Source organism: Methylobacterium mesophilicum (assembly GCF_036441335.1).
Taxonomy (GTDB): domain Bacteria; phylum Pseudomonadota; class Alphaproteobacteria; order Rhizobiales; family Beijerinckiaceae; genus Methylobacterium; species Methylobacterium mesophilicum_B.
Genome location: NZ_MLBW01000005.1, coordinates 223,918 through 279,485, shown reverse-complemented (window position 1 = coordinate 279,485; position 55,568 = coordinate 223,918). Strand labels below are relative to the sequence as shown.

Genomic DNA, 55,568 nt, shown 5'->3' with positions numbered 1-55,568 from the left:
GGCGACGGAGGGGTGGGCGGGGGAGCTTCGGCGGCGAGCCGGCATCGATCCGCCGGCGCAGGAGGTCTTCCCGATGCCGTTCTTCGCTCCACGATCCGCGGTCGAGCCCCCCCGCAACGCCGCGCCGTCACCGCTCTTCCTCGCGCTGCTGGCGCTGCTCATCATGCTGGCCTCGGCCCACGCGGCGCCGGGCCCGGAGCGGGGCGGACTCAGGCTGCGCGGGCCGGCCGGCACCGCGCCGGTCGAGGCCGTCCAGCTGGCGACCGAGATCAGCGTCGATGTCAGCGGCCCGACCGCCCGGGCGACCGTCACCCAGGCCTTCCGCAACGTGACGGCGGACTGGGTCGAGGGCACCTACGTGTACCCGCTGCCGGAGGACGCGGCCGTCGACGGGATGAAGCTCGTCGTGGGCGCCCGCGTCATCGTCGCCGACATCCGCGAGCGGGCGGCGGCCAAGCGCGCCTACGAGGCCGCGAAGGCGGCCGGGCAGTCCGCGGCGCTGACCGCGCAGGAGCGGCCGAACGTCTTCACCAACGCGGTCGCCAATATCGGCCCGGGCGAGACGGTGGTGGTCCAGATCACCTACCAGCAGACGATCCCCGTCTCCGGCGAGACGCGGACGCTGCGCCTGCCCCTGGTGGTCGCGCCCCGCTACAATCCCGCCCCCGCCCCGGTGGAGGCGGTGTCCCTCGACGGCGCGGCCGCGGCGGCCCGCGACCCGGTTCCGGATCGCGCCCGGATCAGCCCGCCGGTGCTCGACCCGACCCTGTCGTCGCCGACCAACCCGGTCGCCGTCACCGTGCGGCTGCAGGCGGGCTTCCCCGTCGGCGCCGTTCAGAGCGCCACCCACGCGATCCGCGTGACCGAGACAGGCTCGGAATCGCGGACCGTCACGCTCGCCGCCGGCGTGGTGCCGGCAGACCGCGACCTCGAGCTGACCTGGGCGCCGGTCCCCAGCCGGTTGCCCGGCCTCGGCCTGTTCCGCGAGACCGTGGCGGGCCGGACCTACCTGCTGGCCACCGTGAACCCGCCGCTGCCCGAAACCGACGCGGCCGCCCGGCCGGCGCGCGACGTCACCTTCGTCATCGACAATTCCGGCTCGATGTCGGGCGCCTCGATGCGGCAGGCCAAGGCCGGGCTGCTGGCCGGCCTCGGCCGCCTGACCCCGAGGGACCGCTTCAACGTCATCCGCTTCGACGACACCTGGGACGCGCTGCATCCGGAGCCCGTCCCGGCGACGCCGGCGGCTTTGGCGGAGGCCGAAGCCTTCGTCGCCGCCCTGGAGGCCCGCGGCGGCACCGAGATGCTGGCACCCCTCAAGGCGGCGCTCGCCGACCCGCACCCGGAGGACGGGCGCGTCCGCCAGGTCGTGTTCCTCACCGACGGCGCCGTCGGCGACGAGGAGCGGATCTTCGCGGCGATCCACGACGGTCTCGGGCGCACGCGCCTGTTCATGGTCGGCATCGGCTCGGCACCCAACGGCCACCTGATGCGCCACGCCGCCGAGATCGGCCGCGGCAGCTTCACCGAGATCCGCGACCTCGCGCAGGTCGGCGAGCGGACCCGCGCGCTCTACGAGAAGCTGGAATCCCCCGCCGTCACCGACCTGACCGCGACCTTCTCGGTCCCGGGCGTCGCGGTCACGCCGGGCGCGCTGCCCGACCTGTACCGCGGCGAGCCGCTCGTCTTCGCCGCGCTTCTGCCGGGCTCGGCCGAGAGCGGGCTCCCCGGGACCGTGACCGTCTCGGGCCGGGTGGGTGGCCGGACCTGGACCCGGACGCTGCCGCTCTCCGGAGCGGGCGCGGGCGCCGGCATCTCCAAGGTCTGGGCGCGCTCCCGGATCGGGGAGACCGAGACGGCGCGCATCACCGGGCGCCTCGGCGCGGACGCGGCCGACGCCGCCATCCTGGCGCTGGCCCTGGAGCACGGCCTGACGACGCGGCTGACCAGCCTCGTGGCCGTCGACGCCACGCCGCGCCGCGCGCCCGGCACGCCCCTCGTCGCCGCCGACTTGCCGCTGAACCTGCCGGCGGGCTGGGACTTCGCCAAGGTGTTCGGCACGGACCGGCCCGGCGCCGCGCCCGCCCACGACGGGGCGGCGCGGATCGTTCCGATCCGCGCCGACGGCGCGGCCATCAACCTGCCGCAGACCGGGGCAGGGTTCCTGGCGCAGCTCGGTCTGGGCCTGCTCCTCGCCCTGCTGGGTCTTCTGCTGGGCGCCGGCCCGCGGATCGTCCGCGGGCGGACCGGGGCCGCGCGATGAGCCGCCGCACGGTGACCGGACTGGGGAGGGCGCTAGCCGCCCTCCTCACCCTCGCGGGGCTCGGGCTCGCGGCGCAGGCCGCCTGGATCTCCGCCAAGGCCGCCCTGGCCCAGGTTCTGCTGGAGCGCGCCTTCGCCCGCACCCTGGTCGAGGGCCGGGCTGCCCGGCCCTGGCCCTGGGCCGACACCGAGCCGGTCGCCCGGCTCGGTGTCGCCGGCCGCAGCTTCGTGGTGCTGCGGGGCGGGAGCGGCCAGGCCCTGGCCTTTGGCCCAGGCCACCTGGACGGCACCCCGGAGGCCGGCGCGCCCGGTACCGCCGTCTTCGCGGCTCACCGCGACACGCAGTTCGCGGTGCTGGGGCGGCTCGGGCCCGGCGATCCCGTCACGGTGACTGGCCGCGACGGCCGGACCCTGCGCTTCCGCGTCACCGGCACGCGGGTGGCGCGCTGGGACGCCTCGGGCATCGACCCGCAGGCCCCCGGCCGGCACCTCGACCTCGTCACCTGCTGGCCCCTGGACGCGCTGGGGGCCGGCCCGCTCCGGCTGATCGTCGAGACCGAGCTGGCCGCGGAGGCGGCGCGTTCCTGACCGGTCGGCGTGGACGGCCAGCTTGGCCGCGCTTGCGCAAATGTGCGGTTTCGTGCGGATCTGTGCGGGTCAAGTCCGCGCGAGCCGTGCCTGTGAGCGAGATCGAACTGTCCGAGGCGCAGAGCCGCGCCATTGCCCAGACCGTGCGCGAGGCGCTGGCCCGCCGGCGCATCTCCCGGCAGACGCTGGCCGAAGAGGCCCGGATCAGCATCTCGACCCTGGAGAAGGCGCTCGCCGGCCGCCGGCCCTTCACCCTCGCGACGACGATCCGGCTGGAGGAGGCCCTGGGCCAGTCCCTCCGCCAGGAGACGGGTCGACCGGCCCCGGAGGCGACCCGCCACGCGCCCGACGAGCTCGGTTCCTACTCGCGGGAGAGCGTCGCCTGGATCGAGGGGCGCTACCTCACCCTGCGGCCCTCGTTCGGGGCTGCGGGCGCGATCTTCGCCTACCGCACCGAGATCGCCTGGGATCCGGACGCGGCCCGCCTCGTGTTCCGCGAGGCCGAGCGACTCGACGCGCCCTTCGCGCAGTCCGGCAGCGTCGCCGTGCCGAGTCAGTCGGGCATGATCTACCTCGTGACCAACTGGCACGGGCAGCACCGCCTCGCGGTGCTGTGCCGCCCGAACATCCAGGGCGAGATGTACGGGGTCCTCACGACCCTTCACGCCGGGCGCGGCACGCAGCTGACCCCAGCCGCCGCGCCCCTGGCGCTGCTGCCCGAGCAGGCGGGCGCGCACGGGTACGGTCGGATCGGTCCGGAGGCGCCGGGCTACGGTCCGTATCGGGCCTATCTCGCCCGGGTGCACGACGACGGCTACGCCACCTTCTTCACGGGCGTCGCCTGACGCGATCTGACGGGTGAGTCCGGAGGCGCGAAGCGCGGCGGGCTTGGAGCGGGTACCGGGATCGAACCCGGGTATTCAGCTTGGAAGGCGGATGCATCTACTGCGCGGTTTCCCGATCCAGCATTCGTTTTCTCAGCAACATCGTCAAGACATTGCGTTTTTCCCATTAGGGCGACAACCTAGCTTTGCGAGGCTTTGAGGGTGCCGGTTGTTCGGCCGTTGTACGGGGATCGAGATGACGAACGCCGAGACCATCCGGCGGCTGCCGGGCCCGAGCAACTTTCGCCCAATGCCGCCCGAGCCGAGAGATGTCGTCGCTCCTTTGCGGAACGTCACTCTGATCATCACGCTCGACATCGTAGTGCAGGCCAAACGGTACATCGAGCGCGGCGCCACGAAAGGAATGGTGATCGAGTGGCGGGATGCCACCCAGAAGGGGCTCGTGCTGCGTCTGACCTCGACCGCGGCGACCTGATACCTTCGTCGCAGGACTTCTACCCTGCGCATCGGGTCGATCGACGACACCTCCGTGCTCGCTGCACGTGAAATGGTGCGGAAGGTCTCGCATGTCGGCACGGTCGACGACGCTCAAATTTTCCTTGAAAAGATCCGCCAAGTCCGGGCGAACAAAGGCGAAGAAGCCGCCTACTACTACGAGGAGGGAATTTGGATCGACGACGACGGGACTATCCAAGGACCCGAAGTGGCGATGCCCGACAAAATATGGACTTGGGCTTATCTAAGAAAGAAATATCGCGAGCACAAACTCCCAACGCTCAACGAAAGATGGGCTTCACAATATGAAGTACCTTTGCGCAATCCATGCTTCAATTCTATAGAAAATAAGCCGGTCGGCTTGCTGAACTATGAAGATCTTGAAAAGGCACGTGACAATCTCAATAATTCAAAATCAAAATCTCAGGCCTCCCGCACCATATCGATTGCCAGATCGATGCTGGATTGGGCTTACGCCGAGCACGCCTCGAGGACTGGGCTCGCCAAGCTCCAGTTTTTTTGGGGCGCGATGGAAGATCGTGCGCAAGAGCGGGGTTCGGGACCACGCTCCGTCGATATCCGAACTTGCGAGAACGCTCGTTCTCGTCGAGCATCTCCACTCCCTGTCTCGACAGTCTCACAGCGCAGGCGCGGTCGATGCATCTATGGTCGGTGCGCTTTGGGCGCTCGTCCTGACCGGTCAACGGGTTGGTCAATTGCTTCGCACGCCGACCGGGCGCCTCCTCGAATCTCCAAAGATACCAGTCGGATGGCGGGTTCTGACCTGGAAGCCCGGAGAGGTTGAGAAGGTGGAAGGGCTTTCGTTGCCTCATTGGCTGCCCTTGCCACCGGAGACGATCGCGATCCTCGAGTATTGGAGGTCGAGGCGCGGCGTCGATCGGTCGGATTGGATGTTCCCGAGCCTCCGGGGCCCTGGGCCTGTTACCGAAGGTGGGTTGGCAGGCCTGTTGCGGCGGCTTCAAGGCATCCGTCACAGGACCAAGCCTTCAGGTCGAAGATCTGTCGACGCCAGGAGAATCCGAGGCAAGGTCAGGACGGGACTATCCAAGAGCCAGGGTGTCGATCTGTTCGAGAGACATGGGATTCAGCCTTGGATCCCGCATGACGTTCGCCGTGCGATCGTCACCTTCCTGGGAGATCACGGACTCGGCGGCTCAGCGTCGGCCATTATAGCTCATCGGGAGTACAGGAAGGATCTCAAACGCGAGTACGAACGAGAGCGCATGCTTCCCGTAACAGAGCTCCATTACAACCGATCTCAGAAACTGGGTTTGAAGGTCAAGGGCCTGATGCTTTCGACGAAAGCAATTATGGGCGCGTACGAAATCGAAAAGGCGAGTTTCACGTCTGCGTTGACGCGGACAGAGGGAGCAAAAGACGGGGTTCCCTGGGCCGCTCCTGCCTTCGAGGAATGCGAAGCCGTCATGGATCCTGGAAGTTTCATCCCGTCCACCAGGAAGGATGTATGACAGCCCTTGCACGCCGCTCGTTTCAGCATCTCGATTCAAATTCGGGTGCTGTCCGCCGTAAGCTCGGCGGTTTCATTGCCGCGACATAGGGCACCTTGTCGGATGCCAAGCCGCAGCCACCTTCGACGGCGGCTGCCCCGGTGTTCGCCGAGCTGTGCTCCATTCCTTCGGTAAGGTATGACGTCTACACCGCGTCCTCTTCGAAGTAGTAATCGATCATTCCTTCGTCGCGCCAACAAAGCTTCCAACGATTCGGTGCGCCCGGACGCTAGAATTATCGTCAATCTGACCGGAAGCCGTACTGCCCTCTGAGTTCGCGCTTTCAATCGAGCCGTCTGCATCCGTGCCACTCGCGCGGCGTGCCGCGCATCATCGATCAGGTTGTGCCGCTGCCCGGGGTCTTCCTGCAGGTCGTAGAGGGCGAGGGGCACCCCGTAGACATACTGCTTGACGCGTGCGGCCATCGCCGGATCCGTCTTCGCAGCCTCCTCCATGGCGGGAAAGGTCAGGCCGCCCATGCTTTCGAGGCGCACCGCGAGCTTACCGTCGGACCAGGCGTTGAAGATCAGCGACCAGCGCGCGTCCTGAAGGCCGCGTGAGGGGTAGGCCATGCCGTTCGACACCTCGTTGACGTAGGTGACGACGAATTCGGGATCGGGCACGGTCTCGCCGCGGAGGATCGGCGCCCACGAGCGACCGTCGAACGTCGCCTTCGTCTCGATGCCAAGGATCTCGAGCAGCGTCGGCAGCAGGTCGACGTTGGTGGTCCGGTTGTCGAACCGCTTCGGCGGACCCATGCCGGGCCAGCACAACAGCACCGGCTCGCGCGAGCCGTGGTCGTAGCAGGTCGCCTTGGCGAACGGGAACGGCATGCCGTGATCGTTCATGAAGACGACCAACGTGTTCCCGGCGTGTCCCGACTCCTGGAGCGCGTCGAGGATATGGCCGATTGCGACGTCCATGCGCTGCGCGCTGTTCCAGTATTGGGCCACCTCCTCGCGCACCTTCGGCAGGTCATCGAGGTTGGGAGGTATCGTCACATCGGCGGCGGTCACCGGCTTGGCCACTTGGTACACACCCTGCTGGCCGTGGTCCTTCCGCGCCGCCTGCGGGCTGCCGTAGAAGGGACGGTGCGGATCGTTGATGTTGCACTGGACGAAGAAGGGCTTGCCCTGCGCCTCGGCCTCCATCATGGCGACCTGGAAGGCGGCGGCGTGGACCAGCGGGTGGCGGTCGGTCCCTTCCTCCTGCCCGAGCCAAGGGAACGAGCTCGCCGGGCGCATGTGGCTGATCTTGTGGCTGGCGGCCGTGTAGTAGCCCTCGTCCCTCAGGATGGAGGTGAGGGTGGGCGTGCCCTGCTTCATCGGGATGAAGCCGGTTCCGCCGCTGTGCTGCGGAAGCAACCCGCTCATGAATGCCTCGCGCGAGGGCATGCAGATCGGTACGACCGTGCGGTTGTTCGCGAAGCAGTGCGAGCGCGCCGCAAGCGCGTCGAGGTGCGGGGTCAGCCCTGCCGTGTTGCCCATGAAGCCGGGTAACGACACGTCCATGTCGTCGACCGTGATGAACAGCAGGTTGAGCCGCTTGGCCTTATCGGCGGGAGCCCGGTGCCGTCGGGCCGGCTGGGCGAGCAGCGCGGGGGAGATCCCGAGAAAGGCGGCTATTGCAACGCCCCTCAGCAGATCGCGCTTGGTCATCGTCGTCCTCTCGGTGCGCAGCTCTCGCTGACATGGTGATCACCGGCGCCCCGGGCCCATGGGATCACGCGATGCGGTCCGGCAACGCACCGCCGGAAGCCGCTGCCGCCGGAAAACGTTGCGGCCGGTGACAATCCAGACGTCCACCTGGTTCGAACGACGCGCAGCAAGCGGAGCCGTTCCAATCAACCCGGTTCAAGTTCGCACCCGCAGTCGTGCGCGTGATGAAGAGCCGGGCCGAGCGGGTCGCCGCTGCTGACCGGGGTCACCGGCAGAGAAGGCGGCAACCACACCGTCCTGGGAGGAGCCCCGCACCCGGAATACGGTCGGGCGACGCAGGCCACGACACGCTACGCGATCGAGCCGCCCGGCATCGCCATGAGATAGAGGGCGAACGAGACGGACGCGGCTGTGAGCGGCATTCAATCGATCGTCGATATCCGAGCTTTCCCAGCATGGTCCGTCAGTCCGAAATCAGCCTGACCGTCGAGGGGCCGAGTTTCGTTTCCTGCGTGTTACGCTCCTACGCCCGCGGCATCGGAGCCTCCCACCGACAGGAGGAGCCGCCGGTCGTTTAGACCTCGTTGATACCTGGCATGGGACACGGCCGGCCCCTCAGCAAAGGAGCATCGCTCATGCGCGCACTCGGACTCGCCGTCGCCGTCATCGGTCTCGCGAGCACCCTGCCTGCCAACGCCCTGCCTCTCTCCTCGCCTGCGGCCGTGGTCTCCCCGACGGGGATCGTTCAAGCTCGGGTCGTGTCACGGACCGTCGTGGTTCGTCGACCTGCCTGTCGTACCGTGGTGACCAAGCGGCGCGGTCCTGGCGGCCGCGTGATCATCACTCGCACACGCCGCTGCGGCTGACGTCTGCGCCACGGTGAAAACGTGCCCGGCCATAGAATCGAAGGCCGGGCTCGTTCTGATCTGAATGGATGTCCGGCGGTAGCAAGCAGTCTCGACTGGTCATCCCTGCAAAGGGCTCGCGCCTTACGGTATCACCTCGAGTTGGTCGGGACGCGCGCTCCGTTCGACGTTGAAACTACGCGAGGGCAGAGCGCGGACGGGTTGCGGTCAGTTATGTGCGTCGGAGGAAACCCAGTTCCGGGGCACCGCCTGCGCACGGTAGACAAGGTTGCCGCGAGCCGAGGATGAGCCCGGCGCGTGGCCTTCATAGGGCGATACGTATTCCCAAACTATCTTTCCGGTCGGGGTGACTTGGAAGAAGCGACCGTTACTTCCTTAGTCGATCAGCGTATTGCCATTCGGAAGGCGTTGCGCACTGCTGATGAACGGGCTGAAGAACGTCCAGTTCGGCCGGTCACTCATCGAGCCGACATATTGCCAGACGACGGTGTCGGCGACGGGATCGATCTCCAGTATACGCGAGCCACCGAGCAGAGGACGAGGGACCGGCGGGTAGCCGGCCTCCCCTTCGTTGTCGAACACCAGAAGGTTGCCTGCGCCAGGCAGGCCGTCGGGGATCATGTGGACGTCGTGCTGGCCGCTCGTCTGGTCCACGGGTCGCGGGAGTTTGGCCGCAGTCCGCCCTTGGGCCTGGGGCGGCAGGTTCGGCCCCATGCGCCACACAACGTGGCCTGTCTCCCGGGAGATGATCGCGATGAGATTGGCATTGCGCGAACTGAAGATGATGTTGTCTGCGGCAAAGCGCTTGTCGCCCGCCTTCTCCCAGTGATTGGGACCGAGCGCGACAGCCGCATTGACGTGAAGATAGTCCGGGCTCGTGCTTGCATGGACAAGCTTGAGCTGATCAGCCGTGAAGCCGAATTCCCTTAGATGGTCGGTCGCCGACCAGGACCAGACCACCTTTCCGTCCTGATCCACCTCGTAGAGCATGTCGTCGACGATCTTACCCGTCGAGAATGCCTTGTTGTCCCTCATCACGTAGGAGAGGATCAGCATGTTCCCGTTTGGCAGCCTATCCCAGTCGTGATGCTGGAGCGCCGCGCCGACCGAGGCGGGGCCGCTCCATTGCCAGAGCACCTTGCCGTCCCAGGTGACCAATCCGAAGGTCTTGTCGACCTTCTTCGTCGCCTGTCCCGGAACGAGGCCGACGCCATCGAGGCCCGGAATGGCATCGCTATCGACGAGGTCCAGGGGAAAGCCGACGACACCCTTGCGACCGCCGATCAAGGCCGGATCGACGATCTTCGCCGGTTCCCCCTTGTGGGGCCACGTCTTGAGCACCTTTCCGTCCATGTCGATCAGGTAACTGTTCCCGTCCGCAGCGCTGAACATGACGTCGGTCGGGTACGCGGCATCCCCGTCGTGGATCGTCACGCCTCGGGGATAGACGGTCGGTGCGGCGTTCACGACCGCAGGCCATCCGACGACGAAGGCCCCGACGGCGAGCAGCCGAAGGCGTAAGTCATGTGCGTTCATGAAGTCGGATCCTGAGCTTCTCCAAAACGGCGACGTCGGGCGGCCGGGCGACTTTTCGAAACGACGAACCGATACCGCGACCGGCGAGACCCGCGCAGCTCTCGGATCGCCATGCAAGAGAGCGTCCTCGGCGCGCCGACCACGAGCGCCACCGTCTCCGACCTGCACTCCTACATCCTTACGCCCAACCGCGCGGGGTTTTACCGTGCCCTCGATGCACGGCTGCGTGAGGAAGGCGCCACGGAGAATGCGGCCGTGTGCGGCTTGCGACCGCCATGTGGCCGATCTGACCTGGTTTGTGGCTGCCCGCGGGGTTCTACGGGCTTCACGCCCCCCGGGGCATTGCACGGCCCGTCGGAACGAATGGCGAAGCCGGAACAGGAGCGGTTGAGCTCGGTGTTCCGGCCCGAGCCGCTCACTTCGCCTTGGCGGCAATGCCCTTCAGGCCCGCGTCGTAGACGCCGGCAATGGCCTCTTTCGCCTTGTCGTCGGAAGCGCCCTTGGCCTTGAAGTTGCCGGTCCAGGTCACCTTGGACCCGCTGCCGTCCTTCTCGACCATGATCGTGGACTTGTAGTCCTCGACCGGGAGCGGCCCCGAGAGGATCGTGTAGGTGTAGTCCATCTTGCTGTCGTTGCGGGACTGCTCCTGCTCGACGATGGTGCCGCCACCCTTCAGCGAGAGGGTGCGCTCCTCCTTGCCGCCCTTCTTCGACAGCACGCACTTCTCGATGACGGGGTGCCAGTCGCCGATACCGCAGAACCCGCCGACCGTCTTCCAGACCGCCTCGGGCAACGCGGGGACCATCACGCTCTTCGTCACTTCGAGCGCGAAGGCGGGCGTGACGGCGACCATGGCGAGCGCCACGGCGGGGACGGCGATCCTGAGCATTGAGCGTTTCCTCGAAGACTTGAGCGCGTCGTGCGCGCCGCGCCATCAGCTAGTGCGCAACTGGTATCGAACGAGGCCGAACGCGGATGTGTGAACGTTGCGATCCACGCAGTCGCCGGGACCGTATCGCCCCCGATCAACGCCCGCCCCCGGGCGACAGGACCCGAGCGCCACCCTAGGGCTTGGGGCCTGCCTGACCTAGTTCGGTGGCCGGGTCCCGGGACACGATGGGCTTCACCAAGCCCGGGAGCTCGATATCGCTGACGAAGCGGATCGTGGGCGTAGTCGTGCTGGTGCACATCTTCGCGCTGGCCGCCCAGGGCTAGGTCCAGTACGCGCTGCGTCTTTTGAAGTGCTGCATATTGGCGGGGCGGTTGCCTCCGGCCAATCCTGCCCTCGTCCTCCGCCGCTTCTGAAGGACCAGGTTGGGTGGATCCTCGACTGACAGCCTTCGGACCGAATCGCCAGAAAGCGGACGCTCGAAGGCAGTTTGGGACTGCCAAATCCCAGAGGGATCTCGATATTGATGTCGATTGAACAATAATCGATCTAAAAATGGCGTTGGACGTCAAAACTGCCCTCAGTCACCTGTGATGTCGAAGGAAGGCTGCCGTTGCTCCGTGAGCGATGAGACTGGCCTCGACATCGGAGGAACGCCATGGCTCAGGCAGGGCAAGCCCTGAAGAAGACCAACGTCAGATACATCATCCTGGCGCTCATCTTCCTCGCAACGACCTTCAACTACGTGGATCGTGCCACTTTGTCCGTTGCCGCTCCGGCGATGCGCGGCGAGTTCGGCTTCGATGCGATTACGATGGGTCTCGCCTTCTCGGCCTTCGGCTGGGCCTACACGGCGATGCAGGTGCCCGGTGGCTGGGTGCTCGACAAATACGGTGCTCGCCTCGTCTATGGCATCGGCCTCATCCTGTGGTCGGCCCTGACGATGATGCACGGCCTCGTCCACGCCGTCTCGTTCACCTTCCTCGCGCTCTTCGCCCTGCGTTTCCTGATGGGCATCGCGGAGGCCCCCGCCTTTCCGGCCAACAGTCGCCTGACGGTGATGTGGTTTCCGACGAAGGAGCGGGCCTTCGCGACCTCGATCTTCCAGTCGGCACAGTATTTCGCCCTGGCCGTCTTCACGCCGATCATGACGTGGATCCTGCACGCCCATAGCTGGCAGGCGATCTTCTACTGGGCCGGCGGCGTCGGCATCGTGCTGGGCGTCGTGTGGCTGCTCAACGTCCACGAACCGCGCAATCACCGGGGCGTGAACCAGGGCGAACTCGACTACATCGAGGCCGGCGGCGGCCTGCCCAATATGGGCGACAAACGCGACCGCAGCCGCTGGTCAGAGGTCAAGGCTCTCATCAGCAACCGGATGATGGTCGGTATCTATATCGGCCAGTTCTGCCTCACCACGATCACGTGGTTCTTCCTCACGTGGTTCCCGACCTACCTGCTCGAAGCTCGGGGCATGTCGATCCTCAAGGTCGGCCTCGTGGCGGCGATCCCGGCGATCTGCGGCTTCCTCGGTGGCCTCGCCGGCGGCCTGTGGTCCGACTGGATGCTCCGGCGCGGCTTCAGCCTCACGACGGCGCGCAAGACGCCAATCATCGTCGGCCTGCTATTCTCCTCGACCATCGTGCTCGCCAACTACGTCCAGTCCGACGTGTTCGTGATCGTGGTGATGAGCGTCGCCTTCTTCGCCAAGGGCATCGGCAACCTCGGCTGGTGCATCGTCGGTGACGTGTCACCCAAGCAGATCATGGGCGTCAGCGGCGGCATCTTCAATCTGTGCGGCAACCTCGCCAGCATCGTCACTCCGCTCGCCATCGGGATCACCGTCAAGGAGATGGGCTCCTTCGACCTCGCCCTCGTCTACATCGGCGTGGTCGCTCTGATCGGTGCTCTCTCCTACCTCTTGATCGTCGGACCGCTGAACCGCCTGGAGATCCGTAGCGACGAGCGCCCTGCAGATGCCGAGCCTGCCCTGCCACGCGACGTCGGCACCGCCCGGGCCTGAGCGCCCCATCCCAACTCTGGAGGACATCATGGCTCAGGACACCGTCACGGGCATCCGCCTGCGCTCCGTCTACCTGCCGCTCAAAACGCCGATCAGCGACGCCAAGGTGCTGACCGGCCGTCAGAAGCCGATGACCGAGATCGCGATCCTATTCTGCGAGGTTGAGACTGGCGACGGGCATCGCGGCCTCGGAATCAGTTACTCGAAGCGGGCCGGCGGGCCCGGTCAGTTCGCCCATGCCTGCGAGATCGCTCCCGCGCTCCTCGGGGAGGACCCGAGCGACATCGCCAAGGCTTGGGACAAGCTCGCCTGGGCCGGCGCCTCGGTCGGCCGCAGCGGCCTCGCCGTCCAGGCGATCGGCGCCTTCGACGTGGCACTCTGGGACCTGAAGGCTAAGCGCGCCGGCCTCTCGCTCGCCAAGCTCCTCGGGGCGCAGCGCGACAGCGTGCGCTGCTACAACACCTCCGGCGGCTTTCTGCACACCCCGTTGGAGGAGCTTCTGGTCAACACCGACCACTCCCGCGAGAAGGGGATCGGCGGCATCAAGCTCAAGGTCGGTCAGCCGGATTGGGCGCTCGACATCAAGCGGGTCTCCCGCGTCCGGGAGCATCTGGGCGACGCGTTCCCGCTCATGGTCGATGCCAACCAGCAATGGGACCGGCCGACCGCCATGCGGATGGGCCGGATCTTCGAGCAGTTCAACCTGATCTGGATCGAGGAGCCCCTCGATTGCTACGACGCGGCCGGCCACGCGGCGCTCGCCGCCGCCCTCGACACGCCGATCGCCACCGGCGAAATGCTCACGAGCGTCTCCGAGCACTGGGATTTCATCCGCCAGAACGGCGCCGACTTCCTGATGCCGGATGCCCCCCGCGTCGGCGGCATCACCCCCTACCTGAAGGTCGCGACGCTCGCCGAGTTCGCCGGCATGACCATCGCCCCGCACTTCTCGATGGAATTGCACATCCACCTCGCCGCGGCGCTGCAGCGGGAGCCCTGGGTGGAGCATTTCGAGTGGCTGGAGCCGCTGTTCAACGAGCGCCTGGAACTGCAGAACGGGCGGATGCTGGTGCCGACGCGACCCGGCCTGGGCATCAGCCTGAGCGAGCAGGCCCTGGCATGGACGCGGGACACGACCGGGTTCGGCAGCCTCGGCTGACCCTTCCCTACGGACGGGGCGACTGGCGGGAACGCTGGTGGGATCGTCCGCTCCCGAGCATCGGGCGAGCAATCTCGCAGGTCCAGGTGGGGTCGAACCCAGATAGGCTTGTCAGAACGTTGAGACCACGGATCCCCGGTCGCCTCCGGTTCTATGGCTTGCCATAGCCGTGCGGCCGACCCGACCTAGTTCGGTGCCGGAACCCGGGACACGACGGGCTTCACCAGCCCCGGGAACTCGATGTCACTGACGAAGCGTATCGTAGGCCTGGTCGTTCTGGCGTTGATCCCCGCGTTGGCCGTCCAGGGCTACAACGAGTACGCGCTCCGCGCCGCCCGCACCGAGGCCGTCCGGAACGACGCCATGCGCGGCGCGCGAGCCGCTGCGGCCGACCTCGGTCAGTTCGGGCGCGGGGCGAGGCAGATCCTCAGCATCCTGGCCGGCGTGGCCGAGGTCCGCGGCCAGGACGCCCGCGCCTGCACGGCATACCTCGCGACGGTCGGCGGCAAGGTCCCCGGCTCGTTCTTCTTCGGCGTCGCCGACGCGGACGGGCGCATCCGGTGCAACACCCTGAGGTCGGCGCCGGGGGCCTACACGGTCTCCGACCGGTCCTACTTCCAAGAGGCGATGCGCACCGGCGGCTTCGCCATCGGCGAGGTCGTATCCGGCCGCGTCACCGGCCGCCCCACCGTCCAGTTCGCGCAGGCCATCGCCGACGACGACGGCGACGGCCGCCCCGACGGCATCGTCATCACCAGCATCGACCTGACCTACCTTGCCGCCCGCCAGTCAGACGCCGGTCTGCCACCCGACGCCGCCCTCACGGTCGCGGACCGGCAGGGCAAGATCCTCGTCCGCCTGCCCGACCACGAGGCCTGGGCCGGAAAGCCGCTTCCCGCGGCCTACTGGACGGCGCTGAACGGCAACCGGGGCAAGGTCGCGGACCTCCCCGGGTTGAGGGGCAACCCGCGGATCACGGCCGTGGCCGGAGGCGCCTCCGGGGACCTCGACGGCATGACGGTGGCGGTGGGCCTATCGCCCGCGACCGCGTTCGCTGACATCGATGCCGCCACCCGCCGCGGGATCGTGCTGATCGGCCTCGGCGCGGTCCTCGCAGTGGCGGCCGCGCTCCTGGCCGGCCGCGCCTTCATCCGCCGGCCCGTGCGGCGCCTGCTCGGGGCGTCCGGGGCGTGGCGGGCCGGCGAGTTGGGGACGCGGACCGGCTTGTCGGGGCGCGACGAGTTCGGCCAACTCGGTGAGGCGTTCGACGCCATGGCCGCGTCGCTCCAGCGGCACGAGGGCGAGTTGCGCGAGGAGGTCGCCCGCAGCCGCGTCCTGCAGGAGCGGCAGACGATGATGCTGCACGAGTTGAACCACCGCGTGCGCAACACACTGACGACCGTGCAGTCCTTGGCGCGGCAGGCCCGTCGCGACGAGGACCGCGGCGAGCGGCTGGAGGGGCGCATTCTGTCCCTGTCGAAAACCCACGACCTGCTCTCGCGCGACAACTGGGAGGGCGCCTCGCTGCGCGCGGTGCTGGAGAACGAACTCGCCCCCTTCCGGGACGACGAGGAATACCGCTTCGGCTTGGACGGCACCGACCTCGACCTGCCGCCGCGCTACGTCCTGGCGCTCGGGATGACGGTGCACGAGCTCACGACCAACGCGGCCAAGTACGGCGCCCTCTCGAACGACATGGGCCGGGTCGACATCGCCTGGAAGGTCGTCGGCGGCGAGAGCGGCGCGAGGCGGCTCGTCTTGGAATGGCGGGAGAGCGGCGGCCCTCCGGTGCGGGAGACGGGCAAGCGCGGCTTCGGCACGCGCCTGATCACGGGCGGCGTCAGCCGCGATCTCGGCGGCACGGTCAGCCTGGAGTTCGCTCACGACGGCCTGCGCTGCAGTCTAGACGTGCCCCTCGACGGCCCGGACCGGTTCACCTCGTTCGCGGCCGCCACCGACATGCGGCCGGTCGGCAGGGCCTGAAGGCTCGAACAGGCCTCGACCGACCCGCTCAGCCTGTGACGGCGGTATGTCGGCTTGCGTCCCGGGCGGTCACGGTCGCCCGCCGGCCGGGGGCTGCGGGAGAGATCCGTCCGGGCGCAGCGATTGCGGCCGGCCCGTCACGTGGTGGACTGGAATTCAGAGAGGCTTGATTCCATCACGCAACGCAGCCCCGCGGGCGCGTAGTCCATGGCCAGTGTCCCGCCGACCTGCGCCGTGAGGCTCCTCTCGATCAGCCGCGAGCCGAACCCTTTTTGCCATGGTGGCGCCACCGGGGGCCCACCTCGCTCGGTCCAGGCGATGCGCAGGCGCGGCCCCTCCGGGGTGTCGAGCACGGTCGCCTCCACGGTGACCCGTCCGTCGGGCACCGAGAGCGCCCCGTACTTCACCGCGTTCGTCGTCAGTTCGTGCAGGGTCAACGCCAGGGCCAGCGCGGGCTTGGAGCCGACCTCGATGTCGGGACCCTCGTAGGCGACCCGGCCCGCCACCTCCTGCACCCCGACGCCCTGGCGCACGACCGCGTCCAGCTTGGCGCCCTCGGCGACCCCGCCGAGGAGGATGTCGTGCGCCTTGCCCAGCGCGACCAAGCGTCCGGCCAGGACCTCGCGGGCGGCCTCGACGTCGGTCGCCCCCCGCAGCGTCGAGGCCGCGATGGCCTGCACCATGGCCATCAGGTTCTTCATCCGGTGCGAGAGCTCGTTGTTGAGCAACTCCTGCAGGGCCTCCGCCCGCTTGCGGTCGGCGATGTCCCGGGAGACCGTCGCGAAGCCCGCGAAGGCGCCGTCCGCACCCCGCAGGGGGAACTGGTGGTAATGCACCGGCACCGGTTCGCCGGTGGCGAGGTGCTGGAAGTTGAAGTCGCCCGCCCAGCTCCCGCCGGCGACGACCCGGGTCAGGATGGTGTCCTCGACGAAGGGTAGGTCCTCCGCGGCGAAGAAGTCGCCGACCCGCATGGCGGCGATGTCGGCCCCGTCCGGAAACCCGACCATGCGCCGGCCCGCCGGGTTCAGGTACTCGCCCCGTCCCGTCGGGTCCGCGATGCCGATGAAGTCGCCGGATTGCTCGACGATGGCCGCGAGCCGCGCGGCCCGTGCCTCGGCCTGCAACCGGTCCTCGACGTCCACCAGGATCGTCACGGCGGCGAGGAGGCGACCGTCCTCGCCGCGGACCGGCGCGCTCGACACCTCGTACCGGCGTGTCCCGCCGGTCGCGCCGTCGCGGTGGCGCATGAGTTCCGCGTGCACCGTCTCGCCTTTGAGCAGCGTGCGGGCGGTCGGGTAATCGGCGGGGGCGCAGGGGCTGCCGTCCGGCCTGAGCGCGCCGTTCCCGTCGTGCCCGTACGGCAGGCCGCCTGCGCCGTCCCCGGACATCGCCTTGGCGCGGTCGTTGACGAGGGTGGTCCACATCGCGGTGGCGTCGGTGACCGAGATCCCGACCGGCGCCTGTTGGAACACCGAGCGCAGCAGGCCGCGCTCCAGGCGCAACTGCCGCTCGCTCTCGCGCAACCGGTTCTCGGTCGCCCGCAGGTCGGTCAGGTCGAGCATGGCCCCGATCATGCGGCACGCCCGGCCAGCCTCGTCCCGGATCACGTAGCCGCGGTCGAGCACCTCGGCGTAGCCTCTGTCGGCGCGCAGGAACCGGTAAGCTCCGGACCACGTGTTGCCCGACCCGTCGATGACCGCGTGGATGGAAGCATCGACGCGGGCGCGGTCGTCGGGATGGATGTGCGCGATCCACCAGTCGCCGGTCGGTTCGACCGTGTCCGGCGCGTGCCCGTAGGCCGTTTCCAGGGACTCGTTCCAATGGACGTGGTTCGCCGCCAGGTTCCAGTCCCAGATCGCGTCGGTGGTCGCGCGCGCCGCGAGGCGATAGCGCTCCTCGGTCTCGGAGAGGGACGCGAGGGCGGCCCTGCGCCGGGTGACGTCCCGGACGGTGCCGATGAACCGGACCGTCCGCCCGTCCTCGACGAAGCCTTGCCCACGGGCGGCGAGCCAGCGCTCCTCGCCGGTGTCGGCGGCCAGCACCCGGTACTCGATGTCGAACTGGAGCGTACCCAGGGGGTCGAGGGCGGCCTGCACGGCGGCGTCGGTGCGGTCGCGGTCTTCCGGGTGCAGGTTCGGCAGGAACGACGCCTCATAGGAGACGGCGCCGCGCTCGGGGACGCCGAAGAGCTCCCGGACGCGCGCGTCCCAGCGCAGTTCGCCGGTCGGCACGTCGAGGTCCCAGACGCCGATGCCGGCCGCGGCCGTGGCGAGCCGCATCTGCTCCTCGGCCCTGCCCTTGGCGGCGAGGGCCTGCCCGCGGTTCATGACCGCCCGGTGGAGCTCCATCTGGACCATGACCTGCCGGGCCAGGGCGCGGAGCGCGTCGGCCTGTTCCGGCGACAGGCCCTCGGGCCGCGGCTCGTGGTCGATCACGCACAGGGTGCCGAGGGAGACGCCCTCGGGGCTGTGAAGGGGCGCGCCGGCGTAGAAGCGGAGGTACGGCTCGCCGGTCACCAGGGTATTGGCGGCGGTGCGGGGGTCGAGCGTCAGGTCCGGGATCACCAGCAGGTCGTCGAGGCCGAGCGCGTGGGCGCAGACCGATTGCGACAGCGGCGTCTCGCACGGGTCGAACCCGACCCGCGCCTTGAACCATTGCCGGTCGCGGGCGACGAGGCTGACGAGCGCGACCGGGGTCCGGCACAGTTGGCAGGCGAGGGAGACGATGTCGTCGAAGCCGCGCTCGGCCGGGGTGTCGAGGATGTCGTAGCCGTCGAGGGCCGACAGGCGTTCCGGGTCGTGGACCGGACCCGCGGTGGAGGGCGCGGCGCTCATGCCCCGGCCTCCATTTGGCCGACGGCGGGCCCCTCGTCGACCGCGACGATCCTCCCGCCCTTCCCGTAGACGGCGCCCAGGACCTCGGAGAAATGCCGCCGGACGCTTGCATGGCACTCGCAGGAGCCGGCCTCGGCACGCGCCCGGTCCGGCAGGGTGATGCGCCCGTGGCCGATGGCGATGAGGCCGTCGCGTTGCATGCGTCCGAGAACCTCGGTCAGGTAGGCGCGGCGCACGCCGAGCATGTCGGCGAGGATCTCGTGGGTGACCGGCAGTTCGGGCGTGCCGATCCGGTCCTGCAGGGTCAGGAGCCAGCGCAGGCAGCGCCGCTCGATGGTATGGGTGGCGTTGCAGGCGACCGACTGCAGAACCTGGGCGAGCAGGCAGTCGGCATAGCGCACGAACAGGTCGCGGATGCCCTTCGACGCGTGCTTGGCCTCGGACAGGCGGGCGGCGTCGATCCGGATGACCGGGCCGCCGACCTGGACGACCGCCTGCCCGAACGCCGGCAGGTAGCCGTGGCTGACGACACCTCCCATGGCGCCCTCGCGACCGACCGTGGCGGTCTCGACCGACTTCCCGTCCAGCAGCGGGACCATCAGGGTGACGACGCAGCGGTGTGCGGGGAAGCTGACGTGGTCGACGTCGTCTCCGGCGCGGAACAGCACGTCCCCGCGCCGGACCTCGCGTCTCTCGGCATGCGGTGCGACCAGGGCGCGGTCGGCTTCGTCGAGGGCTTCGAGCAGCAGGTTGCCGTCGAGGGAAGGCGGGGTTCGGGCGTTCACGGGGGCGGTCCGGGCCGGGGCGGCCGAACTGTCCAGTAGCGGACTTCCTGGCGCAAAGATGTCCGATACCTGACAACTGACGCGTAAGCCGGGTGGCCGTCCGCGACATTTTCCCTGTCCTGCCGGCGTGCAAACCGCACGAGGTCCTGCGGGGCCTCCTGTGCGGTCGGGAGGTGGACGTCGCAGCCGGTCCGCGAGGGACCGCAGCGGTGCCGGAGTCGACTCCGGAAGTAGCGCGTCGCGCATATGTTCTCGCGCTTCATTCGACCGCCGCAGGTGCAACGCGCAAGGTCGCGCAACAAGTTCACCTCGCCGGTCGCCTCGCGCCGCCCGCCGGACTTGTCGCGGAGCGCCGGCGCCGCGGACGCCCGCAGGAAGTCCGCCCCCGTGACGGCGGCGGGATAGTAATTGACCTTGCCCCGTGTTTGCCCATGTTCATAACCAGAGTCCGTTCTGGTTCTGGTCCTGTTGGGACCGGGATGCAAACGCGTTCGGGGTGAGCCCACCGAGGCTCGTGTGGGGGCGGCATGTGTTGTAGTCGACCCGCCACGCCTCGATGATTGTCCGGGCCGCCGACAGGCTCCGGAACAGATGCTCTTTCAGGCACTCGTCGCGCAAGCGCCCGTTCAGGCTTTCGACAAACCGTTTTGTTGCGGCTTGCCGGGGGCGATGTAGTGCCACTCAACCGTACGCTCCTCCTGCCAGCGCAGGATGGCGTGCGGGGTCAACTCGGTGCCGTTGTCCGAGACGATCATCAGCGGCTTGCCCCGGCCCACGATGATCCGGTCGAGTTCGCGCGCGACCCGCTGTCCAGACAGCGACGTGTCGACCACCAGTGCCAAGCACTCCCGCGTGCAGTCATCGACCACGACGAGGATGCGGAAGCGCCGTCCGTCGTCGAGCGTGTCGGAGACGAAGTCGAGGCTCCAGCGCTGGTTCGGCTCCTGCGGCACCGCGGCCGGCGCTCGCGTGCCCAGTGCTCGCTTGCGACCCCCGCGCTTGCGCACCGACAGCCGTTCCTCTCGGTAGAGCCGGAAAAGCTTCTTGTGGTTGAGCGTGAGGCCCTCTCGCCGCAGCAGGATGAGCAGGCGCCGGTAGCCGAACCGGCGGCGCTCGCCGGCTAGGCCGCGCAGGCGTACCCGCACGGCCGCGTCGTCACCACGGGTCGAGGCGTAGCGGTACGTCTTCGGCTCCAAGCCGATCAGCCCTCAGGCGCGACGCTGCGAATAGCCCTTCTCCTCGATGGCCCAGCTCACGGCTGTTCTCCGTGCGCCGGGCGTCAGAAGTTTTTTCCCAGCGCCTCACGCAGCGTCGCCACGTCGAGCATCGCTTCGGCTAGCAGCTTCTTGAGCTTGCGGTTCTCCTCGTCGAGCGCCTTCAAGCGGCGCGCGTCCGAGATCTCCATGCCGCCGTAGCGCGAACGCTACGTGTAGAACGTCGCATCGCTGATGCCGTGGCGGCGGCAGATCTCAGTGACCGGCAGCCCAGCCTGCTGCTCCTTCAGGATGCCGATGATCTGCTCTTCGCTGAACCGGCTCTTCTTCATCGTCCGTCTCCTGATCGACGGACTCTAGCTTCAGCGACCCAACCCAGCCGCGGCGGCGGCTATCGCCGCATCTCGAAAGCAGCCGCTCCCAGCCCCCTCAAACATGACCGTGCTGGTGGTGGAGGTCCGGGTAGTGAGGATGGGTGTGCCGTAGCGGCTCATGACGGTGCCAGTGGGAGTGGGGCTCCGTCACCGGCCCATCGTGATGATGCTGATGGTGCTCATCGTGGACGTGGGCATGCTCGTGCTCCATCGCCTCATGGAGGTGCTCGTGCTCGTGGCGCTCTGCGAGGTGCAGCCACAGACCCATCCCCATCAGCGCGCCGGCCACGACGAGCTGCACCGTCACCGGCTCGCCCAGTAGCCCGACGGCAATCACTGCGCCGATGAAGGGCGCAAGTGAGAAGTAGGCCCCAGTGCGCGCCGCACCGAGGTGGCGCAAGGCCAGCATGAATAGAACGAGGCTCACTCCGACGCCCAGGAAGCCGACAACAGCCGCTGCGCCGATCATTGCCAAGGATGGCATAGCCGCGCCCAACATCAGCGCCAGAGCGACGTTGACGCTGCCCGCAACCACCCCCTTGATCGTAGCCGTGACAACCGGATCGGACGAGGAGAGCTTGCGGGTCAGGTTGTTGTCGATGCCCCAGGCCAGACAGGCGACGGCGATCAACGCCGCGCCCGCATCGAGGCGCACACCCTCACCGTTCCACGACAACACGACCGCGCCCACGAGGATGGCGAACGCACCCAGTATCAGACGGCGATCAACGTTTTCCCGGAATACCACCCACGCGATGAGCATAGTCGCCAGCCCTTCGAGGTTGAGCAACAGCGACCCAGACGCGGCAGAGGTGTGGGACAGCCCCAGCATCAGCAGAAGCGGCCCGGCCAACCCGCCGAACTGCAAGGCCGATGCCCGCGCCGAGGTAGAGAAGCCCGGCAAGCAGTTGCGGCGAGACGGTGCCGAGCAGAAGCTTCGCGAACGGAGCAGAGGCACCGAACAAGACGGCCGAGACGAGGGCCAACGGCACCCCTGGCCAGAGGTGGGAGTGGATGTGTTTCATGCCCTCACTCTTACAGCGTTTCAGCAAACGCCTGCGAGCGAACCGTCGTCCCTGCACCGAGTGGCCTGAGCGGCTTCACCGGCCATGTCTGCTCCGATGTATCCGCAGCTCAGAAGCGGACCATCTTCATTCCACCCATCAGAGACGTTCGCCGGGGCGCGGGTCGGCGGCCAACGATGGCCGAAAGCGGAACGACTGCTTCGGAGAAGGGCGGCTGCAAAGACCGACAAACCTCTGCTCACCCAAGGCTGCCACAAAGGTTGACGTTGGCGCATCCACGAAGCGCCGCTTCGTGAGATGCCGGCCGAGTCGAGCGCGCCGAGCGCTGGCCGCTCGGCAAGATCTCGTCTGGTCAGCCCGCGTCGGGGCCCTCTTCTTCGCGCGCTGTCGTGACGGCCTCTAGCGGCTCGACGTGCTCGTCGGGCCGCAGTACCACGACCTTGGTGTTCACAGGCACGCGCTCGTAGAGGTTGATGACGTCCTGGTTGAACATCCGGATGCAACCGGACGAGACGTTCGTGCCGATGGTATGCGGCTCGGTCGTGCCGTGAATGCGGTAGAGGGTGTCCCGGTCTCCGTCGAACAGGTAGAGCGCGCGTGGGCCGAGCGGGTTCGTTAGGCCCGGCGCCATGCCGTTGCGCCAAGGGCCGTTGCGCTCGGGCTCGCGCCGGATCATGTCAGCAGTCGGCGTCCAGCGCGGCCATTCCGCTTTGCGCCTGATCTCGGCGGTCCCGTTCCAGGCGAGACCGGCCTTGCCGACACCGACGCCGTAACGCAGGGCCCGGCCGTTCTCTCGTACGAGGTAGAGAAACTTGTTGCCCGGATCGACGACCACGGTACCCGGCGGCTCGCTGCGCGGGTATGCGACCTCCTGGCGGAAGTAGCGCGGATTGACCTCGCTGATGTCGGTCGCCGGCAGCGGGAAGCGCTCGCTGGGGTTCGCCCCGTACATGGCGAGAAAACTCGGGTGCATCGGCGCGACGCTGGCGATTGCCCCAGCGTCACGATCGGTCGCCATACAACCCGCCGCCAGCAGCGTGAGCGACAGCACGGAAACGCCGCGCAGCGCTCGGGCACGGGACGGGTGCAGGCCGTCGGAGAGGTGCTTCATCATGGCTCTGTACTCATGTCCAGTCATAGCTTCGCGCTTATTCAACGGCCGTCACATTTTTTGCTGTTCCGATGTCGGTCACAAAGATATTCAAATAATATCCAGAGTAAATTATTTACATAACTCGATCATTTATTCAGCATGAAGGCTGCATCGACAGTGCGTCGACCTTGATAGCTTAAATGAGACGGAGATCTCGCGTTTACCTCTGAAGACGTCCGCGCCGCTTACGCGTGAACCGGCCGCTTCGAGCAAGCGACGGGCATGCTCGGCGACGGGCGGGTCATCGTGGCCCCGACGGCCGACATCGAGGCCCGCTGCAGTCTTCAGCCTTCGTACCAACGGAGAGCAGAGGGTCGAGAGGTGGCGAGCAAGACGGGGGCGTCGAGCTCGGGGCCGGGTTGGCGGCCCTTGCGCTGCGCTGTTGTCTGCCCCAACCGTCACACGAGGCGCCCACCAGCTCACAAAGTGACGATGCTTTACCGGTAGTGGGCTGCCGAGGGCCAAACTCGCCGGCCGGGCTCCCGGCGTTTTTACCGCGGACACGCAGGCCGTGGCTTGAGTCGCGGAACGCCGCGACCTTCCTGGGCGAACCCCAGGATCGATGCGCGCGTCGCTTCAACGAGTCCGGGATCGCGGAAGCCTTCCTAGTGCAAACCGCTTGTCCTCCTACTTAATCCTCGTCCTGCCATCTGCGCAGATCAGTTTGGTCATGATAGGCCATTGGGTCCGGCGTTGTGATGAACTCCACCGTCGTGCCCCAGGGCATGCGGCAGTAGCAGACCTTGTTTCCCGGCCCTTTCTCGGTTGCATAGGGAATGGCGCGTGGCGCGGTGAGGGGGGTACCGCCGGCCTTTGCGAAGCGCTCGACCGAGGCGTCGATGTCGTCGGTGTAGAGACCGAAGTGGGTGATGCCGAAATCGCTCGCTCGGACCGGCTGGGCCTGTTCGGGGCCGTGCATCTCGAAGAGCTCGATATCGGGTCCGATTCCGATCCTGACCATCGCCTGCCCACGCACGACTGTTCCAGGGAATGCGCCGACGGCCCGCTCGAATTCGGGCCCCTGCCGCGGCGAGTCCTGCGGTCCGAAGGACTGATAGAGCACTTGGCCGCCCAAAGCTTCCACCAGGAACGATTTTGCTGCTTCGATGTCGGGCACCGTGATGCCGATATGATTGACCCCGCGAGGGACGGGTGCGGTCATGTTGGCTTTCCTTTCGTGATCGATCGCGATCCGCCCGGCCGACGACGACATGGGCGTGGAGTTTCAATTGGTCTTGAGGAAATCGATCAGGGCGGCCGCGACTTCGTCCGGCCGCTCATCCGCGACATAGTGGCTGCACCGCGCAATCGAGCCGCCCGTCACGTTGATCGCGAATTCCTTGAGCATCGGCACCATCTGCGCACCAAATCGCTGGTCTCCGCCGAGGCCGAGAACCGGCATTTCGAGCGGCTGCTTCTTGTACTCGAGCGCAGCCGCATGGTCGGCGCCGAGGGTGCGATACCATTCCATGCCGCCGCGGGTGCGGCCGGGAAGCGCCATCGCTTTCGCGTAGATCTCGATGTCCGCCGGATTGAAGGTGCTGTGATCGTAGAACCGCTCAGCCATGAATGTCGAAACATAGTCGTACTCGCGGCTATGGATCAGACGCTCGGGCAGATCCCGGTTCATATGAAAGCTGAAATGCCAGAGCCTCGCGATCGTCGCCTCCCACCCGGTCCAGCCGGGAAGCGGAACGTCGAGGACAGCGAGATGCGTGACAGCCTCTCGATGACGGGCTGCCTGCGACAAGGCCACCATGCCGCCGATGTCGTGTCCGCACACGGCGTAGCGGTCGTGGCCGAGGGCAACCATGACCTCGTACGCGTCGCGCGCCATCGTCGCCTTGTCGTAGCCGTCGCGCGGGCAGGCGGAAAAGCCCGCGCCGCGCAGATCCATGGCCACCACGCTGAAATGCTCGGCCAGCAGCGGCATCACGTGGTGCCATTCCCACCATGTTTCCGGCCAACCATGAAGGAGCAGGATCGGCGGCCCTGAGCCTCCGGTAACGGCGTTGATCGTGATGCCATTCACTGGCACCAGCTGCTGGGTAAACCCTTTCAGAGTTGCGATCATGATCGCTCCCCAATCGATGGTGACGGTCCAGCAAAGCTCACTTTCAGCGCTCAGTGCTCGCTAGAAGCGGCGGCGAACGCGATGTTACGAATCGTCATATCGGCCATGATCGACCAGTCCTTCTCTCCAAGGCCCGCCAAGACAGCTCTGGTAAGTCCCTCGCGGACAGCTTCAAGCATCGGGAGCGTGCGCCCGGTCTGGTTGCCGGCCTCGATTGCCAGGCGCATGTCTTTGAGCGCGAGCTTGGCTTTGAAACCGGGCTCAAATGATCGGTTCGTGATCTGCGCGCTGTAGCTCTCATAGACGCGGCCCGAGAAAAGCGTGCCCAGGATGAGTTCAAAGAAGTCCGCGCGGTCCAAGCCGACGCTCTCCATCAGCACGACACCCTCAGCCATCGCCTCGATAGCCATGGCAATCATCGCGTTGCAGGCGATCTTGGCAGCGTTCGCGCGCGCGGGATCCTCCCCCAACTTCCAGACCTTCTTGCTGATCGAAGCGAGCAACGGCTCGACCGCGGCAATCGCATCGGCCTTCCCAGCTGCCAGGATGTTGAGCTGGCCGTGCGCCGCTACGTTCGGTCGCCCGAGCACCGGCGCGGACACATAGCCGAGGGCCGCTTTTTCGTGCAGCAACTCCAGTTCTCGCGCGAAAGCGATAGAAATCGTCGATGTGATGACATGGGTCAGCCCCGGTCGCGCCCTTGCGAGCAGCCCGGCATCGAGGATGACCTCCCGAATGGCAGGATCGTCGGACAGCATCGTGAAGACTGCGTCGGCCTGGAATGCATCCGCCGCGAGCGGGACCAGCGTTATCCCGTGAACGCGATCCTGGGCGATCCTGCTACGGTTCCAGGCTCGCACCTCATGGCCTGCCTTCGCCAAGTTCAGGGCCATGGCTGAACCCATGCTGCCGAGACCGATAAATCCGATCTGCATGATCCATCTCCTGCCGTTCAGATGACAACTGTGCGCGGGATCGGACGCAGGCCATTGAGCCAGCATCGGGCGGAGACCTGCGCCTTCAAATCTCGGCAGGAACCTATACGGTCAGATTTGTTCTTGTAGTGACGAAACTGTATTCCTCGCGTTCAGTTTTGTGCGGGTGCCGCGATGGAATGGAGTGACGTCAGGGTCTTTCTCGCTGTCGCGCGATCCGGCACGCTCGGCGGCGCCGCGCGTTCCCTTCAGACAAGCCATCCGACTGTCGGCAGGCGTCTGCGCGCGCTTGAGCAGGCGATCGGACACACGCTCTTTCAGCGGACTGCGGACGGTCTCGTCCTGACCGAAGAGGGGCACGGGATCATCGCGCTGGCGGAGCAGATGGAAGAAGGCGCGCTGGCCATGGAGCGCCGGCTCGCGGGGCAGGAGCAGAACCTCAAGGGCAGTCTGCGCATCTCATCGGCGGACTGGTTCGGGGCCTATGTCCTGCCTCCCATCCTGGCGGATTTCTCGAAGGCCTACCCCAATGTCGACGTCGAAATCCTGACTGGCACGCGCCAGTTCAACCTCGCACAGCGAGAGGCCGACGTCGCTTTTCGTATCGTGCCGTTCAACACTGCCGATGTCGTACAGCGTCGGCTCTTCAGGCTCGAATACGGCGTCTACATCGCCGAGGAGGCGCCAGACCCCGGATACGGCGATGGGACGGGTTTCCGGCTGATCACCCATGAGACATCGACGGGGCACTTCCCGGACATCGCGTGGCTCATCGAGAGTTTCCCCAACGCGAGACCGGTCCTGCGATCGAATAACCGCAACGTCCAAGGGCGCATGTGTAAGCAAGGCGTTGGCATCGCCGTCTTGCCGCGAGTCGTCGGCACTCAGATCCCTGGTATCCGCAGGCTGGAAATGCCGACGCAACCGCCCGCGCGAGATATCTGGATGGGATATCACCGAGATTTGCGGCGTCTTCGGCGTCTTCGTGCGTTCATTTCGACCGTATCGGACCATCTCGTGGACGCGACCGTATGATGTGCTGCCGCGGTCGGTTATCAGATAACCGATGCGTATCGGCGTCGAGCCATGACCACGGTGAATTTCCGCTAATTATTTGCTAGAACACGAAAATATGTATTCTCGATGGGGTCACGATCGGCGCCGATCGTGACCCCATATATCGGCGCGTTTGAAGTGATGCTGCAATGACTTAAGCGGGCTTGTGGGAGGGGCATCATTCGGCGCCGATCCACAAAGGATCGGACGGAGGCCGATGCGAAGTTCCGGAACCACATCTCCTCGGCGCAAGAGGGAGACGGTTCGCAGGGCAAGCCCGAGACCAGTTGCTGGCTGCTCGGGCCCAAGGCTGTCCAGGCCGGATCGCTCCATTGCGACTTGTGTCGCGGTAGGGCGATCGAGCTTGCGGGTCACGACCTGAATGCGGTCTACCCCGTCGACAAAAGGTGGAAAACGCACTTCGGGCAGCGGCGCTTCGCGGACAAGGCGCGGTATGCCCTGGTGATATCCTTGTCGGCGCCCGGGCGTGCCGTCGATTTGCACGCCGAGATATCGAACCTCGTCGCGCTGACGGCGGCCGAGATCCTGATCGGCAGATGATGCGTCACACGACCGTGCCGACGGGCATCCCACCAGCGGTGCGCGGAAGGCCTTCCCACCGAACGCGACAGTGCAAGCTTCCGTGCGTGCGAATCGAGACCGGGGAGCGCAATCCACTCCTTCACGAAGGAATGACGGTGCCGATGGCGATCACGGAAACGTGATTCGGCCAAGCGAGTAGTTCAGGCGTGTTGTATCAGCGTTGTATCGGCCCGCGCCGCGACCGTTGAAAGATGCGCGTCACACCGAGTTCAAGTGATTGCTCTGGCTCGTGAAAACGGCTTGGAGCGGGTACCGGGAATCGAACCCGGGTATTCAGCTTGGAAGGCTGCTGCTCTACCATTGAGCTACACCCGCGCGGGCGGAGCGTTAGCACGCCGGGACGGCCGTGAGAAGGTGGGGCGGGATCGCCGCCGCGCCGGCGACGTCCCGAATCCGCGGCGTCGCCGGCCGGCTCACAGGCACGGATTCATGACCGGCTCGCGCGGGATGGAGAGCAGGTCGTCGACCTGGGCGCGCAGGCCCGCGGCGCCGCCGGTCCGCAGGGCCTCGTACATGGCCTCCGCGTCGCGGCCGCAGACCGCGCCGGGCCGCTGCTCCGGTTCCGTCGTCCCGTCGCGCGGCGGGACGGCCCTGTCCGGGGCGTTGTCGGCGATGAACCGATCGATGCGCGCGACGGCGGCGCGCAGTTCCTGCTGGAAGTCCGGGTCGGCGCCGTCGTGGCACGCCTGTCCGACGGCGCGCATCGCCTGCAGGATGCCGCGCATGCACAGCACCGCACCCTTGCCGGTCCGGTCGACCTTCGTGACGGTGTCGCCGCGCCGGATGGTCTGGATCCCGTCCTCGAGCGCCTCCGCCGATCCCGGTCCGGCCTGCCCGGGAGCCTCCGAGGACACGGCCAGGAACGCGCAGGCCGCGGCGGCGCAGCCGACGATCAGGGATCGCGGTCGGGACGGCGTGCGTGTCGTCGGCCGCATGGATCCGGCGCCGTCTCCGCCGCGCGGCCGGGGAAACATCCGCGCCCGGTCAGCCCAGGCCCAGNGCGGGCGTGGCGACGCGGCGGCCGTGGCGCGCCACCGCCGCCGCGGCGAGGCCGACGAGCTCGGCGTTGCTCGCCGCCAGCCGATCCTTCGTCACCCGGATGTTGTCCTCCAGGCCGGTGCGGACCGCGTCGGCGCCGCGGGCGAGCGCCCAGTCCATCACGGTCGCCTGGTTGCGGCCGATCCCGGCCGCCGTCCAGGTCGCCTCCGGCAGGATCCGCCGGGTCTCGGCGAGCAGGATGTCGAGGAGGTGCTCCTCGGCCGGCATCGCGTTCTGGACGCCCAGGACGAACTGCACGTGCGGGCGCGCGTCGATCAGGCCCGCCTCCACGAGGCGCTTGGCGCCGTGCAGGTGCGAGAGGTCGAAGATCTCGATCTCGGGCCTCACGCCGTACTGCTTCATCTGGCCGGCGAGGTCGGTCACGAGGCTCGCGGAATTCTCGTAGACGATCGTCGGGAAGTTCACCGAGCCAGTCGACAGGGAGGCCATGTCGGGCCTGTGCTTGAGCGAGAGGCCGCGGGCGGCCGGGTCGCGCCCGCGCCCGCCCGTCGAGAACTGGACGATCATCCCCGGGCAGTGCCGGCGCAGCCCCGCCTGCACGGCCGCGAACTTGTCCGGGTCGGAGGAGGGCGACTCGTCGTCGTTGCGCACGTGGATGTGGCAGAGCGTGGCGCCGGCCTCGAAGGCCTGCTGCGTCGATTCGATCTGCTCGGGCACGGTGACCGGAACGGCCGGGTTGTCGGTCTTGCGCGGCACCGAGCCGGTGATCGCCACCGCGATCACCACGGGCGTGTCGCTCCGGGATCCTGCCATTCGCCTGTCCTCCCTGCCTCATCGGGCTTCCGCGACCGGGATAGCGCCGCGGGATCCGGATCTGAACCGCCCGGCGCGGGCGGCAGGTCCGTGTGCGGGACATCTCCGGCCGGATGACAGCCTGGACTTGAGTCTCGCGGGCGCTTGCCGCACCTCTCGCTCCGCGAGGCACCCGATGAACGACACCGTCCTGGTCCTGAACGGGCCGAACCTGAACCTGCTCGGCATGCGCCAGCCGGAGATCTACGGCCGCGAGACGCTGGCCGACGTTGAGGCCCTGTGCCGCGAGACCGCCGCGGGCCTCGGCCTCGCGGTCGATTTCCGCCAGAGCAACGCCGAGCACGTGCTCATCGACGCCATCCACGAGTACCGCGTCGGCTCCGCCGGCATCGTCATCAACGCGGGCGCCTACACCCACACGTCGGTCGCCATCCTCGACGCGCTGAACACCTGCGAGGTGCCGGTGATCGAGTGCCACATCTCGAACGTCCACCGCCGCGAGGCCTTCCGCCACCACTCCTACATCTCCCTCGCCGCCACGGCCGTGCTGGCTGGGTTCGGCACGCACGGCTACGCGCTGGCGATCCGGCACCTCGCGCATCTGCGGGCCGGCAGACCTGCTTGAGGCGCGGATAGCGCCGCCGTCAGGGTTGACGCTGGCGGAGACAGGGCGGAGGAGGGCGGTCAGGCATCATTTCCACGCACGCTCCCCGGCCGGACCGGTCCTCGCGGTCCCGGAGAGCGCCCCAAGCGGAGCCGCACGCCGCATGACCAGTCCCTTCCTGCCCCTCGACCGGAAAGTGATCGCCCGCGAGGCGGCCAAGATGTTCCTCGAGATCGAGGCCGTGCTCTTCTACAAGGACGAGCCGTTCAAGTTCACCTCCGGCTGGGCGAGCCCGGTCTACACCGACAGCCGGAAGATCATCTCGTTCCCGCGCCTGCGCTCGACGCTGATGGATTTCGCCACCGCCACGATCGTGCGCGAGATCGGCTACGAGAAGCTGACCCACATCGCGGGCGGCGAGACCGCCGGCATCCCCTTCGCGGCCTGGATCGCCGACCGGATGATGCTGCCGATGCAGTACATCCGCAAGAAGCCCAAGGGTTTCGGCCGCAACGCGCAGATCGAGGGCGAGATCGTCGAGGGCGCCCGGACCCTCCTGGTCGAGGATCTGGCCACCGACGGGCGCAGCAAGGTCAATTTCTGCAAGGCGCTGCGCGATTCCGGCGCCCAGGTCGATCACTGCTTCGTGCTGTTCTACTACGACATCTTCCCCGACAGCGCCGCGCTGATGCAGGAGATCGGCATCAAGCTTCACTATCTCACCACGTGGTGGGACGTGCTGGCGGTGGCCAAGGAGATGGGCACCTTCGACCCGAAGACGCTGGCCGAAGTCGAGAGCTTCCTCAACGCGCCGGCCGCGTGGTCGGCCGCCCATGGCGGCATCTCCGCCTTCGGCCAGTCCTGAGGAGGGATCGCGATGGGCGTCGCCGAGCTGTTCCCCGCCGAGCGCCAGGCCGCGAAGACGGTCGACCGGATCACGATCCGCCGGCCGGATGACTGGCACATCCACCTGCGCGACGGCGCGATGCTGAAGGCGGTGCTGCCCTACACGGCGGCGCAGTTCGCCCGGGGCATCATCATGCCGAATCTCGTGCCGCCGGTGACCACGGCGGCGGCCGCGCAGGCCTACCGGGAGCGCATCCTCGCCGCGTTGCCGGAGGGCCAGGATTTCACGCCGCTGATGACCTGCTACCTGCGGGACGACACCGATCCGGACGAGATCGAGCGGGGTTTCGCCGAGAAGGTCTGGATCGCCGCCAAGCTCTACCCGGCCGGCGCGACCACGAACTCGCACGCGGGCGTCACCGACCTCCTCGGGATCGCGCCGGTGCTGGAGCGCATGGAGCGGATCGGCATGCCGCTGCTGATCCACGGCGAGGCGACCGACCCGGAGATCGACATCTTCGACCGCGAGGCCGCCTTCATGGAGGGCAGCCTGATCCCGCTGCTCGGCCGGCACCAGGGGCTCAAGGTCACCGTGGAGCACGCCACCACGGCGGAGATCCTCGACGTGGTCCGGGAGCACCGGACCCGGTGCGCGGCGACGATCACCCCGCACCACCTCGTGATCAACCGGACCCATATCTTCCAGGGGGGACTGCGCCCGCACCTGTACTGCCTGCCGGTGGCCAAGCGCGAGCGGCACCGGCTCGCCCTGCGCCGGGCCGCGACCTCCGGCGAGGCCTGCTTCTATCTCGGCACCGACACCGCCCCGCATGTCCGCGGCGCCAAGGAGGCGTCCTGCGGCTGCGCGGGCGTGTTCTGCGGCCCCTCCGCGCTCCAGACCTACGTGCAGGTCTTCGACGAGGAGGGCGCGCTGGACCGGTTCGAGGCCTTCGCCTGCCTCAACGGTGCCCGCTTCCACGGGCTGGAGCCCAATGCCGGGACCGTCACCCTGGAGCGCCGGGAGAGCCGCATCGCCGAGGCCGTCGCGGTCGACGACACGGCGGTGGTGGTGTTCCGGGGCGAGGAGACGCTGCCCTGGTCGGTGGCCTGACCGCCCAGGCTGAGGACAGCGCACCGTCATCGCGAGCGGCGCGAAGCGGCCCAGGGCAGCGCGACATCGGTGATCGTCGCGCGACACGGGATCGCTTCGCTGCGCTCGCGAAGACGGACATCGGCACTCCATCCAATCAGGCAATGCCATCTTTGCCTGGATCCAACCTCCGGTTACCGATCCTCGGTTGATCCGGAGGAGAGTACGATGCAGGACGCGCGACAGGACGGCATCACCGCCATGGGCGCGGTGGACCTCGCGGCCGCCATCCGTGGCCGGGTCGTCTCTTGCGCCGAGGTGATGCGCGCCTATCTGGAGCGGATCCACCGGATCAACCCGCAGGTGAACGCCCTCGTGGGCCTCGCCGACGACGCCGCGCTCCTGCGGGAGGCCGAGGCCGCCGACGCCGCCCTGGCACGGGGGGACGCCGTCGGGCCGCTGCACGGCTTCCCGCTGGCCGTGAAGGATCTCGACCCGGTCCGCGGGCTGCCGTTCACGCAGGGCTCACCGATCTTCGCCGACCGGGTTGCCGAGACCGACTCGATCATGGTGACGCGCCTGCGGGCCGCAGGGGCGATCTTCATCGGCAAGACCAACATCCCCGAGTTCGGCCTCGGCTCGCACAGCTTCAACCCGGTCTACGGCGCCACCGGCAACGCCTACGATCCGGCCAAGACCGGGGGCGGGTCGAGCGGCGGCGCCGCCGTGGCGGTGGCCCTGCGGATGCAGCCGGTCGCCGACGGCAGCGACCATGCCGGCTCCCTGCGCAACCCGCCGGCCTTCAACAACTGCTACGGCCTTCGCCCGAGCTGGGGCCGGATCCCCGCCGAGGCCAAGGACGTGTTCAGCCCGAACCTCGGCGTGCTCGGGGCGATCGGGCGCACGCCCGGCGACATCGGCCTGATGCTCTCGGTGCTGGCGGGCTACGACCCGCGCTGCCCGAACGCCATCCGGCAGGACCCGTCCGCCTTCGCGAGCCCGCTCGCCCGCGACTTCCGCGGGACGCGGATCGCGTGGCTCGGGGATTGCGGCGGCCAGATCCCGTTCGATCCCGGCGTGCTCGACGTCGGCCGCTCCGCCCTGGCGACCTTCGCGGAGATCGGCTGCACCGTCGAGGAGGCGATGCCGCGCTACGACATGGAGCGGCTCTGGGCGGATTGGCTGGTGCTGCGGGCACTGACGGTCGCGGCGAATCTCCGCCCGTTCTACGACGAGCCCCGACACCGGGCCCTGCTCAAGCCGGAGGCGGCCTGGGAGGTCGAGCGGGGGCTGGCGCTCGGCGCCGACCGGATCATCGCCGCTCTGGAGGGGCGCACCCGCTGGTACGAGACCCTGCGCCGCTTCATGGAGGCCTACGACTACGTGGTCATGCCGAGCGCACAGGTCTTCCCGTTCGACAAGAGCCTGCGCTGGCCCGAGACGGTCGGCAGCCACGCGATGGACACCTATCACCGCTGGATGCAGATCACGATCCCCGCGACGATGTCGGGCCTGCCGGCCCTCGCCGTGCCGGCAGGCTTCGGCGAGGCCGGCCTGCCCACCGGCATCCAGATCGTCGGCCCGAACCACGGCGAACTCGCCTGCCTGCAACTCGGCGCCGCCTACGACGCGGCGAGCAGCTGGGTCCGCCGCTACCCGCCGCCGCTGCGGTGAGCGTGCGGTTCCGGCAGGGAACCGGCGTGGAACCGGCCGGATCGCGCGCACGGATGCGTTGACCGCCTCCACGCACTCCGCTAAGAGGCCCGACGCTTCGCGCGCCGACCGTGAGTCCATTCCGGATCATGGGGCCGCCGCGGGGCGGGTTCGGATATCCGATGACCACGGTCCTTATTGTAGCGGTAGCGTCACCGACGGGGCGGCCCTGAGCTAGGGCCGCGATCCGGGCGGTGGCGCATGCAGGGTCCCTCGGGGCCCTTTTTTGTTGCCCGCGTCCGGGCGGATGGGACTGAGACAGACGGTTATCCGAGGCGAGAGGCACCTTCGGGCGAGGCGGACACCGCCTCACCAGACGGGGGTGCGGGGAGAGAGGACGGGGCAGGGCGGCGATCGAAGGATCGCGGTGGCCCCGGAGAGCGCGAGGAGACGAGCATGGGCGGCGAGGTCATGACCGGGGCCGAGATGGTCATCCGGGCCTTCCAGGATCAGGGTGTCGATACGCTGTTCGGGTATCCGGGCGGCGCCGTACTTCCGATCTACGACGCGCTCTTCCACCAGAACGCCGTCAAGCACATCCTCGTCCGCCACGAGCAGGGCGCCGTCCACGCCGCGGAGGGCTACGCCCGCTCGTCCGGCAAGGTCGGCTGCGTGCTGGTCACCTCGGGCCCCGGTGCCACCAACATCGTCACCGGGCTGACCGACGCGATGCTGGATTCGATCCCGCTGGTCTGCATCACCGGCCAGGTCCCGACGCACCTGATCGGCACGGACGCGTTCCAGGAATGCGACACGGTCGGCATCACGCGCCACTGCACGAAGCACAATTACCTCGTCAAATCGATCGACGACCTGCCGCGCATCCTGCACGAGGCGTTCTACGTCGCGGCCAACGGCCGTCCCGGCCCGGTCGTGGTCGACCTGCCCAAGGACATCCAGTTCGCGTCCGGCCTCTACGAGCGCCCGGAGATCGCGAGCCACAAGACCTACCGCCCGGCCGTCAAGGGCGACGCCGACCGGATCCGCGCGGCCGTCGAATTGATGGCGACGGCCCGCCGGCCGGTCTTCTATACGGGCGGCGGCGTGATCAACTCGGGCCCGGAGGCCTCGCGCCTGCTGCGCGAGCTCGTCCGCGAGACCGGCTTCCCGATCACCTCGACCCTGATGGGGCTCGGCGCCTATCCGGGCACGGACGAGAAGTTCCTGGGCATGCTCGGCATGCACGGGACCTACGAGGCCAACCTCGCGATGCACGAGTGCGACGTGATGATCTGCGTCGGTGCCCGGTTCGACGACCGGATCACCGGCCGGCTCGACGCGTTCTCGCCCTTCTCCAAGAAGATCCACATCGACGTCGATGCCTCCTCGATCAACAAGGTCGTGAAGGTCGATGTCGGGATCGTGGGCGACTGCGGCTCTGTGCTCGCCGACATGCTGGAGGCGTGGCGCGCCCTGCCGTCGCGGCCCGACAAGTCGAACCTCGATCCGTGGTTCCAGAAGATCAACGCCTGGAAGGCGCGGGACTGCCTCGCCTACTGGCCGTCGGGCACGATCATCAAGCCGCAATACGCCGTGCAGCGCCTCTACGAGGCCTGCAAGGACCGCGAGACCTACATCACCACCGAGGTCGGCCAGCACCAGATGTGGGCGGCCCAGTACTTCAAGTACGACGAGCCGAACCGCTGGATGACCTCGGGCGGACTCGGCACGATGGGCTACGGCCTGCCGGCGGCGATCGGCACGCAGCTCGCGCACCCCAACGGGCTCGTGATCGACATTGCCGGCGAGGCCTCGATCCTGATGAACATGCAGGAGATGTCGACGGCGGTGCAGTACCGCCTGCCGATCAAGGTCTTCATCCTGAACAACGAGTACATGGGCATGGTCCGGCAGTGGCAGGAGCTGCTGCACGGCTCGCGCTACTCTCAGAGCTACTCGGAGAGCCTGCCGGACTTCGTGAAGCTCGCGGAGGCCTACGGTGCCAAGGGCATGCGCTGCGAGAAGCCGGGCGACCTTGACGCTGCCATCGCCGAGATGCTCGCCTACGACGGCCCGGTGATCTTCGACTGCATCGTCGACAAGACCGAGAACTGCTTCCCGATGATCCCGTCGGGCAAGGCGCACAACGAGATGCTCCTGTCCGACTACCTCGGCGAGACCGGCGTCGAACTCGGCGACGTGATCTCCGAGGAAGGCAAGATGCTGGTGTGAGGGCGGGCGGCCCGGCGTCACCGCCGGGTCGCGATCCGCCGCTGCGGCGGCGATGGGTCGAACGACGAGGACGAGGCCGGCCATGAACGCGATGAACACCCACTACCCCGATGCCGTCCGCGTCGAGCCGGTGAACCGGCACACGCTGGCGGTGATCGTCGACAACGAGCCCGGCGTGCTCGCCCGTATCTCGGGCCTGTTCTCCGGCCGCGGCTACAACATCGAGAGCCTGACCGTCTCCGAGACCGAGGAGGCGCGCCACATCTCGCGCATCACCATCGTGACGACGGGCACGAACGCCGTGATCGAGCAGATCAAGGCGCAGCTCGACCGGCTCGTGCCGGTGCACCGGGTCGTGGACCTGACGCTCCAGGGCAACGCCATCGAGCGCGAGATCTGCCTCGTGAAGGTGAAGGGCGAGGGCGAGCACCGCAGCGAGGCCCTGCGGCTGGCCGCCGCCTTCGGCGCCAAGACGCTGGACGCCACGCTCAACTCCTTCGTGTTCGAGCTGACCGGCGCCACCGAGGAGATCGACCGGTTCGTGCGGCTGATGAGCGTGATCGGGCTGGTGGAGATCTGCCGGACCGGCATCTCCGCGATGGGGCGCGGGGCGGAGCCGCTGTAGGTCTGGCAGGACGGTCTTGCCTGCACGTGTCGCCGTCGGACGGGCATTCGTCCCTGCGTGTACGCTCCTCAACGGCCGATCACGTCTGCTATGCTGTGTTCTCCACAAGGGAGGCATTGCGATGGAAGCCAAGGTCGTCCGATGGGGCGATGACTTCGCCATCAAGCTCACGCCTGTGGAGGCCGAAGAACTCGGCGTCCGTGAAGGCACGACCGTAGAGGTGAAAAGGGTAAGCTCGCCCGCGCCGCGCCCGGTCGTGAACGGGGAGCCCGTCATGACGCTCGCCGAGATGATCGCCGAGATGGAACGCCTCGGCCCGTCGCATCGGCCGGAACTGGTCGACTGGGGCCCAGACGTCGGTGCAGAGATCATCCGTGACGATTGATCCCGAACCGCTCGAAGCCGGCGCCCTCGTTTGGGTCGATCTCAGGCCGAGTCTCGGCCGCGAGCAGGATGGCGTCCGACCAGCCGTCGTCGTGTCGAGCATGGACTTCCACAAGCTGAACGCAACTGCGATCGTCTGCCCGATCACCGGCAACGTGAAACCGTGGCCGACCAAGGTCATCCTGCCGCCCGGCCTCGCGGTCTCCGGTGCCGTCCTGACCGATCAGATCCGGTGTCTCGATCGCGCCAAGCGCGGCTTCCGTCGTGTTGGAGCTGTAACGGACGAAGTTCTGCTCGCCATCCGTATCAAGCTTCATGAGTTGATCGGGATCGCGGTCGTCCCACCGCTCGCGCCGCACCCCAACCAGGAGTCACAGTGACCGCCCGCACCCTCTACTACGCCCCCGGCGCCTGCTCGCTCGCCGCCCACATCATCCTGGAGGAATCCGGGCTGCCCTACGAGGGCATCAAGCTCGACCTCGCCGCAGGCGACCAGCGGCGGCCGGAATACCTGTCCATCAACGATCGCGGCCGCGTGCCGGCGCTGACCGAGGACGGCTGGGTGCTCACGGAATGCGCCGCGATCCTGCGCCACGTCGCCCGTCAAGCGCCGGAGAAGGCGCTGTGGCCCACGGATCTCCGCGAGATGGCCGCCGCCGACGAGTGGCTCGGCTGGCTCGCCTGCAACCACCACGTGACCTACGCACATGTCCGCCGGCCGGAGCGCTACACCGAGGACGAGGGCGCCTTCGAGGGCATCAAGGCGAAGGCGGCCAACACCTACGCGGACCTCGCCACCATGACCGAGGTGCGCCTCTCGCACGGCGGCTGGGCCGTGGGCCACCGCTTCAGTGCGGTGGACGCCTACCTGATGGTCTTCTGGTTCTGGGCCAACGGCCCGGTGCTGCGGTTCGACATGGCCGGCCGTTTCCCGGCCTGGACCGCTCATGCCCGCCGCGTCGCCGAGCGCCCGGCCGTGCAGGCCGTCTTCGCCCGCGAGGGCCTGCCGCTTCCGCGCTAACCCGGTTCGGTCGCGCCCCCCTTGCCGCGGCCCTCAAATCGGCCTACAGCGCGTACCGTACGGTACGGTACGCCAATCGAGATGATGCAGGCCAGCGCCACAGCACAGCAGGACACCCCGTCGGCCCGCCAGCAGGCGGTGCTGGACGCCGTGCTCGGCCTGATGGTCGAGGACGGCGAGCAGCTCACGATGGATGCCGTGGCGCGCCGGGCAAGCTGCTCGAAGGAGACGCTCTACAAGTGGTTCGGCGACCGGGATGGGTTGCTGACCGCGACGGTGCGCTGGCAGGCCTCCCGGGTCCATGCCGGGCACGATACCGCGCAGGTTCTCGACGGCGCCACCCTGCGGGAGCGTCTGCAGGACTTCGCCGTGACGTGGCTGGAGGTCATCACCGGCCCGACCTCGGTGGCGCTGAACCGGATCGCGATCGCGCATGCGGGCTCGCGCAAGAGCAACCTGGGCGGCATCGTCCTGGCGAACGGGCGCTTCGCCATCGGCGAGCGGGTCAAGCCCGTGCTGGAGGCGGGGCGGGCTGCCGGCCTGCTCACCTTCGCCGACAGCGAGGCCGCCTTCCGCACCTTCTTCGGCCTCGTCGGCCGGGATATCCAGATCCGACTTCTGCTCGGCGAGACCCTCGACCTCGACGGGGCCGGGATCCGGCGCGATGCGGGCCGCGCCGTCGAGCAGTTCCTGGCCCTGTACGGCCGGGCCAAACCCGACCCGAAACACCGAACTTAAGAGGAGACAGACATGCGGGTGTATTACGATCGCGACGCCGACCTGAACCTGATCAAGGGCAAGAAGGTCGCCATCGTCGGCTACGGCAGCCAGGGCCACGCCCACGCGCTCAACCTGCGCGATTCCGGCGTGAAGGACATCGTCATCGCCCTGCGCGAGGGCTCCGCCACCGCCAAGAAGGCGGAAGCCGAGGGCTTCAAGGTCCTGTCGGTCGCCGAGGCCGCCCGTCAAGCCGACGTGGTGATGATGCTCACCCCCGACGAGCTGCAGGGCGACATCTACCGCGAGTCCCTCGAGGGCAACATGAAGCAGGGCGCCGCGCTCCTGTTCGCCCACGGCCTCAACGTCCACTTCAACCTGATCGAGCCGCGCAAGGACCTCGACGTCCTGATGGTCGCCCCCAAGGGCCCGGGCCACACCGTGCGCTCCGAGTACCTCCGCGGCGGCGGCGTGCCGACCCTGATCGCCATCGCGCAGGACGCGTCCGGCAACGCCCACGACCTCGGCCTGTCGTACGCCTCGGCGAATGGCGGCGGCCGCGCCGGCATCATCGAGACGACCTTCAAGGAGGAGTGCGAGACCGACCTGTTCGGCGAGCAGGCCGTGCTCTGCGGCGGCCTCGTCGAGCTGATCAAGGCCGGCTTCGAGACCCTGGTCGAGGCGGGCTACGCCCCCGAGATGGCCTATTTCGAGTGCCTCCACGAGGTGAAGCTGATCGTCGACCTCATCTACGAGGGCGGCATCGCCAACATGAACTACTCGATCTCCAACACGGCCGAGTACGGCGAGTACGTCACCGGTCCGCGCATCGTCACGCCCGAGACCAAGGCCGAGATGAAGCGCGTGCTGAACGACATCCAGTCGGGCACCTTCACCCGCAACTGGATGCTGGAGAACAAGGTCAACCAGACCTCGTTCAAGGCGACCCGCGCCAAGCTCGCCGCCCACCCGATCGAGGAGGTCGGCACCAAGCTCCGCGGCATGATGCCGTGGATCTCCGAGAAGGCGCTGGTCGACAAGACCCGCAACTGATCGCTTCGGATCGCGCGGCCCGGCTCTGCCCGGCCGCACTTGGGGGGCCGGTCACGCGAAGGCGTGGCCGGCCCTTCGCGTTCCGGGTTGCCGGACACGGGGCGTCCCGGCCATAAGCCCCTCAGCGGTCCCACCCCTACGAGGACCGCGGCACGGGAGGGACCAGCCATGGCATCGCTCTATTCCGACGCGCACCGGGCGCTGCAGGAGGAATTCGGCACCACCAAGCTCGCCGTGCGCCTCGACGAGGACTGGGTCCACGAGACGGTCCAGCCGGACGAGGCCGCCTTCATCGGCTCCCGCGACATGTTCTTCCTCTCGACCGTCGATCCGGACGGTATGCCGACCGTCTCCTACAAGGGCGGCCCCACGGGCTTCGTGAAGGTTCTCGACCCGAGCACCCTGGTATTCCCGGGCTTCGACGGCAACGGCATGTTCTACTCGATGGGCAACATCGAGGGGCAGGCCAAGGTCGGCCTGCTGTTCATCGATTTCGAGACGCCGCACCGCATCCGCGTGCAGGGCCACGCGACGCTGCTGCGCGACGACGCCCTGATGGCCGCGTATACCGAGGCCAAATACTTGGTGAAGGTCGCGGTCACGAAGATCTGGATCAACTGCCCGCGTTACATTCACAAGTATCAGAAGCTCGAGCAGAACAAGTACGTGCCGCGGCCCGGCCGCGAGACGCCGCTCGCCGCCTGGAAGCGCCTCGACCTCGCGGGCGACGTGATCAGCGACGCCGACAAGGCGCGCGTCGCCCAGGAGGGCAGGCTGGAGATCTCCGAGTACGAGGCGCTGATGGCCCGCGGCGAGGCCTGAGCCGCTACCGCGCCCGCGCCACGATGAACACGCGCGGGAAGGCGAGCAGGCGCCGCCCGTCGCTGCGCGGCGGGTAGGCCCCGTCGATCGCGCGCGCGTAGGCGTCCAGGAAGCCGATCTTCGCGTCGGGGTCCAGCGGCTCGAGGAAGGGCCGCAGGCCCGTGGCGCTCACCCAGTCCACGATGGCGGCGGCGTCCGCCATGCGGTGGTGATAGGCGGTGCGCCAGACATCGACGGTGGCGGCCGACGGCGCCAGCAGGTCGTAGTACGCCGCGGGCTCCAGCATGCGCCCGAGGCGGCCGGCCACGGCCGGGTCGCCGATCGCCGCCGCCCACGGGCCGGACGCCGCGACCTCCCGCATCAGCCGGTGGGTCGGCTCGGAGAGGTTGTCGGGCATCTGCACGGCGAGCACGCCGCCCGGCGCGAGCAGGCCGAACAGCCGCGGCAGCAGGCTCGCGTGGTCCGGCAGCCATTGCAGGACGGCGTTGGCGTAGATCAGGTCCGGCGCGCGCTCGGGCCGCCAGGTCGCGGCGTCGGCCAGCGCGAAGGACAGGCCCGGGAGCCGCGCCCGGGCGCTCTCCAGCATGGCGGGCGAGGTGTCGAGCCCGACCACCTCGGCGTCCGGGAAGCGCGCCGCGATCAGCGCGGTGGAGTTGCCCGGCCCGCAGCCGAGATCGACGGCCAGATCCGGCGCGTCGAGGGGCACGCGGGCGAGGAGCTCGGCGGCGGGGCGGGTCCGCTCGTCCTCGAAACGGGTGTAGAGGGCGGGGTTCCAGTCGGCCATCACACCCTCCCGTATCGATCCGTCAGCAGCCGAGCCGGTCGGCGAGGTCGGCCAGATCCCGCGCCGCGTGGGTGACCGGCACCGTCGGCGCGGTCTCGCCGCCGGCCGGGCCGTGCTCGTGCGGGCGGGCGATGTGGGCGGTGGCGAGCCCGTGGCCCGCGGCCGCCGCGAGGTCGTTCGAGTGGGCGGCGACCATCATGGTCTCGCCGGCCGCGAAGCCGAAGGCCGCGACCGCGTCGCGGTAGAGCGCCGGCTTCGGCTTGTAGTCGCGGGAATAGCCGGCGCCGAGGATGGCGTCGAAGATCAGGCCGTTGCGGCGGGCGAGATCGGCCATCAGCCGGACATGGCCGTTGGAATTCGGTGCCAGGAGGTGCTTCTCGCGCAGGCGCCGCAGCGCGTCCGGCACCTCGGGCCACGCGTCGAGCCGGTGCCACGCCTGGACCAGCTCACCCTGCACGGCCTCGGACACGCCGGCGATGCCGAACTGCGCCAGCACGCCGGGCAGCGACTCGGCCTGGAGCGTGTCGAGGTCGACGTAGGGCCGGGCGCCGGAGCGCACCGTCTCCATCGAGGGATTGTACCGGGCCCGCCACGCGTCCGCGAAGGCGCCGGCATCGAGGTCAGGCGCGACGGGCGCGAGCAGCCGCGCGGCCTCGCGGGCGACGCCGGAGCGCCAATCGACCAGCGTCCCGAAGACGTCGAAGACCAGCGCCCGGATTGTCACCGCACCGCCTGCAGGCTGGGACCGCGCCGGACGAAGCCGACGATGTCCTTGACCGCGTCGAGGGTTTGCGCCGCGATGGTCTCGGCCCGGGCGCCGCCGTCGGCCAGCACGGCGTCGATGTGGCCGGGATCGGCGGTGAGGCGGCGCATCTCCTCGGCGATCGGCGCGAGGCTCGTCACCGCGAGGTCGGCGAGCGCCGGCTTGAAGGTCGAGAACTGCGCCCCGCCGAAATCGCGCAGCACGTCCTCGCGGGTGATCCCGGCGAGCGCCGCGTAGATCCCCACGAGGTTGTCGGCCTCGGGCCGCTCCTTCAGGCCCGCCACCTCGGAGGGCAGGGGCTCGGGATCGGTCTTGGCCCGGCGGATCTTCTGGGCGATGGCGTCCGCGTCGTCCGTGAGGTTGATGCGGGCGTTGTCGGACGGGTCCGACTTCGACATCTTCTTGGTGCCGTCGCGCAGCGACATGACCCGGGCGGCCGGGCCGCCGATCAGCGGCTCCGTGATCGGGAAGAAGGCGTCGCCGTGGCCGTGCGCCGTGATCGACCCCGAGAAGTCGGTGTTGAACTTCTGGGCGATGTCCCGGGTCAGCTCCAGATGCTGCTTCTGGTCCTCGCCGACGGGGACATGGGTCGCCCGGTAGGCGAGGATGTCGGCGGCCATCAGCACCGGGTAGTCGTAGAGGCCGATCGAGGCGTTCTCCCGGTCCTTGCCGGCCTTCTCCTTGAACTGGGTCATGCGGTTCAGCCAGCCGAGGCGGGCGACGCAGTTGAAGATCCAGGCGAGCTCGGCGTGCTGCGGCACCTGGCTCTGGTTGAACACGATCGAGCGCTTGGGATCGATGCCGGCGGCGAGGAAGGCGGCCGTGACCTCGCGGATCTGGCCGCGCAGGGCCTCGGGATCCTGCCAGACGGTGATCGCGTGCAGGTCGACCACGCAGTAGAGGCACTGCGCGTCGCGGTCCTGCATCTCCACGAAGCGCTTCACGGCCCCGAGGTAGTTGCCGAGATGCAGGTTGCCGGTGGGCTGGACGCCCGAGAAGACCAATTCGGTGAACGCGGCCATCGGCGCCGATCCTGAGCAAGATAAGACCGGGGCTCCGCGCCGTCCGGGCGCGGGGTTACTCGCACCCGCAGGCTGGACCGGTCAAGGACGCGCTCACGGCTCGCGCGAGGGCAGCTTCGCGCTTGGGCAGAGGTCGACCAGGACGCAGCGCCCGCAGGCCGGACGGTGATGATGGCAGACCTTCTGACCGTGCAGCATCAGGATCTCGTGATTGTCGTAGAGGTCCTGCGCGCTCCAGTCGGCGGGGAGCTGCGCCCGCAGGATCGTGTGCGACGGGCCGACATCGACCCGTTTGCCAATCAGCCCGAGGCGCTGGGCGACCCGGTGATGGTGGCTGTCGACCGGCAGAGCCGGCATCCGCAGGGTGGAGAAGGACAGGACCGCCGCGCTGGTCTTCGGACCGATGCCCGGGATCGCCTGCAGCCATTCCCGCGCGGCCTCGACCTCCAGGTCGGCGAGGAAGGCGAGGTCGAGGCTGCCGCGCCGGTCGCGCAGCGCCCGGAGCACGTCGCGGATGCGCGGCGCCTTCAGCTCCGGCCAGGTCACGCCCGCGATGGCGGCCTCGATCTCCGGCACCTCCGCGTCGATCACGGCCGCCCAGTCCGGGAAGCGCGCCCGCAGGGCCTTGAAGGCCCGGCCGGACTCGGCGTTGCGCGTCCGGTGCGACAGGAGCGAGGAGACGAGTTCGCTGACCGGATCCAGGCTGTGGAAGTACGGGATCGGGCAGCCGTAGACCGGGCAGAGCCGGGCGTGGACGGCGAGCGCCTTCTCGGCGAGGGCCGGATCCGTGACGGGCGGGGCCGGTTTGCGGCGCGGTCGCGGGGCGGTCGCGGTTCTGAGGTCGGCGGCGGGCATGTCGGGCGAATCCGCCAGCCGATGCCCCTGTTCCTGCCGGTACGGGGCAGCGGCGATCTGTCCGCCTCGTCGGGTTCGCGCGCTTCCAGCGGAGAGCTGGGCCGGCGGCGGCGCGCGCCCTGCCCCCTTTCCCGCACGGGAGTAGGGGAGCCGCGCTCGATTCCGAGGCGGTCGTCGGGACCGAAGGGCGGCGCCGCCGGCCCGTGCTCGCCTACTTCACCAGCGCGTAGATGTTCACGTCGAGGCTGTCGTCGGTGCTGTCCTTGAGGTCGGTGGCGTACTCCTCGACGAACCGGTCCTGCACGACGATGTCCTTGGCATCGAGGTAGGCGGTCAGCGTCTCGTAGGTGCTGTCGATCGACTCGTAGGAGCCCTTGTGGGCGAAGCGTAGCGCCTTGCCGGAGGGCGTCGTGCCGAAGCGCAGGCCGTCGGTCTCGGCCGGTGCCGGGCTCGGCGCGGCCGCCACCGGGACCATCGCCTCGAACTCGAAGCCGTCGTCGTCCGTGCGGGTGAAGACCGCGAGCGGCCGGCCGGCCGGCGCGACGCCGAGCTTGGCGAGGTCGGCCTCGATCCGCGCGAAGGCCTGCTTCAGGTTCGGCACGGCCTCCTCCCACTTGGTCTTGCCGGACAGGATCGCGGCGGGCTTGGCCGGGAGGGTGACCTCGTCGACGTCGCCGGGCTCGCCGGCCTTCTCGATGAGCGTGGGCCGGCCGGGGTTCCCCGTGCCCGTGCCCGGGGGCGTTCCCGCCGCCGACTGGCCCGCGGGCGGGGGCGCCACCGACTGCTGCGGGGCCGGGGCCGCGCTCTTCGGGAGCCGAGTTCGGGGTGGGAAGATCCTGCCGGACGCTAGCGGGTTCGTCRGGGCCGGCGCGGGTGCCGTGGAGGGCGGCGGCGCGGGCTGCTGCTGGGCGGCGATCGGGCCGGCCGACGCGAGCACGAGGGCGGCCGAGAGGGCGACGAGCGGACGAAGGCGGATCACGTAGGCGCTCCGGTCGAGGCCCGCGGATGATCGCGCGGGCTCCCGCCGGGTAACCTAGTGGCGAACGGGACCGCCCGCGAGGGTGCCGCGGACGAGAGCCGCGGGTGCGGCGCATCTGCCACGCCGCGGCACCCCTCGCGCCCGGCGGCCGCTTTTGCGATATAGCCCGCGCCTTCCTCCAATTGCGGGACCGCATGAGCGCACTCGCCCACAGACGCTTCCTGAAGATGCACGGCGCCGGCAACGCGATCGTGGTGCTGGACCTGCGCGGCTCCGCAGCGAAGGTGCGGCCCGAGGAGGCGCGGGCGATCGCGCAGGATCCCGGCTCGACCTTCGATCAGTTGATGGTCCTGCACGATCCCGTGAGCCCGGGCACGGACGCGTTCATGCGGATCTACAACACCGACGGCTCGGAATCGGGCGCCTGCGGCAACGGCACGCGCTGCGTCGCCTACGCGATGCTCGACGACCCGGCCATGGCCCGGCCGGCCGAGGGCGGCCGGCTGACCCTGGAGACCAAGGCCGGCGTGCTCGGGGTGCGGCGCGTCTCCGAGCGGGCCTTCACGGTCGACATGGGCCGGCCGCGGCTCGCCTGGGACGAGATCCCCCTGTCGGAGCCGTTCCCCGACACGCGGCGGATCGAGCTGCAGATCGGCCCGATCGACGACCCGATCCTGCACTCGCCGGGCGCCGTGAACATGGGCAACCCGCACGCGGTGTTCTTCGTGGAGAAGGATCCGGACAGCTTCGACCTCGCCCGGATCGGCCCGATGCTCGAGAACCACCCTCTGTTCCCGGAGCGCGCAAACATCTCGGTGGCGCAGGTAACGGGCCGCGAGACGATCAAGCTCCGCGTCTGGGAGCGGGGGGCCGGGCTGACGCTCGCCTGCGGCACCGCCGCCTGCGCCACCGTCGTGGCCGCCTCGCGCCTGCGGATGATCGGCCGGCAGGCCAGCGTCGCGCTGCCGGGCGGCGAGCTGTTCGTCGAGTGGCGCGCCGACGACCACGTCCTGATGACCGGCCCGGTCGCGCTCGTCGCCGAGGGGACCCTGGCGCCGGAGCTGTTCGACAGCGCGGCCTGATGGCGGTCGAGACCCTCACCTTCGGCTGCCGCCTCAACACCGTCGAGTCCGAGGCCCTGCGGGTCCACGCGGCGGCGGACGGGCGCGACCGGGTGGTGGTGAACACCTGCGCGGTGACCGCCGAGGCCGGGCGGCAGGCCCGCAAGGCGATCCGGCGGATCGCCCGCGAGCGGCCCGGCGCCGAGATCGTCGTCACCGGCTGCGGCGCCGAGGTCGAGACCGAGGCCTACGCGGCCATGCCGGAGGTCGCGCGCCTGGTCGGCAACGCCGAGAAGCTGCGGCCGGAGGGCTGGTCGGCGGCCGCGACCGGCCCGGGCGCCGTCATGGCGGCGCGGGCGGCCGAGCCGACACGGGTCGAGGCGGTCGCCGGGCACACCCGCGCCTTCGTGCCCGTCCAGAACGGCTGCGACCACCGCTGCACCTTCTGCGTGATCCCGTTCGGGCGGGGCGTCTCCCGCTCGGTGCCGGAGGCGGACGTGATCGCGCAGGTCGAGACCCTCGTGGCGCGGGGCGGGCGCGAGGTGGTGCTGACCGGCGTCGACCTGACCGCCTACGGCCGCGACCTTGCCGGCCCGGCCCCGTCCCTCGGCGGCCTCGCGCGGGCGATCCTCCGGGCGGTGCCCGGCCTCGCGCGCCTGCGCCTGTCCTCGATCGATTCCGTCGAGGCCGACGACGCCCTGCTGGCGGCGATCGCCGAGGAGGAGCGGCTCATGCCGCACCTGCACCTGTCGCTGCAGGCCGGCGACGACCTGATCCTCAAGCGCATGAAGCGCCGGCACCTGCGGGCCGACGCGATCCGCTTCTGCGCGACCGTGCGGCGGCTGCGGCCCGACACGGTGTTCGGCGCCGACCTGATCGCGGGTTTCCCGACCGAGACGGAGGCGCAGTTCGCCCGCTCGCTCGATCTCGTGGCGGAGTGCGGCCTGACGCACCTCCACGTCTTCCCCTATTCCCCGCGCCCCGGGACGCCGGCCGCGCGCATGCCGCCGGTGCCCGCCGAGGCGGTCCGCGCGCGGGCGGCGCGGCTGAGGACGGGACGTTCCACACCGTCGCCATCGCCGGCCACGACGGGGCGCGGCTCATCGGCGCCTAGCGCCGCCGGCGGCTCAGGCCGGCATCGCCGCGACGGCCTCGGCGACGTGCGGCGGCGGCGGCGCCGTTACCGTGATGGCCTCCCGTTTAGGATAAAGCGGGATCGACAGCGCCCGCGCGTGGAGGTGCAGCGCGCTCCCGCGGGGCGCGCCGCCGTAGACCGGGTCGCCCAGGATCGGCCAGCCGGAGGCCGCGCAGTGCACCCGGAGCTGGTGGGTCCGGCCGGTGACCGGCTTCAGCTCCAGCCAGGTCCGACCCCCGGCGCGGCCGAGCACCCGCCAGTGCGTCAGCGACGGGTCGCCCGCCGGGTCGGCCTTCATCCACCACGAGCGCGGATCGTCCGAGCGGCGCGCCAGCGGCAGGTCGATGCTGCCTTCCGCCTCGACGGGTCCACCGGCCACGATCGCCCAGTAGGTCTTGTCGACGGCGCTGCCGGAGAACAGCTTCCCGAGCCGCGCCAGCGCCTTGGCGTGGCGGCCCAGCGCGAGGCAGCCCGAGGTGTCGCGGTCGAGCCGGTGCGCGGCCTCCGGGCGACGGGGCAGGCCGAACCGGAGGGCGTCGAGGTGGTCGGTGAGCGTCTCGCCGCCGCGGGGGCCCGGATGGACCGGCAAACCCGCCGGCTTGTCGATGACGAGCAGCAGGGCATCGCGGTAGAGGAGGCGCGCGCCTATGTCGAAGGCGTTGGACATCCGGATCGGCTAGAGGGTCGGTGTCGGCGGGGCAAGGTGGGGCGAGGACGCGATTTCATGGCGAGCGAGGAGAAGCCCGGCTGGTTCGGACGCCTGTTCGGGCGCAAAGGCCAGCCCGCGCCCGAGGACAGAGAAGAGGATCAGGGCGAGGACAAGCCCGGGGCCGAGCTGCCGGCCGGGGCGGCTTCGCCCTCCGAGGGGCAGCCGGACTTCGCCACCGCCGCGGACGACGTCGCCCACGTCCCGCTTCCGCCCGAGGAGACCGGGGAGCCGGTCCCGGACGCGGTCGAGGGCGCGGACCTGCTGCCCGTGGAGGGCGAGCCGGAGCGCCCGCCGGCCGGCACCGCCGGCGACGATCCCGCGCACGGCGCCGACCCGGTCGATACCGGCGATATGAACCGGGAGCCGGTGGCGGAGCCGGCTGCCGAAATGCAGCCCGACGACCAACCCGATATCCAGCCGGTCGACAGCGCCGCGGCCCTCGCCCACGACGCCGGCGCCGGGCCGGACCGCGAGCCGGAGGCCAAGGGCTGGTGGAGCCGCCTCACCTCCGGGATGAAGCGGACCTCGTCGGCCCTGTCCGACCGGGTCACGGGCCTGTTCACCAAGCGCAAGCTCGACGCCACGACCCTGGAGGACCTGGAGGACGCGCTGATCCAGGCCGATTTCGGTCTGGAGACCGCGATGCGGGTCTCGGAGGCCGTCGGCAAGGGCCGCTACGAGAAGGGCATCTCGCCCGACGAGGTCCGGGCGATCCTGGCCGCGGAGGTCGAGCGGGCGCTGGAGCCCGTGGCGGTGCCGCTCGCCGTCGACGCGGGCCGGAAGCCGTACGTGATCCTGACGGTCGGGGTGAACGGCGCCGGCAAGACAACGACGCTCGGCAAGCTCGCCTCGAAGCTGCGCGCGGAGGGGCGCACCGTGATGCTCGCGGCGGGCGACACCTTCCGGGCGGCGGCGATCGACCAGCTCAAGGTCTGGGGCGCGCGCACCGGCACGCCGGTGGTGAGCGGCGCGCAGGGCGCTGACGCGGCGGGCCTCGCCTTCGACGCCCTGAAGCAGGCGGGTGCCGCCGGCACCGACGTGCTGCTGATCGACACCGCCGGCCGGCTCCAGAACAAGGCCGGCCTGATGGCCGAGCTGGAGAAGATCGTGCGGGTCCTGCGCAAGCAGGACCCGGAGGCGCCGCACGCCACGCTCCTCGTCCTCGACGCCACGGTCGGCCAGAACGCGCTCAGTCAGGTGGAGCTGTTCTCGCAGGCCGCGCCGGTCACGGGCCTGGTGATGACCAAGCTCGACGGCACCGCCCGGGGCGGCATCCTGGTGGCGCTGGCGGCGAAGTTCGGCCTGCCGGTGCACTTCATCGGCGTCGGCGAGGGCGTGGAGGATCTGGAGCCCTTCGCGGCCCGCGACTTCGCCCGGGCGATCGCCGGGCTGGAGAAGGACTAGCACGCGGGCGGCCGCCGCTCCTAGGTGCGCGATGTCATGGACATCGCGCGCTCCGCGTTCCACACACCCCGGCGAATCCCGTCCGACGCCCCCGGCCTACCGTGAGCGCCGCAGCCGAGCCGACCGAGCGTATGCAGATCGAATCCGTCCCCCCGCACCGCCACCTGCCGCCGCTCGTGAAGCTGGCGCTGGAACTCGGGCCGCTGGTGCTGTTCTTCCTCGGCAACGCCTATTCCGAGAAGTTCGGCGTCGCCCCGGACCAGAAGCTGTTCGTGGCCACCGGCGTGTTCATCGCGGCGACCGTGGTGGCGCTGGCGATCCACTACGTGATGGTGCGGCGCCTGCCGATCATGCCGCTCGTGTCCGGCGTGGTGGTGGTGGTGTTCGGCGGCCTCACCCTGGCGCTGCAGGACAAGACCTTCATCATGGTCAAGCCGACCATCGTGAACGCCCTGTTCGGCACCGTGCTGCTCGGCGGCCTGGTCTTCGGGCGCTCGCTGCTGTCGGTGGTGCTCGACTCGATGTTCAGCCTCACCGACGAGGGCTGGCGCAAGCTCACCTTCCGCTGGGGCGTGTTCTTCTTCGTGCTGGCCGCGCTCAACGAGCTGGTCTGGCGGACCCAGACGGAGGATTTCTGGGTCAACTTCAAGGTGTTCGGCATCATGCCGATCACCGTGCTGTTCGCCCTCGCGCAGACGCCGCTGCTGACCCGCTACGAGCGCAAGAAGCCGCAGCCGGAGGCGTGAAGCCCTACTGCGCCGCGGCCACCTTCCCGGCGGCGCGGATCCGCGCGAGCACGCTGGAGAAATTCTCCGGCGTGAGGATGCCGACCAGCTTGTCGCGGATCACGCCGTCCGGCCCGATGATGAAGGTCTCGGGCACGCCGTAGACGCCGAAATCGATCGCCGCGCGGCCGCCGGCATCGGCTCCCACGGCGCTGAACGGCACGCCGTGCCGGCTCAGGAAGCGCTGGCCGGCCTCGGGGTTCGGCTCCTTGTAGTCGATCCCCACGAGCCGGATGCCGGGCTCCTTCGCCAGACGCATCAGCATCGGGTGCTCCACCTGGCAGGGCGCGCACCACGAGGCGAAGACGTTGAGCACCGTGATCTGGCCCTTGAGGTCCGCGCTCGACAGGCCGGGCACCGGCGCGCCGTCGGCGGTCAGCCCCGGCACGGCGGGCAGGTCGAAGCGCGGGACCGGCTTGCCGATCATCGCGGAAGGGAGCGCGGCCGGGTCGGCGCCGGAGCGCAGGCGCAGGAACAGCACGGCGGCGAGCGCCGCGAAGACGAGCGCCGGCAGGATCAGCAGCAGCGAGCGGCGGACCGGCGGTGTCCGGCCGGCAGCGTCGTCGAGGGGCGCGCTCATCGCCGGTCCTCGCCGAAGCCCTTGAGGGCGCGCCGCTGCGCCCGGCGGTCGCGCAGGGCGTTGCCCACGAGGGCGACCATCACCGCCGCCGTGAACGCGTAGGCGGCCAGGATGAAGCCGCCGTGAGACCCGAGATCCATCGCGGTCCTCCTAGACCGGCTGCCCGACCGGCATCGCGGCCGGTGTCGGGGTGAGGCGCGGCTGGGCACGGTCGAGGCGCTCGGCCTCGCGGATCGTCAGCGTCCGCACCCGACGGCGCATGATCTCGGTGCGCATCGCGTAGAGGTGTAGCGTCATCCCGCCGAGGGTCGCGGCGCCGATCATGACCAGCAGCGGGTGGAGCATCGAGGGGTCGATGGTCGAGCCGCCCATGCGCAGGATCGAGGCTGGCTGGTGGAGGGTCGACCACCAGTTCACCGAGAACTTGATGATCGGCAGGTTCACGGCGCCGACCAGCGTCAGGATCGCCACCGCGCGGGCGGCGCGGTTCGGATCCTCCAGGGTCCGCCACAGGGCGATGATGCCGCAGTAGATCAGCAGCAGGATCAGCATGGAGGTGAGGCGCGCGTCCCAGACCCAGTAGGTGCCCCACATGGGCTTGCCCCACAGCGACCCGGTCACCAGGCAGATCAGCGTGAAGGCGGCGCCGATCGGCGCGGCCGCCCGCTGGGCGACGTCGGCGAGCGGGTGGCGCCAGACCAGGGTGCCGATCGCCGACACGCTCATCGCGCCGTAGAAGAACACGCCGAGCCACGCCGCCGGCACGTGGATGTACATGATCCGCACGGTCTCGCCCTGCTGGTAGTCGGGCGGCACCACGAAGAAGGTCTGGTACAGGCCGACGGCCAGCGTGCCGAGCGACAGGGCCGTCAGCCACGGCACGAGCGCCCCCGACCACCGCATGAAGTGGCTGGGATTCGACAGGCGGGTCCAGAGGGAAGGCGTCATCGCGGCAGCTGTCTCGGACATCGTCAGGGCGGTCTAGCCCAGGGTGCGGTGCAGCAACAATGCGGGCTGGCGGCGCAGGCGGCGGGGGCGCCGGAACGGGATCGTGCGCCGGGCTGGAACCCGACACGGCGTCGGATCCGACGCGCTGCTGTGGACTGCGCCGACAACCGGCCGTCTTCCTGAGACGTCCGCGACGCGCCTCCTCTCCCGTGCGGAAGGGGGGGGCCGCGCCGCGCCCGCACGCGTCCGACGATGACGCACCTCCGGAGCCGCAGGTTCTCACCCCTGAACCTTGCGCATCGCGGGCGGATTGCGCATATAGGTGTGAACAAAAAGAGAACGAAAGAGCGTCCCCGATAATAGCTGTGGACGACGCGACCTCATCCTCTCGGAACGAGCGCCCCATGCGAACCGCCGACAAGCAGATCGCCGACATCCTCGTCCGCTACGGCGAACCCTTCGGGGGCAATGTCTGGCGCGTCCAGGGGACCGCCGTCATCTACCACAAGACCCTGGAGCGCATCGCCGCCCAGGCCGGCATCGTGTTCGAGCCGCCGACCGTCATCCGGGCCGAGCGCGACGAGGCCGTGATCCTGGTGACCGGCCGCCTGCCCGGCGCGAAGCCCGGCACCGAGCGGGTCGAGTGGTCCATGGGCGAGGCGCTGGTCAACGTGAACTACCGCGTCTCGGGCAAGCAGGCGGCCTACGTCTACGCCATGGCCGAGAAGCGCGGGAAGGACCGCGTCATCCTCAAGCTCATCGAGCTGCACGGCCTCGTCTACTCGGAGGAAGAGGCCGACGAGTTCCGGGCCCACCAAGTCCCGGTCCGGGCCGTCGACGAGGATTTCGAGGAGGCGCCCGCCTTCGACGAGGTCACCGAGGCCGAGGGCGACCTCAAGCGCCGCATCGACGAGGCCGAGACCATCAACGCGGTCACCGACCTGATGCTGGACGGCGCCACCCAGGCCGTCCTGGCGACGATGCCGCCCGGCACCCGCGACGAGGTGCGCGACTACGCCAAGGCCCGCCTCGTAGCGCTCGGATGGCCGAAGCGCGCCGGACGCCGCAGCGCCGCCTGATCCCGCTCACCCCACCGAAGGAGACCGCCATGCATCGCGCGACGAGCCGCCGCACCATGAAGGCCCGCCGGGACTCCCACCGCGGCTGGAGCATCGAGACCCTGTCGTACAGCCCGACGCGGATCGTCCGCCTCGGCGCCGAGAAGGTCGCGATCCTGTTCCCCCCGGTCGAGCCCGGCGCGGCCTGGCAGCTCTACCCGCATCCCGACACGTTCCCGGGGCTCAACTTCGAGGGGCTGCCCGAGCCGCTGCGCCCCGAATTCCTCGCCTTCCCGGACCTTCCGGAGGTCGAGCGGTTCCTGGGGATCCGCGACGCCGCGCCGGCCGCCCTCGCGGCGTGACATGGGCTCTCAGGGCGCCGGCCACGGCGCGCCGCGATGGAGCGCTCCGGCCTCGTCGGTGAAGGCGCCGTCGGGGCCGTGCAGGATCAGGGGCGGCAGCAGGCTCGGCACCGCGCGGCTGCCGCGGGTCGCCGCGATCAGCACGCGGATCGCGGGCACGTCGCCGCGGGGATGGACCGGGCGGATCGTCAACCCACCGTAGCGGCCCTCCAGGGCGTCGAGGCAGGCCGGGAGGGCGTCCGCCCGGTGGATGAGGCCGAGCTGGCCGCCGGGCCGCAGGATCGCCGTGCAGGCGCGGATCCAGGCGTCGAGATCGCCGCCCGCGAAGGTGTGGGCGGCCGCGCGGCCCGGATGCGGCGAGGCGCGGTGGCCACCGGCGGCGAAGAATGGCGGGTTGGTCAGCACCACGTCGAAACTGTCCGGACGCAGACCGGCGGCGCGGCGTTCCGCCGCGGGGGCCAGCATGTCGGCGACCACGATCTGCGCTTCGATGCCGTTGAGGGCCGCGTTGGCGCGGGCCAGCCCGGCGAGCGTCGAGTCGCGCTCGATCAGGGTCGGTCGGAGGCCCGGCACCAGGGCCGCGCAGGCGAGGCCGACGGCGCCGNGCCGCGCAGGCGAGGCCGACGGCGCCGGTCCCGGCGCCGACGTCGCAGAGCCGGTCCCCGGCCCGCGGCGTGAGCAGCCGCGCGAGCAGCACCGCGTCGGTCCCGGCGCGGTGTGCTCCCCGCGGCGGCTGGTGCAGGCGCAGGCGGCCGCCCAGGAAGCGATCGGCGCCGCCGTCGGCCTCGGCCGTCACGGCTGGCGCAACTCGTGGGCGATGCCGGCATCCGTCAGCAGGCGGCGGGCCTGCGCCTCGCGGTCGCGCGGCACGAGGAGGCGCTGGCCGAAGACGCCGATCGACCCCTCCATCAGGCTCATGTGGCTGTCGGCCACGAGGACCGGGATCTCGGCCGCCTCGAGGATCGAGCGGGCGAACCCGATCAGAACGACGTCGTTGGCTCGGATCAGCTCGATCATCGCTGCTGGACTCCGGAACGGGCGGGGATCGGCGGTTTCGTCGCGCGAGATCCGCGCTGGCGACACCCCATATCCGGTCGGCGACGATGTTGCGGCGCCGCGGGGCGCGTGCGAAGGGATCGCCCGCCCCCTGCGGGGCGACCGGTCTGGAGGTCACGGATCTTGGGTATGGCCCTCTCCATCGAGAATCCGAAGCCCGAGGCGGAGGCGGGGCTCAACGACCTCGTCGCGCTGGTGGCCGACGGCATGGCGCGGGTCAACACCACGATCCTGTCGCGGACGGGATCGGACGTGGCGATGATCCCCGAGGTCGCCAACCACCTGATCGCCTCCGGCGGCAAGCGCCTGCGCCCGATCCTGACCCTGGCCTGCGCCCAGCTCTGCGGCTACGCGGGCGCCACCGACGGCGACGTGAAGCTCGCCGCCAGCGTCGAGTTCATGCACACGGCGACGCTCCTCCACGACGACGTGGTCGACGAGAGCGACATGCGCCGCGGCCGCGTCGCAGCCCGGATCAAGTGGGGCAACGAGGCCTCCGTGCTGGTCGGCGACTTCCTGCTCGGCCAGGCCTTCCGGATGATGGTGGAGGTCGGCTCGCTGCGGGCGCTCGACATTCTCTCGGCCGCCGCGACGGTGATCGCCGAGGGCGAGGTGATGCAGCTCACCAACGCCAAGAACCTGGAGACCGACGAGGCCGCCTACCTCGCGGTGATCCGCGGCAAGACCGCCGAGCTGTTCGCCGCCGCCTGCGAGGTCGGGCCGGTGCTCGCCGGCCGGCCCGAGGCCGAGCAGGCCGCCGCCCGGTCCTACGGGATGAATCTCGGCGTCGCCTTCCAGTTGATCGACGACGTCCTCGATTACGGCGGCACCTCGGCCGAACTCGGCAAGAACGTCGGCGACGATTTCCGCGAGGGCAAGATCACCCTGCCGATCGTGCTGGCCTATCGCCGGGCCAGCGAGGGCGAGCGCGGCTTCTGGCGTCGCACCCTCCAGCAGGGCGAGATCGGCGAGACCGACCTGGAGACCGCCCTCGACCTCCTGCAGCGCCACGGCGCCCTGGAGGAGACTGTGGCCCGCGCCCACCATTACGGAGCCGAGGCCAGGGCCGCCCTCGCCATCTTCCCGGACGGGCCCGTCAAGGCGGCGCTCCTCGGGGCCGTGGAGTTCTGCGTGGCGCGGGCGCGCTGAGGGCGAGCGCTCTCGGCTCCCGCGTCGACGGCCATCGACCTCCGCCGGCTTGACGGCTCGCGTCGGCCTCAGCGCGCCGCGGGCCCGAGGGCCTCGGCGAGGGCGGGGGCGAGGTCGCGCAGCTCCGCGAGATGCGCGTCCGTCAGGGTGCGCAGCAGCGCCTCGGCGCGCGG

The 55,568-nt window shown here is 69.2% G+C and carries 49 protein-coding genes, 1 tRNA gene and 4 pseudogenes (1 of these 54 running past the window's edge); 28 read left to right on the top strand and 26 right to left on the bottom strand.

The genetic code is table 11. The features are described 5' to 3' along the window. Nucleotides 1-73 precede the first annotated feature (73 nt). The 5 genes from MMR14E_RS04325 to MMR14E_RS04305 all read left to right on the top strand — a co-directional run bounded on the left by MMR14E_RS04325 (nucleotide 74) and on the right by MMR14E_RS04305 (nucleotide 4,995). Entirely contained in the window at nucleotides 74-2,263 is a 2,190-nt protein-coding gene (locus MMR14E_RS04325) for a marine proteobacterial sortase target protein (protein WP_331312968.1), read from the top strand. Beyond that, nucleotides 2,260-2,850 (top strand): class GN sortase, encoded by a 591-nt coding sequence (locus tag MMR14E_RS04320; RefSeq protein WP_331312967.1) that lies wholly within the window; start codon nucleotides 2,260-2,262, stop codon nucleotides 2,848-2,850. Before MMR14E_RS04325 ends, MMR14E_RS04320 begins: the two co-directional genes overlap by 4 nt. Before the next feature lie 92 nt (nucleotides 2,851-2,942). Further along, the gene (locus MMR14E_RS04315) at nucleotides 2,943-3,695 is read left to right on the top strand and encodes a helix-turn-helix transcriptional regulator (RefSeq protein ID WP_331312966.1); all 753 of its coding nucleotides are present in this window, start codon (nucleotides 2,943-2,945) and stop codon (nucleotides 3,693-3,695) included. Between the two features lie 235 nt (nucleotides 3,696-3,930). Next, nucleotides 3,931-4,170, top strand: a complete 240-nt coding sequence (locus tag MMR14E_RS04310) for a hypothetical protein (protein ID WP_331312965.1) — start codon at nucleotides 3,931-3,933, stop codon at nucleotides 4,168-4,170. A 54-nt stretch (nucleotides 4,171-4,224) separates the two neighbouring features. Beyond that, a complete protein-coding gene (locus MMR14E_RS04305; RefSeq protein ID WP_331312964.1) occupies nucleotides 4,225-4,995 on the top strand; it encodes a hypothetical protein in 771 nt (256 codons plus the stop codon). A gap of 720 nt (nucleotides 4,996-5,715) precedes the next feature. On the opposite strand, the gene MMR14E_RS04300 is transcribed toward MMR14E_RS04305, so the two are convergent. From MMR14E_RS04300 to MMR14E_RS04290, 3 genes are all read right to left on the bottom strand, one after another. Next, complete coding sequence (locus MMR14E_RS04300) at nucleotides 5,716-7,377, bottom strand: sulfatase (RefSeq protein ID WP_331312963.1); 1,662 nt, start codon at nucleotides 7,375-7,377, stop codon at nucleotides 5,716-5,718. 1,241 nt (nucleotides 7,378-8,618) lie between these two features. Continuing rightward, nucleotides 8,619-9,779 carry an aryl-sulfate sulfotransferase gene (locus MMR14E_RS04295; protein WP_331312962.1) on the bottom strand — a complete coding sequence of 387 codons (1,161 nt, stop codon included), beginning with the start codon at nucleotides 9,777-9,779 and terminating at the stop codon, nucleotides 8,619-8,621. Between the two features lie 415 nt (nucleotides 9,780-10,194). Beyond that, nucleotides 10,195-10,668, bottom strand: coding sequence for an SRPBCC family protein (locus MMR14E_RS04290; RefSeq protein ID WP_331312961.1), 474 nt, complete (start codon nucleotides 10,666-10,668; stop codon nucleotides 10,195-10,197). Between the two features lie 658 nt (nucleotides 10,669-11,326). On the opposite strand from MMR14E_RS04290, the gene MMR14E_RS04285 reads away from it, so the two are divergent. From MMR14E_RS04285 to MMR14E_RS04275, 3 genes are all read left to right on the top strand, one after another. Then, on the top strand, nucleotides 11,327-12,691 hold the full coding sequence (locus MMR14E_RS04285) for an MFS transporter (protein ID WP_331312960.1): 1,365 nt from the start codon (nucleotides 11,327-11,329) through the stop codon (nucleotides 12,689-12,691). Nucleotides 12,692-12,719: 28 nt separating this feature from the next. After that, a complete protein-coding gene (locus MMR14E_RS04280) occupies nucleotides 12,720-13,850 on the top strand; it encodes an L-talarate/galactarate dehydratase (protein WP_331312959.1) in 1,131 nt (376 codons plus the stop codon). A 240-nt stretch (nucleotides 13,851-14,090) separates the two neighbouring features. Beyond that, a complete protein-coding gene (locus MMR14E_RS04275; protein WP_331312958.1) occupies nucleotides 14,091-15,833 on the top strand; it encodes a sensor histidine kinase in 1,743 nt (580 codons plus the stop codon). Nucleotides 15,834-15,970: 137 nt separating this feature from the next. Here MMR14E_RS04275 and MMR14E_RS04270 read toward each other — a convergent pair whose 3' ends face one another. From MMR14E_RS04270 to MMR14E_RS04235, 8 genes and pseudogenes are all read right to left on the bottom strand, one after another. Then, nucleotides 15,971-18,667 (bottom strand): PAS domain-containing protein, encoded by a 2,697-nt coding sequence (locus MMR14E_RS04270; RefSeq protein ID WP_331312957.1) that lies wholly within the window; start codon nucleotides 18,665-18,667, stop codon nucleotides 15,971-15,973. After that, entirely contained in the window at nucleotides 18,664-19,452 is a 789-nt protein-coding gene (locus MMR14E_RS04265) for a Crp/Fnr family transcriptional regulator (protein ID WP_331312956.1), read from the bottom strand. Before MMR14E_RS04265 ends, MMR14E_RS04270 begins: the two co-directional genes overlap by 4 nt. 435 nt (nucleotides 19,453-19,887) lie before the next feature. Further along, nucleotides 19,888-20,998: pseudogene (locus tag MMR14E_RS04260) on the bottom strand (IS3 family transposase). Between the two features lie 97 nt (nucleotides 20,999-21,095). Then, nucleotides 21,096-22,065, bottom strand: a pseudogene (locus MMR14E_RS04255) (DMT family transporter). Nucleotides 22,066-22,417: 352 nt separating this feature from the next. Further along, complete coding sequence (locus MMR14E_RS04250) at nucleotides 22,418-23,083, bottom strand: L,D-transpeptidase (RefSeq protein WP_331312990.1); 666 nt, start codon at nucleotides 23,081-23,083, stop codon at nucleotides 22,418-22,420. Between the two features lie 766 nt (nucleotides 23,084-23,849). Continuing rightward, nucleotides 23,850-24,380, bottom strand: coding sequence for a VOC family protein (locus MMR14E_RS04245; RefSeq protein ID WP_331312955.1), 531 nt, complete (start codon nucleotides 24,378-24,380; stop codon nucleotides 23,850-23,852). A gap of 63 nt (nucleotides 24,381-24,443) precedes the next feature. Then, nucleotides 24,444-25,292, bottom strand: coding sequence for an alpha/beta hydrolase (locus MMR14E_RS04240; RefSeq protein ID WP_331312954.1), 849 nt, complete (start codon nucleotides 25,290-25,292; stop codon nucleotides 24,444-24,446). A gap of 50 nt (nucleotides 25,293-25,342) precedes the next feature. Continuing rightward, nucleotides 25,343-26,227: an NAD(P)-dependent oxidoreductase gene (locus tag MMR14E_RS04235; RefSeq protein WP_331312953.1), complete on the bottom strand. Its 885-nt coding sequence runs from the start codon at nucleotides 26,225-26,227 to the stop codon at nucleotides 25,343-25,345. 174 nt (nucleotides 26,228-26,401) lie between these two features. Between MMR14E_RS04235 and MMR14E_RS04230 the strand changes: the two genes are divergently transcribed. Further along, nucleotides 26,402-27,262, top strand: coding sequence for a LysR family transcriptional regulator (locus MMR14E_RS04230; RefSeq protein WP_331312952.1), 861 nt, complete (start codon nucleotides 26,402-26,404; stop codon nucleotides 27,260-27,262). Nucleotides 27,263-28,127: 865 nt separating this feature from the next. Here MMR14E_RS04230 and MMR14E_RS04225 read toward each other — a convergent pair. From MMR14E_RS04225 to MMR14E_RS04215, 3 genes are all read right to left on the bottom strand, one after another. Beyond that, nucleotides 28,128-28,201 (bottom strand) — tRNA-Gly (locus MMR14E_RS04225). 98 nt (nucleotides 28,202-28,299) lie between these two features. After that, nucleotides 28,300-28,821 (bottom strand): hypothetical protein, encoded by a 522-nt coding sequence (locus MMR14E_RS04220; RefSeq protein ID WP_331312951.1) that lies wholly within the window; start codon nucleotides 28,819-28,821, stop codon nucleotides 28,300-28,302. A gap of 49 nt (nucleotides 28,822-28,870) precedes the next feature. Next, nucleotides 28,871-29,698 (bottom strand): 3-keto-5-aminohexanoate cleavage protein, encoded by an 828-nt coding sequence (locus MMR14E_RS04215; RefSeq protein ID WP_331312950.1) that lies wholly within the window; start codon nucleotides 29,696-29,698, stop codon nucleotides 28,871-28,873. A gap of 175 nt (nucleotides 29,699-29,873) precedes the next feature. Between MMR14E_RS04215 and aroQ the strand changes: the two genes are divergently transcribed. The 12 genes from aroQ (at nucleotide 29,874) to MMR14E_RS04155 (ending at nucleotide 40,745) form a co-directional block, all read left to right on the top strand. Further along, nucleotides 29,874-30,323 (top strand): type II 3-dehydroquinate dehydratase, encoded by a 450-nt coding sequence (gene aroQ, locus MMR14E_RS04210; RefSeq protein WP_331312949.1) that lies wholly within the window; start codon nucleotides 29,874-29,876, stop codon nucleotides 30,321-30,323. Nucleotides 30,324-30,465: 142 nt separating this feature from the next. Beyond that, nucleotides 30,466-31,167, top strand: coding sequence for an orotate phosphoribosyltransferase (locus MMR14E_RS04205; protein WP_331312948.1), 702 nt, complete (start codon nucleotides 30,466-30,468; stop codon nucleotides 31,165-31,167). 12 nt (nucleotides 31,168-31,179) lie between these two features. Beyond that, nucleotides 31,180-32,259, top strand: a complete 1,080-nt coding sequence (gene pyrC / locus MMR14E_RS04200) for a dihydroorotase (RefSeq protein WP_331312947.1) — start codon at nucleotides 31,180-31,182, stop codon at nucleotides 32,257-32,259. Nucleotides 32,260-32,466: 207 nt separating this feature from the next. Beyond that, a complete protein-coding gene (locus MMR14E_RS04195) occupies nucleotides 32,467-33,912 on the top strand; it encodes an amidase (protein WP_331312946.1) in 1,446 nt (481 codons plus the stop codon). Nucleotides 33,913-34,347: 435 nt separating this feature from the next. Then, a complete protein-coding gene (locus MMR14E_RS04190; RefSeq protein WP_331312945.1) occupies nucleotides 34,348-36,123 on the top strand; it encodes an acetolactate synthase 3 large subunit in 1,776 nt (591 codons plus the stop codon). 82 nt (nucleotides 36,124-36,205) lie between these two features. Further along, entirely contained in the window at nucleotides 36,206-36,748 is a 543-nt protein-coding gene (gene ilvN / locus MMR14E_RS04185; protein ID WP_091712806.1) for an acetolactate synthase small subunit, read from the top strand. A gap of 121 nt (nucleotides 36,749-36,869) precedes the next feature. Further along, the gene (locus MMR14E_RS04180; RefSeq protein ID WP_331312944.1) at nucleotides 36,870-37,133 is read left to right on the top strand and encodes a MazF family transcriptional regulator; all 264 of its coding nucleotides are present in this window, start codon (nucleotides 36,870-36,872) and stop codon (nucleotides 37,131-37,133) included. Next, nucleotides 37,123-37,512, top strand: a complete 390-nt coding sequence (locus tag MMR14E_RS04175) for a type II toxin-antitoxin system PemK/MazF family toxin (RefSeq protein WP_331312943.1) — start codon at nucleotides 37,123-37,125, stop codon at nucleotides 37,510-37,512. The genes MMR14E_RS04180 and MMR14E_RS04175 overlap by 11 nt, the downstream gene beginning before the upstream one ends. Then, nucleotides 37,509-38,153, top strand: coding sequence for a glutathione S-transferase family protein (locus MMR14E_RS04170; protein WP_331312942.1), 645 nt, complete (start codon nucleotides 37,509-37,511; stop codon nucleotides 38,151-38,153). The genes MMR14E_RS04175 and MMR14E_RS04170 overlap by 4 nt, the downstream gene beginning before the upstream one ends. A gap of 81 nt (nucleotides 38,154-38,234) precedes the next feature. Next, nucleotides 38,235-38,891: a TetR/AcrR family transcriptional regulator C-terminal domain-containing protein gene (locus MMR14E_RS04165; RefSeq protein ID WP_331312941.1), complete on the top strand. Its 657-nt coding sequence runs from the start codon at nucleotides 38,235-38,237 to the stop codon at nucleotides 38,889-38,891. Nucleotides 38,892-38,903: 12 nt separating this feature from the next. After that, nucleotides 38,904-39,923, top strand: coding sequence for a ketol-acid reductoisomerase (ilvC, locus tag MMR14E_RS04160; RefSeq protein WP_331312940.1), 1,020 nt, complete (start codon nucleotides 38,904-38,906; stop codon nucleotides 39,921-39,923). 168 nt (nucleotides 39,924-40,091) lie between these two features. Then, entirely contained in the window at nucleotides 40,092-40,745 is a 654-nt protein-coding gene (locus tag MMR14E_RS04155; protein WP_331312939.1) for a pyridoxamine 5'-phosphate oxidase family protein, read from the top strand. A 4-nt stretch (nucleotides 40,746-40,749) separates the two neighbouring features. Here the strand turns inward: MMR14E_RS04155 and tam are convergent, their stop codons facing one another. From tam to MMR14E_RS04130, 5 genes are all read right to left on the bottom strand, one after another. Then, nucleotides 40,750-41,529, bottom strand: coding sequence for a trans-aconitate 2-methyltransferase (tam, locus tag MMR14E_RS04150; protein ID WP_331312938.1), 780 nt, complete (start codon nucleotides 41,527-41,529; stop codon nucleotides 40,750-40,752). A gap of 22 nt (nucleotides 41,530-41,551) precedes the next feature. Next, nucleotides 41,552-42,253 carry a haloacid dehalogenase type II gene (locus MMR14E_RS04145; RefSeq protein WP_331312937.1) on the bottom strand — a complete coding sequence of 234 codons (702 nt, stop codon included), beginning with the start codon at nucleotides 42,251-42,253 and terminating at the stop codon, nucleotides 41,552-41,554. Continuing rightward, nucleotides 42,250-43,314: a tryptophan--tRNA ligase gene (gene trpS / locus MMR14E_RS04140; protein WP_331312936.1), complete on the bottom strand. Its 1,065-nt coding sequence runs from the start codon at nucleotides 43,312-43,314 to the stop codon at nucleotides 42,250-42,252. Before trpS ends, MMR14E_RS04145 begins: the two co-directional genes overlap by 4 nt. Before the next feature lie 93 nt (nucleotides 43,315-43,407). Next, nucleotides 43,408-44,169, bottom strand: a complete 762-nt coding sequence (locus MMR14E_RS04135) for a Fe-S cluster assembly protein HesB (protein WP_331312935.1) — start codon at nucleotides 44,167-44,169, stop codon at nucleotides 43,408-43,410. 211 nt (nucleotides 44,170-44,380) lie between these two features. Further along, nucleotides 44,381-45,148, bottom strand: coding sequence for a GyrI-like domain-containing protein (locus tag MMR14E_RS04130; RefSeq protein WP_331312934.1), 768 nt, complete (start codon nucleotides 45,146-45,148; stop codon nucleotides 44,381-44,383). A gap of 194 nt (nucleotides 45,149-45,342) precedes the next feature. Between MMR14E_RS04130 and dapF the strand changes: the two genes are divergently transcribed. Together dapF and mtaB are read left to right on the top strand one after the other, a co-directional pair. Next, the gene (gene dapF / locus MMR14E_RS04125) at nucleotides 45,343-46,230 is read left to right on the top strand and encodes a diaminopimelate epimerase (protein ID WP_331312933.1); all 888 of its coding nucleotides are present in this window, start codon (nucleotides 45,343-45,345) and stop codon (nucleotides 46,228-46,230) included. Beyond that, nucleotides 46,230-47,354 (top strand): annotated as a pseudogene (gene mtaB / locus MMR14E_RS04120) (tRNA (N(6)-L-threonylcarbamoyladenosine(37)-C(2))-methylthiotransferase MtaB); the annotation flags it as partial. The gene dapF and the pseudogene mtaB, both read left to right, overlap by 1 nt. Here mtaB and MMR14E_RS04115 read toward each other — a convergent pair. Further along, a complete protein-coding gene (locus tag MMR14E_RS04115) occupies nucleotides 47,337-48,011 on the bottom strand; it encodes an RluA family pseudouridine synthase (RefSeq protein WP_331312932.1) in 675 nt (224 codons plus the stop codon). The pseudogene mtaB and the gene MMR14E_RS04115 overlap by 18 nt on opposite strands. Nucleotides 48,012-48,068: 57 nt before the next feature. Here MMR14E_RS04115 and ftsY point away from each other — a divergent pair, with 57 nt between their 5' ends. Then, entirely contained in the window at nucleotides 48,069-49,457 is a 1,389-nt protein-coding gene (gene ftsY / locus MMR14E_RS04110; protein WP_331312931.1) for a signal recognition particle-docking protein FtsY, read from the top strand. 131 nt (nucleotides 49,458-49,588) lie between these two features. Further along, complete coding sequence (locus MMR14E_RS04105; RefSeq protein WP_331312930.1) at nucleotides 49,589-50,203, top strand: septation protein A; 615 nt, start codon at nucleotides 49,589-49,591, stop codon at nucleotides 50,201-50,203. A gap of 4 nt (nucleotides 50,204-50,207) precedes the next feature. On the opposite strand, the gene MMR14E_RS04100 is transcribed toward MMR14E_RS04105, so the two are convergent. From MMR14E_RS04100 to MMR14E_RS04090, 3 genes are read right to left on the bottom strand one after another with little or no spacing between them, the layout of a single operon-like run. After that, entirely contained in the window at nucleotides 50,208-50,822 is a 615-nt protein-coding gene (locus tag MMR14E_RS04100; RefSeq protein ID WP_331312929.1) for a DsbE family thiol:disulfide interchange protein, read from the bottom strand. Continuing rightward, nucleotides 50,819-50,962, bottom strand: a complete 144-nt coding sequence (ccmD, locus tag MMR14E_RS04095; RefSeq protein WP_331312928.1) for a heme exporter protein CcmD — start codon at nucleotides 50,960-50,962, stop codon at nucleotides 50,819-50,821. Before ccmD ends, MMR14E_RS04100 begins: the two co-directional genes overlap by 4 nt. Nucleotides 50,963-50,972: 10 nt before the next feature. Further along, nucleotides 50,973-51,770: a heme ABC transporter permease gene (locus MMR14E_RS04090; protein WP_331312927.1), complete on the bottom strand. Its 798-nt coding sequence runs from the start codon at nucleotides 51,768-51,770 to the stop codon at nucleotides 50,973-50,975. 404 nt (nucleotides 51,771-52,174) lie between these two features. Between MMR14E_RS04090 and MMR14E_RS04085 the strand changes: the two genes are divergently transcribed. After that, nucleotides 52,175-52,849, top strand: a complete 675-nt coding sequence (locus MMR14E_RS04085; RefSeq protein WP_056531636.1) for a hypothetical protein — start codon at nucleotides 52,175-52,177, stop codon at nucleotides 52,847-52,849. A gap of 29 nt (nucleotides 52,850-52,878) precedes the next feature. Further along, nucleotides 52,879-53,190: a hypothetical protein gene (locus MMR14E_RS04080; RefSeq protein ID WP_331312926.1), complete on the top strand. Its 312-nt coding sequence runs from the start codon at nucleotides 52,879-52,881 to the stop codon at nucleotides 53,188-53,190. Between the two features lie 9 nt (nucleotides 53,191-53,199). On the opposite strand, the pseudogene MMR14E_RS04075 reads toward MMR14E_RS04080, so the two are convergent. Next, nucleotides 53,200-53,986, bottom strand: a pseudogene (locus tag MMR14E_RS04075) (tRNA1(Val) (adenine(37)-N6)-methyltransferase). Next, nucleotides 53,983-54,207 (bottom strand): DUF2007 domain-containing protein, encoded by a 225-nt coding sequence (locus tag MMR14E_RS04070; protein ID WP_331312925.1) that lies wholly within the window; start codon nucleotides 54,205-54,207, stop codon nucleotides 53,983-53,985. Before MMR14E_RS04070 ends, MMR14E_RS04075 begins: the two are co-directional and overlap by 4 nt. A 168-nt stretch (nucleotides 54,208-54,375) precedes the next feature. Between MMR14E_RS04070 and MMR14E_RS04065 the strand changes: the two genes are divergently transcribed. After that, a complete protein-coding gene (locus tag MMR14E_RS04065) occupies nucleotides 54,376-55,395 on the top strand; it encodes a polyprenyl synthetase family protein (RefSeq protein WP_331312924.1) in 1,020 nt (339 codons plus the stop codon). 68 nt (nucleotides 55,396-55,463) lie between these two features. Here MMR14E_RS04065 and MMR14E_RS04060 read toward each other — a convergent pair whose 3' ends face one another. Then, nucleotides 55,464-55,568: the 3' end of a helix-turn-helix domain-containing protein gene (locus MMR14E_RS04060; RefSeq protein WP_331312923.1), read on the bottom strand. 324 nt of this gene lie beyond the right edge of the window; 105 of the gene's 429 nt are visible here — the last part of the coding sequence; the start codon falls outside the window, past its right edge; it ends in the stop codon at nucleotides 55,464-55,466.

What these genes read in the sequence shown, in the direction of transcription:
- dapF (WP_331312933.1), top strand. Translation starts at nt 45,343, where the DNA reads ATGAGCGCACTCGCCCACAGACGCTTCCTGAAGATGCACGGCGCCGGC.
- MMR14E_RS04190 (WP_331312945.1), top strand. Translation starts at nt 34,348, where the DNA reads ATGGGCGGCGAGGTCATGACCGGGGCCGAGATGGTCATCCGGGCCTTC.
- MMR14E_RS04275 (WP_331312958.1), top strand. Translation starts at nt 14,091, where the DNA reads ATGTCACTGACGAAGCGTATCGTAGGCCTGGTCGTTCTGGCGTTGATC.
- MMR14E_RS04325 (WP_331312968.1), top strand. Translation starts at nt 74, where the DNA reads ATGCCGTTCTTCGCTCCACGATCCGCGGTCGAGCCCCCCCGCAACGCC.
- MMR14E_RS04100 (WP_331312929.1), bottom strand. Translation starts at nt 50,822, where the DNA reads ATGAGCGCGCCCCTCGACGACGCTGCCGGCCGGACACCGCCGGTCCGC.
- ilvN (WP_091712806.1), top strand. Translation starts at nt 36,206, where the DNA reads ATGAACGCGATGAACACCCACTACCCCGATGCCGTCCGCGTCGAGCCG.
- MMR14E_RS04240 (WP_331312954.1), bottom strand. Translation starts at nt 25,292, where the DNA reads ATGATCGCAACTCTGAAAGGGTTTACCCAGCAGCTGGTGCCAGTGAAT.
- MMR14E_RS04090 (WP_331312927.1), bottom strand. Translation starts at nt 51,770, where the DNA reads ATGACGCCTTCCCTCTGGACCCGCCTGTCGAATCCCAGCCACTTCATG.
- MMR14E_RS04105 (WP_331312930.1), top strand. Translation starts at nt 49,589, where the DNA reads ATGCAGATCGAATCCGTCCCCCCGCACCGCCACCTGCCGCCGCTCGTG.
- MMR14E_RS04310 (WP_331312965.1), top strand. Translation starts at nt 3,931, where the DNA reads ATGACGAACGCCGAGACCATCCGGCGGCTGCCGGGCCCGAGCAACTTT.
- MMR14E_RS04235 (WP_331312953.1), bottom strand. Translation starts at nt 26,227, where the DNA reads ATGCAGATCGGATTTATCGGTCTCGGCAGCATGGGTTCAGCCATGGCC.
- MMR14E_RS04165 (WP_331312941.1), top strand. Translation starts at nt 38,235, where the DNA reads ATGATGCAGGCCAGCGCCACAGCACAGCAGGACACCCCGTCGGCCCGC.
- MMR14E_RS04115 (WP_331312932.1), bottom strand. Translation starts at nt 48,011, where the DNA reads ATGTCCAACGCCTTCGACATAGGCGCGCGCCTCCTCTACCGCGATGCC.
- MMR14E_RS04285 (WP_331312960.1), top strand. Translation starts at nt 11,327, where the DNA reads ATGGCTCAGGCAGGGCAAGCCCTGAAGAAGACCAACGTCAGATACATC.
- ftsY (WP_331312931.1), top strand. Translation starts at nt 48,069, where the DNA reads ATGGCGAGCGAGGAGAAGCCCGGCTGGTTCGGACGCCTGTTCGGGCGC.
- MMR14E_RS04135 (WP_331312935.1), bottom strand. Translation starts at nt 44,169, where the DNA reads ATGCCCGCCGCCGACCTCAGAACCGCGACCGCCCCGCGACCGCGCCGC.
- MMR14E_RS04295 (WP_331312962.1), bottom strand. Translation starts at nt 9,779, where the DNA reads ATGAACGCACATGACTTACGCCTTCGGCTGCTCGCCGTCGGGGCCTTC.
- tam (WP_331312938.1), bottom strand. Translation starts at nt 41,529, where the DNA reads ATGGCCGACTGGAACCCCGCCCTCTACACCCGTTTCGAGGACGAGCGG.
- MMR14E_RS04195 (WP_331312946.1), top strand. Translation starts at nt 32,467, where the DNA reads ATGCAGGACGCGCGACAGGACGGCATCACCGCCATGGGCGCGGTGGAC.
- MMR14E_RS04180 (WP_331312944.1), top strand. Translation starts at nt 36,870, where the DNA reads ATGGAAGCCAAGGTCGTCCGATGGGGCGATGACTTCGCCATCAAGCTC.
- MMR14E_RS04270 (WP_331312957.1), bottom strand. Translation starts at nt 18,667, where the DNA reads ATGAGCGCCGCGCCCTCCACCGCGGGTCCGGTCCACGACCCGGAACGC.
- ccmD (WP_331312928.1), bottom strand. Translation starts at nt 50,962, where the DNA reads ATGGATCTCGGGTCTCACGGCGGCTTCATCCTGGCCGCCTACGCGTTC.
- MMR14E_RS04080 (WP_331312926.1), top strand. Translation starts at nt 52,879, where the DNA reads ATGCATCGCGCGACGAGCCGCCGCACCATGAAGGCCCGCCGGGACTCC.
- MMR14E_RS04155 (WP_331312939.1), top strand. Translation starts at nt 40,092, where the DNA reads ATGGCATCGCTCTATTCCGACGCGCACCGGGCGCTGCAGGAGGAATTC.
- MMR14E_RS04220 (WP_331312951.1), bottom strand. Translation starts at nt 28,821, where the DNA reads ATGCGGCCGACGACACGCACGCCGTCCCGACCGCGATCCCTGATCGTC.
- aroQ (WP_331312949.1), top strand. Translation starts at nt 29,874, where the DNA reads ATGAACGACACCGTCCTGGTCCTGAACGGGCCGAACCTGAACCTGCTC.
- trpS (WP_331312936.1), bottom strand. Translation starts at nt 43,314, where the DNA reads ATGGCCGCGTTCACCGAATTGGTCTTCTCGGGCGTCCAGCCCACCGGC.
- pyrC (WP_331312947.1), top strand. Translation starts at nt 31,180, where the DNA reads ATGGGCGTCGCCGAGCTGTTCCCCGCCGAGCGCCAGGCCGCGAAGACG.
- MMR14E_RS04250 (WP_331312990.1), bottom strand. Translation starts at nt 23,083, where the DNA reads ATGGCGACCGATCGTGACGCTGGGGCAATCGCCAGCGTCGCGCCGATG.
- MMR14E_RS04290 (WP_331312961.1), bottom strand. Translation starts at nt 10,668, where the DNA reads ATGCTCAGGATCGCCGTCCCCGCCGTGGCGCTCGCCATGGTCGCCGTC.
- MMR14E_RS04280 (WP_331312959.1), top strand. Translation starts at nt 12,720, where the DNA reads ATGGCTCAGGACACCGTCACGGGCATCCGCCTGCGCTCCGTCTACCTG.
- MMR14E_RS04300 (WP_331312963.1), bottom strand. Translation starts at nt 7,377, where the DNA reads ATGACCAAGCGCGATCTGCTGAGGGGCGTTGCAATAGCCGCCTTTCTC.
- ilvC (WP_331312940.1), top strand. Translation starts at nt 38,904, where the DNA reads ATGCGGGTGTATTACGATCGCGACGCCGACCTGAACCTGATCAAGGGC.
- MMR14E_RS04245 (WP_331312955.1), bottom strand. Translation starts at nt 24,380, where the DNA reads ATGACCGCACCCGTCCCTCGCGGGGTCAATCATATCGGCATCACGGTG.
- MMR14E_RS04070 (WP_331312925.1), bottom strand. Translation starts at nt 54,207, where the DNA reads ATGATCGAGCTGATCCGAGCCAACGACGTCGTTCTGATCGGGTTCGCC.
- MMR14E_RS04205 (WP_331312948.1), top strand. Translation starts at nt 30,466, where the DNA reads ATGACCAGTCCCTTCCTGCCCCTCGACCGGAAAGTGATCGCCCGCGAG.
- MMR14E_RS04230 (WP_331312952.1), top strand. Translation starts at nt 26,402, where the DNA reads ATGGAATGGAGTGACGTCAGGGTCTTTCTCGCTGTCGCGCGATCCGGC.
- MMR14E_RS04085 (WP_056531636.1), top strand. Translation starts at nt 52,175, where the DNA reads ATGCGAACCGCCGACAAGCAGATCGCCGACATCCTCGTCCGCTACGGC.
- MMR14E_RS04065 (WP_331312924.1), top strand. Translation starts at nt 54,376, where the DNA reads ATGGCCCTCTCCATCGAGAATCCGAAGCCCGAGGCGGAGGCGGGGCTC.
- MMR14E_RS04320 (WP_331312967.1), top strand. Translation starts at nt 2,260, where the DNA reads ATGAGCCGCCGCACGGTGACCGGACTGGGGAGGGCGCTAGCCGCCCTC.